At 64.4% G+C, this 54,611-nt stretch carries 61 protein-coding genes (1 of these 61 running past the window's edge); 43 read left to right on the forward strand and 18 right to left on the reverse strand.

Features of this window, described 5'->3' with window-relative positions:
* From ACP15I_RS20430 to pqqE, 12 genes are all read left to right on the forward strand, one after another.
* Positions 1-756: zinc ABC transporter substrate-binding protein (locus ACP15I_RS20430; protein ID WP_424976457.1), on the forward strand; the 756-nt coding region annotated here is incomplete at its 5' end.
* A 136-nt stretch (positions 757-892) separates the two neighbouring features.
* Positions 893-1,975, forward strand: a complete 1,083-nt coding sequence (locus ACP15I_RS20435; RefSeq protein WP_424976458.1) for a CobW family GTP-binding protein — start codon at positions 893-895, stop codon at positions 1,973-1,975.
* 3 nt (positions 1,976-1,978) lie between these two features.
* The gene (locus ACP15I_RS20440; RefSeq protein WP_424976459.1) at positions 1,979-3,193 is read left to right on the forward strand and encodes a GTP-binding protein; all 1,215 of its coding nucleotides are present in this window, start codon (positions 1,979-1,981) and stop codon (positions 3,191-3,193) included.
* Complete coding sequence (locus ACP15I_RS20445; protein ID WP_424976460.1) at positions 3,190-3,825, forward strand: DUF1826 domain-containing protein; 636 nt, start codon at positions 3,190-3,192, stop codon at positions 3,823-3,825. Before ACP15I_RS20440 ends, ACP15I_RS20445 begins: the two co-directional genes overlap by 4 nt.
* 2 nt (positions 3,826-3,827) lie before the next feature.
* Positions 3,828-4,088: a DUF6525 family protein gene (locus ACP15I_RS20450; protein ID WP_424968643.1), complete on the forward strand. Its 261-nt coding sequence runs from the start codon at positions 3,828-3,830 to the stop codon at positions 4,086-4,088.
* A 54-nt stretch (positions 4,089-4,142) separates the two neighbouring features.
* Positions 4,143-5,744, forward strand: a complete 1,602-nt coding sequence (locus tag ACP15I_RS20455) for an ATP-binding protein (protein ID WP_424976461.1) — start codon at positions 4,143-4,145, stop codon at positions 5,742-5,744.
* 53 nt (positions 5,745-5,797) lie between these two features.
* Positions 5,798-6,481, forward strand: coding sequence for a response regulator transcription factor (locus tag ACP15I_RS20460; RefSeq protein WP_424968640.1), 684 nt, complete (start codon positions 5,798-5,800; stop codon positions 6,479-6,481).
* Between the two features lie 104 nt (positions 6,482-6,585).
* The gene (pqqA, locus tag ACP15I_RS20465) at positions 6,586-6,684 is read left to right on the forward strand and encodes a pyrroloquinoline quinone precursor peptide PqqA (protein WP_424968639.1); all 99 of its coding nucleotides are present in this window, start codon (positions 6,586-6,588) and stop codon (positions 6,682-6,684) included.
* Positions 6,685-6,710: 26 nt separating this feature from the next.
* Entirely contained in the window at positions 6,711-7,604 is an 894-nt protein-coding gene (gene pqqB / locus ACP15I_RS20470) for a pyrroloquinoline quinone biosynthesis protein PqqB (protein ID WP_424968638.1), read from the forward strand.
* Entirely contained in the window at positions 7,604-8,356 is a 753-nt protein-coding gene (gene pqqC, locus ACP15I_RS20475; RefSeq protein WP_424976462.1) for a pyrroloquinoline-quinone synthase PqqC, read from the forward strand. Before pqqB ends, pqqC begins: the two co-directional genes overlap by 1 nt.
* Positions 8,356-8,631 (forward strand): pyrroloquinoline quinone biosynthesis peptide chaperone PqqD, encoded by a 276-nt coding sequence (pqqD, locus tag ACP15I_RS20480; protein ID WP_424968636.1) that lies wholly within the window; start codon positions 8,356-8,358, stop codon positions 8,629-8,631. Before pqqC ends, pqqD begins: the two co-directional genes overlap by 1 nt.
* The gene (gene pqqE / locus ACP15I_RS20485) at positions 8,628-9,752 is read left to right on the forward strand and encodes a pyrroloquinoline quinone biosynthesis protein PqqE (RefSeq protein ID WP_424976463.1); all 1,125 of its coding nucleotides are present in this window, start codon (positions 8,628-8,630) and stop codon (positions 9,750-9,752) included. Before pqqD ends, pqqE begins: the two co-directional genes overlap by 4 nt.
* A gap of 1 nt (position 9,753) precedes the next feature.
* On the opposite strand, the gene ACP15I_RS20490 is transcribed toward pqqE, so the two are convergent.
* The 3 genes from ACP15I_RS20490 to ACP15I_RS20500 are packed head-to-tail and all read right to left on the reverse strand — an operon-like array spanning position 9,754 to position 12,960.
* Entirely contained in the window at positions 9,754-10,698 is a 945-nt protein-coding gene (locus ACP15I_RS20490) for a ParB N-terminal domain-containing protein (RefSeq protein ID WP_424976464.1), read from the reverse strand.
* On the reverse strand, positions 10,698-12,029 hold the full coding sequence (locus ACP15I_RS20495) for an AAA family ATPase (RefSeq protein WP_424976465.1): 1,332 nt from the start codon (positions 12,027-12,029) through the stop codon (positions 10,698-10,700). Before ACP15I_RS20495 ends, ACP15I_RS20490 begins: the two co-directional genes overlap by 1 nt.
* 22 nt (positions 12,030-12,051) lie before the next feature.
* On the reverse strand, positions 12,052-12,960 hold the full coding sequence (locus tag ACP15I_RS20500; protein WP_424976466.1) for a helix-turn-helix domain-containing protein: 909 nt from the start codon (positions 12,958-12,960) through the stop codon (positions 12,052-12,054).
* Between the two features lie 609 nt (positions 12,961-13,569).
* Here ACP15I_RS20500 and ACP15I_RS20505 point away from each other — a divergent pair.
* The 13 genes from ACP15I_RS20505 (at position 13,570) to ACP15I_RS20565 (ending at position 25,853) form a co-directional block, all read left to right on the forward strand.
* Positions 13,570-14,454, forward strand: a complete 885-nt coding sequence (locus ACP15I_RS20505) for a hypothetical protein (protein WP_424976467.1) — start codon at positions 13,570-13,572, stop codon at positions 14,452-14,454.
* 105 nt (positions 14,455-14,559) lie between these two features.
* On the forward strand, positions 14,560-15,516 hold the full coding sequence (locus tag ACP15I_RS20510) for an AAA family ATPase (protein ID WP_424976468.1): 957 nt from the start codon (positions 14,560-14,562) through the stop codon (positions 15,514-15,516).
* Positions 15,513-16,421 (forward strand): DUF58 domain-containing protein, encoded by a 909-nt coding sequence (locus tag ACP15I_RS20515; RefSeq protein ID WP_424976469.1) that lies wholly within the window; start codon positions 15,513-15,515, stop codon positions 16,419-16,421. Before ACP15I_RS20510 ends, ACP15I_RS20515 begins: the two co-directional genes overlap by 4 nt.
* Positions 16,418-16,789: a hypothetical protein gene (locus ACP15I_RS20520; RefSeq protein ID WP_424976470.1), complete on the forward strand. Its 372-nt coding sequence runs from the start codon at positions 16,418-16,420 to the stop codon at positions 16,787-16,789. The genes ACP15I_RS20515 and ACP15I_RS20520 overlap by 4 nt, the downstream gene beginning before the upstream one ends.
* The gene (locus ACP15I_RS20525; RefSeq protein ID WP_424976471.1) at positions 16,782-17,744 is read left to right on the forward strand and encodes a VWA domain-containing protein; all 963 of its coding nucleotides are present in this window, start codon (positions 16,782-16,784) and stop codon (positions 17,742-17,744) included. The genes ACP15I_RS20520 and ACP15I_RS20525 overlap by 8 nt, the downstream gene beginning before the upstream one ends.
* Positions 17,741-18,640, forward strand: coding sequence for a VWA domain-containing protein (locus tag ACP15I_RS20530; protein WP_424976473.1), 900 nt, complete (start codon positions 17,741-17,743; stop codon positions 18,638-18,640). The genes ACP15I_RS20525 and ACP15I_RS20530 overlap by 4 nt, the downstream gene beginning before the upstream one ends.
* Positions 18,637-19,311, forward strand: coding sequence for a hypothetical protein (locus tag ACP15I_RS20535; RefSeq protein WP_424976474.1), 675 nt, complete (start codon positions 18,637-18,639; stop codon positions 19,309-19,311). Before ACP15I_RS20530 ends, ACP15I_RS20535 begins: the two co-directional genes overlap by 4 nt.
* Positions 19,308-20,507 (forward strand): hypothetical protein, encoded by a 1,200-nt coding sequence (locus tag ACP15I_RS20540; protein ID WP_424976475.1) that lies wholly within the window; start codon positions 19,308-19,310, stop codon positions 20,505-20,507. Before ACP15I_RS20535 ends, ACP15I_RS20540 begins: the two co-directional genes overlap by 4 nt.
* A gap of 122 nt (positions 20,508-20,629) precedes the next feature.
* Positions 20,630-21,349: a response regulator gene (locus ACP15I_RS20545; protein ID WP_424976477.1), complete on the forward strand. Its 720-nt coding sequence runs from the start codon at positions 20,630-20,632 to the stop codon at positions 21,347-21,349.
* A gap of 12 nt (positions 21,350-21,361) precedes the next feature.
* Positions 21,362-22,519, forward strand: coding sequence for an FIST N-terminal domain-containing protein (locus ACP15I_RS20550; RefSeq protein WP_424968621.1), 1,158 nt, complete (start codon positions 21,362-21,364; stop codon positions 22,517-22,519).
* Complete coding sequence (locus tag ACP15I_RS20555) at positions 22,516-24,789, forward strand: PAS-domain containing protein (RefSeq protein WP_424976478.1); 2,274 nt, start codon at positions 22,516-22,518, stop codon at positions 24,787-24,789. Before ACP15I_RS20550 ends, ACP15I_RS20555 begins: the two co-directional genes overlap by 4 nt.
* A 36-nt stretch (positions 24,790-24,825) precedes the next feature.
* On the forward strand, positions 24,826-25,488 hold the full coding sequence (locus ACP15I_RS20560; protein ID WP_424976479.1) for a hypothetical protein: 663 nt from the start codon (positions 24,826-24,828) through the stop codon (positions 25,486-25,488).
* Complete coding sequence (locus tag ACP15I_RS20565) at positions 25,485-25,853, forward strand: hypothetical protein (RefSeq protein ID WP_424976480.1); 369 nt, start codon at positions 25,485-25,487, stop codon at positions 25,851-25,853. The genes ACP15I_RS20560 and ACP15I_RS20565 overlap by 4 nt, the downstream gene beginning before the upstream one ends.
* A gap of 72 nt (positions 25,854-25,925) precedes the next feature.
* Here the strand turns inward: ACP15I_RS20565 and ACP15I_RS20570 are convergent, their stop codons facing one another.
* Positions 25,926-26,738, reverse strand: a complete 813-nt coding sequence (locus ACP15I_RS20570; RefSeq protein ID WP_424976481.1) for a quinoprotein dehydrogenase-associated SoxYZ-like carrier — start codon at positions 26,736-26,738, stop codon at positions 25,926-25,928.
* A 123-nt stretch (positions 26,739-26,861) separates the two neighbouring features.
* On the opposite strand from ACP15I_RS20570, the gene ACP15I_RS20575 reads away from it, so the two are divergent.
* Entirely contained in the window at positions 26,862-27,902 is a 1,041-nt protein-coding gene (locus tag ACP15I_RS20575; protein ID WP_424976482.1) for a quinoprotein relay system zinc metallohydrolase 2, read from the forward strand.
* Positions 27,903-27,908: 6 nt separating this feature from the next.
* Here the strand turns inward: ACP15I_RS20575 and ACP15I_RS20580 are convergent, their stop codons facing one another.
* On the reverse strand, positions 27,909-28,523 hold the full coding sequence (locus ACP15I_RS20580) for a hypothetical protein (protein ID WP_424976483.1): 615 nt from the start codon (positions 28,521-28,523) through the stop codon (positions 27,909-27,911).
* Between the two features lie 166 nt (positions 28,524-28,689).
* Between ACP15I_RS20580 and ACP15I_RS20585 the strand changes: the two genes are divergently transcribed.
* From ACP15I_RS20585 to ACP15I_RS20620, 8 genes are all read left to right on the forward strand, one after another.
* A complete protein-coding gene (locus ACP15I_RS20585) occupies positions 28,690-29,802 on the forward strand; it encodes an S-(hydroxymethyl)glutathione dehydrogenase/class III alcohol dehydrogenase (protein ID WP_424976484.1) in 1,113 nt (370 codons plus the stop codon).
* A gap of 3 nt (positions 29,803-29,805) precedes the next feature.
* Positions 29,806-30,633 carry an S-formylglutathione hydrolase gene (gene fghA, locus ACP15I_RS20590; protein WP_424976485.1) on the forward strand — a complete coding sequence of 276 codons (828 nt, stop codon included), beginning with the start codon at positions 29,806-29,808 and terminating at the stop codon, positions 30,631-30,633.
* Between the two features lie 19 nt (positions 30,634-30,652).
* A complete protein-coding gene (locus ACP15I_RS20595; protein ID WP_424976487.1) occupies positions 30,653-31,054 on the forward strand; it encodes a c-type cytochrome in 402 nt (133 codons plus the stop codon).
* Positions 31,055-31,181: 127 nt separating this feature from the next.
* Positions 31,182-32,984 (forward strand): methanol/ethanol family PQQ-dependent dehydrogenase, encoded by a 1,803-nt coding sequence (locus ACP15I_RS20600; RefSeq protein ID WP_424968611.1) that lies wholly within the window; start codon positions 31,182-31,184, stop codon positions 32,982-32,984.
* A gap of 87 nt (positions 32,985-33,071) precedes the next feature.
* Positions 33,072-33,614 (forward strand): c-type cytochrome, methanol metabolism-related, encoded by a 543-nt coding sequence (locus tag ACP15I_RS20605; protein WP_424976488.1) that lies wholly within the window; start codon positions 33,072-33,074, stop codon positions 33,612-33,614.
* The gene (locus tag ACP15I_RS20610) at positions 33,598-34,443 is read left to right on the forward strand and encodes a substrate-binding domain-containing protein (RefSeq protein WP_424976489.1); all 846 of its coding nucleotides are present in this window, start codon (positions 33,598-33,600) and stop codon (positions 34,441-34,443) included. The genes ACP15I_RS20605 and ACP15I_RS20610 overlap by 17 nt, the downstream gene beginning before the upstream one ends.
* Positions 34,440-34,988 (forward strand): PQQ-dependent catabolism-associated CXXCW motif protein, encoded by a 549-nt coding sequence (locus ACP15I_RS20615; protein WP_424976490.1) that lies wholly within the window; start codon positions 34,440-34,442, stop codon positions 34,986-34,988. Before ACP15I_RS20610 ends, ACP15I_RS20615 begins: the two co-directional genes overlap by 4 nt.
* 127 nt (positions 34,989-35,115) lie before the next feature.
* On the forward strand, positions 35,116-36,315 hold the full coding sequence (locus ACP15I_RS20620; RefSeq protein ID WP_424976491.1) for a hypothetical protein: 1,200 nt from the start codon (positions 35,116-35,118) through the stop codon (positions 36,313-36,315).
* Positions 36,316-36,364: 49 nt separating this feature from the next.
* Here the strand turns inward: ACP15I_RS20620 and ACP15I_RS20625 are convergent, their stop codons facing one another.
* From ACP15I_RS20625 to ACP15I_RS20640, 4 genes are read right to left on the reverse strand one after another with little or no spacing between them, the layout of a single operon-like run.
* Positions 36,365-37,177, reverse strand: coding sequence for a quinoprotein dehydrogenase-associated SoxYZ-like carrier (locus ACP15I_RS20625; RefSeq protein ID WP_424968684.1), 813 nt, complete (start codon positions 37,175-37,177; stop codon positions 36,365-36,367).
* The gene (locus tag ACP15I_RS20630; protein WP_424976492.1) at positions 37,174-38,115 is read right to left on the reverse strand and encodes a YncE family protein; all 942 of its coding nucleotides are present in this window, start codon (positions 38,113-38,115) and stop codon (positions 37,174-37,176) included. Before ACP15I_RS20630 ends, ACP15I_RS20625 begins: the two co-directional genes overlap by 4 nt.
* Positions 38,099-38,644: an SRPBCC family protein gene (locus tag ACP15I_RS20635; RefSeq protein ID WP_424968682.1), complete on the reverse strand. Its 546-nt coding sequence runs from the start codon at positions 38,642-38,644 to the stop codon at positions 38,099-38,101. Before ACP15I_RS20635 ends, ACP15I_RS20630 begins: the two co-directional genes overlap by 17 nt.
* Positions 38,644-39,126: a DUF3280 domain-containing protein gene (locus ACP15I_RS20640; protein ID WP_424976493.1), complete on the reverse strand. Its 483-nt coding sequence runs from the start codon at positions 39,124-39,126 to the stop codon at positions 38,644-38,646. Before ACP15I_RS20640 ends, ACP15I_RS20635 begins: the two co-directional genes overlap by 1 nt.
* A 157-nt stretch (positions 39,127-39,283) precedes the next feature.
* Between ACP15I_RS20640 and ACP15I_RS20645 the strand changes: the two genes are divergently transcribed.
* From ACP15I_RS20645 to ACP15I_RS20670, 6 genes are all read left to right on the forward strand, one after another.
* Positions 39,284-40,471 carry an ABC transporter substrate-binding protein gene (locus tag ACP15I_RS20645; protein WP_424968680.1) on the forward strand — a complete coding sequence of 396 codons (1,188 nt, stop codon included), beginning with the start codon at positions 39,284-39,286 and terminating at the stop codon, positions 40,469-40,471.
* A gap of 27 nt (positions 40,472-40,498) precedes the next feature.
* Positions 40,499-41,470, forward strand: coding sequence for a YVTN family beta-propeller repeat protein (locus tag ACP15I_RS20650; protein ID WP_424968679.1), 972 nt, complete (start codon positions 40,499-40,501; stop codon positions 41,468-41,470).
* A 49-nt stretch (positions 41,471-41,519) separates the two neighbouring features.
* Complete coding sequence (locus ACP15I_RS20655; protein WP_424968678.1) at positions 41,520-41,957, forward strand: hypothetical protein; 438 nt, start codon at positions 41,520-41,522, stop codon at positions 41,955-41,957.
* An 18-nt stretch (positions 41,958-41,975) separates the two neighbouring features.
* The gene (locus tag ACP15I_RS20660) at positions 41,976-42,224 is read left to right on the forward strand and encodes a PepSY domain-containing protein (protein ID WP_424976494.1); all 249 of its coding nucleotides are present in this window, start codon (positions 41,976-41,978) and stop codon (positions 42,222-42,224) included.
* A 199-nt stretch (positions 42,225-42,423) separates the two neighbouring features.
* The gene (locus ACP15I_RS20665; RefSeq protein WP_424976495.1) at positions 42,424-42,669 is read left to right on the forward strand and encodes a FitA-like ribbon-helix-helix domain-containing protein; all 246 of its coding nucleotides are present in this window, start codon (positions 42,424-42,426) and stop codon (positions 42,667-42,669) included.
* Between the two features lie 8 nt (positions 42,670-42,677).
* A complete protein-coding gene (locus ACP15I_RS20670; protein ID WP_424968675.1) occupies positions 42,678-43,115 on the forward strand; it encodes a type II toxin-antitoxin system VapC family toxin in 438 nt (145 codons plus the stop codon).
* Positions 43,116-43,117: 2 nt separating this feature from the next.
* Here ACP15I_RS20670 and ACP15I_RS20675 read toward each other — a convergent pair whose 3' ends face one another.
* From ACP15I_RS20675 to ACP15I_RS20715, 9 genes are all read right to left on the reverse strand, one after another.
* The gene (locus tag ACP15I_RS20675) at positions 43,118-44,737 is read right to left on the reverse strand and encodes an FGGY-family carbohydrate kinase (protein WP_424976496.1); all 1,620 of its coding nucleotides are present in this window, start codon (positions 44,735-44,737) and stop codon (positions 43,118-43,120) included.
* Positions 44,738-44,739: 2 nt separating this feature from the next.
* A complete protein-coding gene (locus ACP15I_RS20680) occupies positions 44,740-45,468 on the reverse strand; it encodes an SDR family oxidoreductase (RefSeq protein WP_424976498.1) in 729 nt (242 codons plus the stop codon).
* An 11-nt stretch (positions 45,469-45,479) separates the two neighbouring features.
* Positions 45,480-46,241: an SDR family NAD(P)-dependent oxidoreductase gene (locus ACP15I_RS20685; RefSeq protein WP_424976499.1), complete on the reverse strand. Its 762-nt coding sequence runs from the start codon at positions 46,239-46,241 to the stop codon at positions 45,480-45,482.
* Between the two features lie 3 nt (positions 46,242-46,244).
* The gene (gene hxlB / locus ACP15I_RS20690) at positions 46,245-46,802 is read right to left on the reverse strand and encodes a 6-phospho-3-hexuloisomerase (RefSeq protein ID WP_424976500.1); all 558 of its coding nucleotides are present in this window, start codon (positions 46,800-46,802) and stop codon (positions 46,245-46,247) included.
* Entirely contained in the window at positions 46,799-47,845 is a 1,047-nt protein-coding gene (locus ACP15I_RS20695; protein WP_424976501.1) for an NAD(P)-dependent alcohol dehydrogenase, read from the reverse strand. The genes hxlB and ACP15I_RS20695 overlap by 4 nt, the downstream gene beginning before the upstream one ends.
* Before the next feature lie 30 nt (positions 47,846-47,875).
* Complete coding sequence (locus ACP15I_RS20700) at positions 47,876-48,847, reverse strand: sugar-binding transcriptional regulator (RefSeq protein WP_424976502.1); 972 nt, start codon at positions 48,845-48,847, stop codon at positions 47,876-47,878.
* A gap of 69 nt (positions 48,848-48,916) precedes the next feature.
* Positions 48,917-49,735 carry a carbohydrate ABC transporter permease gene (locus ACP15I_RS20705; protein WP_424976503.1) on the reverse strand — a complete coding sequence of 273 codons (819 nt, stop codon included), beginning with the start codon at positions 49,733-49,735 and terminating at the stop codon, positions 48,917-48,919.
* Between the two features lie 3 nt (positions 49,736-49,738).
* Positions 49,739-50,605, reverse strand: coding sequence for a carbohydrate ABC transporter permease (locus ACP15I_RS20710; protein ID WP_424976504.1), 867 nt, complete (start codon positions 50,603-50,605; stop codon positions 49,739-49,741).
* Positions 50,606-50,692: 87 nt separating this feature from the next.
* Complete coding sequence (locus ACP15I_RS20715; RefSeq protein ID WP_424968666.1) at positions 50,693-52,039, reverse strand: ABC transporter substrate-binding protein; 1,347 nt, start codon at positions 52,037-52,039, stop codon at positions 50,693-50,695.
* A gap of 165 nt (positions 52,040-52,204) precedes the next feature.
* Here ACP15I_RS20715 and ACP15I_RS20720 point away from each other — a divergent pair, with 165 nt between their 5' ends.
* From ACP15I_RS20720 to xylB, 3 genes are all read left to right on the forward strand, one after another.
* Positions 52,205-53,221, forward strand: a complete 1,017-nt coding sequence (locus tag ACP15I_RS20720) for an ABC transporter ATP-binding protein (protein ID WP_424976505.1) — start codon at positions 52,205-52,207, stop codon at positions 53,219-53,221.
* A 12-nt stretch (positions 53,222-53,233) separates the two neighbouring features.
* Positions 53,234-53,944 (forward strand): HAD family hydrolase, encoded by a 711-nt coding sequence (locus ACP15I_RS20725; protein ID WP_424976506.1) that lies wholly within the window; start codon positions 53,234-53,236, stop codon positions 53,942-53,944.
* Between the two features lie 75 nt (positions 53,945-54,019).
* Positions 54,020-54,611, forward strand: the 5' portion of a protein-coding gene (xylB, locus tag ACP15I_RS20730) for a xylulokinase (protein ID WP_424976507.1). Its footprint extends 860 nt past the window's final position; the window shows 592 of its 1,452 coding nt (coding positions 1-592); it begins with the start codon at positions 54,020-54,022; its stop codon lies beyond the right edge, outside the window.

A 54,611-nucleotide genomic window follows, 5' to 3' on the forward strand; every position in this document is an offset into this window, starting at 1 on the left:
CACGACCACGACCACGACCACGACCACGACGAACACGCCCATGATGAGCACGATCATGACAAGCATGCGGACGAGGAGCATGCCGAGCATGACCATGATGAACACGATCATGAAGAGCACGCAGAGCATGATCACGATGCCCATGATCACGAAGACCATGCTGAGCACGATCACGACAAACACGATCATGAGGAGCATGCCGGCCACGACCACGACGCACATGGCCATGAAGGCCATGACCACGGTGACCATGACCCCCATGCGTGGCTCTCGCCGACCAATGCCGCAACCTGGCTGAACGTGATCGCAGCCAAGCTTTCGGCCGCGGACCCCGAGAATGCAGGCACCTACTTCGCAAATGCCGCCGAGGCCCGTGCGGAAATGGATGCGCTCATCACCGAGGTGACCGCCATCCTGGAGCCCGTGAAGGGCGGTCGTTTCATCTCCTTCCACGATGCGTATCAGTATTTCGAAATGGACTTCGACTTCCCCGCCTCCGGGGCGATCTCGCTCGGGGATGCAGCGGACCCGAGCCCCGCGCGCATCGCCGAGGTGCAGGGCCGTGTGCAGGATGAAGGCATTCAATGCGTGCTGGCCGAACCTCAGTTCAATCCGGGTCTTGTGACCACCGTGCTCGACGGAAGCTCGGCCAACACCGCGGTGATCGATCCGCTTGGCGCGGATCTGGAGCCCGGAGCCGATCTCTATCCGCAAATGATCCGCAACATGGCCACCGCGCTGGCCGGTTGCTTCTGACCCTTTGAGGCGGCCCGCATTTGCAGGGCCGCCAATGATTGCCCCCGGCGGAACGCCCGCCGGGGCACATCCAGAGTTTCACGGACAATCTCTGCCCATGAACTGAAATGTTATTACATCTGCTCAGAGCGCCTCGATGACCGACACCCCTCCCCCCGCCCCCACTGACCCGCGCGTTCCCGTGACCCTGCTCACCGGGTTTCTCGGCGCCGGGAAAACGACGCTGCTGAACCGGGTCCTCGAAGACGCCTCGGACGGCAAGGTCGCAGTGATCGTCAACGAGTTTGGCGAGGCGGGACTCGACCATGACCTGATCCAGTCGGTCGAGGACGAGGTTGTCCTGATGCAATCCGGGTGTCTGTGCTGCTCGGTGCGCGGCGAGCTGCCGGAAACCATCGCCCGCCTGCTGGACCGGCGCGAGGCCGGAGCCCTGCAATTCGAGCGCATCGTCATCGAAACCACCGGCATGGCCAATCCGGGTCCGATCCTGAAGATCATGATGATGGACACGACCCTGTCGCGGCACACCCGGGTCGACGGGGTTGTCACGCTGGTGGATGCGGTCAATGGCGCGACCACGCTCGATGCGCAATTCGAAGCCGTCTCGCAGGTCGCTCTGGCCGATCTGATCCTGATCAGCAAGACGGACCTCGCATCCGAGCCGAAGAACAAGGCGCTGACCGAGCGTCTGCGCGCGCTGAACGAGACCGCCCCCATCCTGCACCCGGTCCTCGGGGAGCTGCCGCCAAACACGCTCTGGAACCTGACCAGCGTCCGCGAGGATATCGCGGTCGATCACGCGCTGGCCTGGACCACTCCGCAACCGGCGGACCCTTTCGCCAACCTCTCCGGCCTGTCGTCAAGCACGCCCATGGCCGAGCCCGCACCGCTCCATGATCAGCGGATCGGCAGTGTTTCGGTGGTGCTGGAACACCCGCTGACCGATGCGGCCTTCGATCTGTGGCTCAACACCCTGACCGCCCTGCGGGGCAATGACCTGTTGCGGGTCAAGGGCATCGTCTTCCTCGAAGGGCTCGACATCCCCTTCGTGTTCCACGGCGTGCAACAGGTGTTCGAACGCCCGGTGCCCCTGCGCTCCTGGCGCGGCAGCGATCGACGGTCCCGCATCGTCGTGATCGCGCGGGACATGACCCGCCCGGAACTCATGCGCAGCCTCGACATGCTCCGCGCCACTCAGCCCCAACCCCAGGAGACCTAGGCCGTGACCGACCCACGCCTGCCTGTCACCGTCCTCTCAGGATTTCTCGGTGCCGGCAAAACCACGCTGCTCAACCGGGTGCTCAACAATCGCGACGGGCTCCGGGTGGCGGTGATCGTCAATGACATGTCCGAGGTGAATATCGACGCGGATCTGGTGCGCGCTGAGACCGAGCTCAGCCGCACGGATGAGACGCTAGTCGAGATGTCCAATGGCTGCATCTGCTGCACCCTGCGGGACGACCTGCTGGCGGAAGTGCGCCGCCTTGCCGGGGAAGCGCGGTTTGACTACCTACTAATCGAATCCACCGGGATATCGGAACCTCTGCCCGTGGCCGCGACTTTCGACTTCCGGGATGAGGCCGGGGCGAGCCTGTCGGATGTGTCTCGGGTCGACACGATGGTCACCGTGGTGGATGCGGTGAACCTGCTGCAGGACTTTTCAAGCCATGATTTCCTCCATGATCGGGGCGAAGTCACGGGGGAAGAGGACGAACGGACCCTCGTGCATCTGCTGACCGATCAGATCGAGTTTGCGGATGTGATTGTCCTGAACAAGGTCGAAGATGCGGGCCCCGAACGCACGGATGCCGCGCGCAAGATCATTCGCAGCCTGAACGCCGATGCCGAGATCCTCGAGACGGACCATTCCGTGGTCCCTGCACACAAGATCCTGAACACCGGCAAGTTTGATTTCGACAAGGCCCATGCCCATCCGATGTGGGCGAAAGAGCTCTATGGCTTTGCCGATCACGTACCAGAGACCGAGGAATACGGGGTGGCGAGCTATGTCTATCGCGCCCGCCGGCCCTTTGATCCCCAGCGTATCCACGACTTTCTGAACGGGGACCTGCCTGGAGTGATCCGCGCCAAGGGGCATTTCTGGATCGCGACCCGCCCGAACTGGGTGGCGGAGTTTTCGCTGGCCGGGGCGCTTTCCTCGGTGGCCCCGATCGGGACATGGTGGGCCTCGGCACCGCGGGAACGCTGGCCCGACAATGACGCGGTGCGGGCCTATATCGAGCATAACTGGGACGAGCCTTGGGGGGACCGACGTCAGGAGTTGGTCTTCATTGGCGCCGGAATCGATTGGCCGGAGCTGAAGGCGCGGCTGGACACCTGCCTTGTGCCGGAAACCTTGGCCGCTGCCCCTGCCCAGCTGCCGCTAGACCTGTCGGACCCCTTCCCCGGCTGGCGGCGCGTGGAGGATGCGGCATGAACATCGCCCACACACCCCCGCGCCACGATGCCGGAGCCGCGGTCGTCACAACCGACACCATGAACGGGCTCTACGCGATCCGCGACCCGGGCTGCGCCGCCGCGATCTGGCAGCGTGCCCCGGCACCCGGCTTTCAGGACTGGATCGACGGGCTCGCTCCCGATGCCTTGCCTTCAGCCAGGCTTGTTCTGCGCCCCGAGGCCGTGCCCGACGCGCTCACCCGGCTGGGCGACACCCATGGCCTGCCCACAGGTCCCGAACGCGTCTGGCTCGAGGCGGATATCGCCGAGCTCGCGAACCGGTTCGCGACGGTGATGCGCGCGCCCTATCTGCGCCTGCGGCTCGATGTGGTGACCACAAATGCCTGCGCGAAGTTTCATATGGATGCGATCTTTGCCCGGCTGGTCTGTAGCTATCGCGGTACCGGCACCCAATATGGGCTCTCGCCGGACGGGGGCGATCCGGACCCGGTCGAAACCCTGCCCGCCTGCGCCCCGATCGTGATGCGCGGCTCGCTCTGGCCAGCCAAGACCAGCACGACCTTTCTGCACCGCTCGCCGCCTATCGCGGGCACGGGCGAGACGCGCCTCGTGCTGGTGCTGGACCCGATCTTCGATGTCGAGGATGCCTGAGCATGCGCCGCAATCTCGGAGAAACCCGCCTGCGCACCCGCAAACGCACCGAAGACCCGATGCGCGCCTTTGACAGGCTGCCGCCCGACCTGCGGACCTGGCTGGCCAATGCAGCCCTGCCCTGGCGCCCGCGCTCGGTACAGCGGGCCTATGACCGCGCGCTTGCACGGACCGGGGATCCCGACAGGGCGCTGGCGGAACTGGACCGGATGCAGCATTCGAAACTGGCCAGGGACAACCCGTTGGAGAGCCTCGCGCGCTAGACCACGACCCCGCGACGCTTGCACTCGCCAGAGAATTTCCCGAACACTACCGGGATGACAGCCGGTTCCGCCCGCCCCGCAATCTCGTTGAAGCTGCGCCTTTCGCTGGGGGCGGCTCTTCTCGGGGCGGCGACGATCCTGACCGCGGGGATCCTCTATCTCGGTCTGACCGATGTTGCCGAACGGCTCGACACGGCGCTTGCCTCGGAAAAGCGCATGGCGCGTTATGCGACGGCCTCCACCCAAGCGGCGACCTTCCTCGTTGTGGCGAGCGAAGCCGTGCAGGCCGGTCTGCCCTCGGACGTCCGGGCCGACCGGATCTCGCCGGTGGTTGGGCAGTTGCAAGACACCTTTGCCCTGCTCCACACAGATGTAGAGGACGCCGTGCTTGCCGCCCGCGCCCTCGGCATCGACGAGCAGTCCCGCTATGGCACGCAGTCGCTCGGCGTGGCGCGCATGGAAGCGACGCTGGATCAGACGGTCCGGGGTCTGTCGGCAAACACGCAGGATACCGCGCGGTTGCGCGGCTATATCGACAGTTTCGCGGCCAGTTTCGACCCGTTGCTGGGGCAGGCGATCAATACGGAGCGGCTCTTTCGCAGCGAAATCTTGTCCGGCATCGACGCCCTGCGCGCCCAACTGGCCTGGATGGCCCTCGCCATTGCGCTTGCCGCGGGGCTGAGCGTCGCGGCCTTCTATTTCGGCCTGATCCGACCGCAATTCTACCGGCTCGATGCGGTGCGCGGCGCGGCGGACCAGATCGGCCGGGGCGATTTTTCCGGCGTGCTCCCTGTCAGCCGACTGGATGAGATCGGTCAGCTTTCCCAGCAGACCAACCGCATGGCAGCCGCCCTCTCTGCGCGTCAGGCCGAGGTCGAGGCGGAATGGGCCCAACTCAACGAGACCATCGCCACCCGCACCCGGGAACTCGAAGAAGCCAATGCCCGGCTTGAGAAAACCGACGAGAACCGCCGCCATTTTTTCGCAGATGTCAGCCACGAGCTGCGGACGCCCCTGACGGTCATCCTGATGGAGGCTCAGATCGGCAAGCAGGCGTTGCCCGAAGCGGCCGAGGCCTTTGCCACGATCGAGACCCGGGCCGAGCGGCTGAACCGCAAGATCGACGACCTGCTCCGCCTCGCACGTTCGGAAACCGGCCAGCTGGCGATCGAATGCACCCCCGTGGCGCTCGATGCGCTGGTGGACGCGGTCACCCGCGAGGTTCGGGCCGAACTGGACAATGCGGGCATGACGCTCGATCTCGCGCCCTGTCCCGACACGTTGGTGAGCGCGGATCCCAACTGGCTGCGTCAGGTGCTGGTGGGACTGGTGCGCAACGCAATCCGCCATGCCCGGAGCGGCGCGCAACTGCATCTCGGCCCCGTGACGGCGGAGGGAAGAACCGGCATCGCTTTGACTGATAACGGCCCCGGCATTCCCGAGCCCCTGCAGGAGCATGTGTTCGAGCGGTTTTCCCAGGGGCCCGGTGCCTCCAGCGCTCAGGGTTTTGGCGTGGGGCTCGCGCTCAGCCGCTGGGTGATCGAAGCCCAGGGAGGCGAGATCCAGCTGCTAAGCCCCCTGCCCCGCCCCGAAGCGCTCGGGTCAAACCCGGGTCTCAGGGTCACCGTTCTGCTGCCACCCGCGCAGGCCGCCTAGCACGTCAGAAGGTCGCGGTTGTCACCTGCGATAGCAACTTTCACAGTGAGCCCATGAAGCCACGACTCCTCATTGTCGAAGATGACCCCGAGATCACCTCGGCCCTCATCCGGGGGCTGGCCCTTTATGATTATGAGACCGAGGCCGAGAACCGGGCGGACCGCGCCCTGCGCCGCCTTGAACAGGGCAGCTATGCCGGCGCCATCGTGGACGTGATGCTGGGGTCGGATTCCGGGGTCGAGCTTGTCCGATCCGCCAGGGCCCAGGGCGTGACCCTGCCGATCCTGATGCTCTCGGCCCTCTCGGATGTGGAAGACCGGGCCACCGGGCTCGAGGCCGGCGCCGATGACTATGTCATCAAGCCCTTTCACTTCGATGAGCTTGTCGCCCGCCTCCGCGTGCAGGAGCGCCGCGCCGCCGCGCAACGCCCGGCCCCGGCGCGGCTGATCGCGGCGACCCGCAGCCTCACAAGCGGCTCGGACAGCGTGACCCTGACCGAGCGGGAGTTCGACCTTTTGGCCCTGCTGACCCTTTCGGGCGAGGATCCGCAGCCCCGCAGCAAGCTCTATGACACCCTCTGGGCCGCCGAAGGCGCCAATAACGAGAACGTGGTGGATGTCTATGTCGGCTATTTGCGCCGCAAGCTTGAGACCGCGGATTTCGGGTTTGAAATCAAGACCGTGCGCAACCGCGGCTTCTGCCTGTCCGGGCATATGCCGGACATGTCCGACAGCTGAGAGAGGCATACGCTATGAAGTTCTTAGAATATAAGAGTCGCTTGCGCCGCGTCACTCTGCCACCGTGGGAGGACACGCAATGATCCCCGAGGGAGGAAATACTCATGGCATGGACCAAGCCCATCATCCGCGAAATCGAGTGCGGTATGGAAATCAACATGTACGGCCCGGACTTCGACGAAGAGCGCGAAGTTCTGTTCTAAGACACTTGCAGCGCGGGATGGCGTGAATGGCATTCCGCGCGCAGATTCTAGGGGCCGCTGCCGGAGGTGGGCTCCCTCAATGGAATTGTGGTTGTGACAACTGCAATCTCGCTCGATCCGGCACCATCCCCCCGCAAACCCAGTCTTCGCTCGCTGTGACCGCCGACGGCGTGTCTTGGGCCGTGCTCAACGCATCGCCGGACATTCGCGGCCAGCTCGCCGATACCCCTGCCCTGCACCCGACCGACCTGCGCGAACTGCCTCTGCACAGCGTGCTGGTCACCAATGGCGATATCGACCATGTGGCCGGCCTGCTGACCTTGCGCGAAATGCAGCCCTTTCGGCTCTTTGCAACGGCGGGCATCCACGAGGTACTGGCCGAAAACCCGATCTTCAACGCGGTGAATGCCGATGTGGTGCCGCGCGAGACCATTGCGCTGGACACGCCTTTCGAGCTGACGCCGGGCCTGACGGCGACCCTCTTCCCCGTCCCCGGCAAGGTGCCGCTCTATCTCGAGGGCGAAACGGTCGAGACCGAGCTGATCGGCGACCAGACCGTGGGTGTCCGCCTCGAAACGGCGGAAAAGACAGCCTTCTACATACCCGGCTGCGCGCTCCTGAATGACGACCTGCGGGACCGCCTCGAAGGGGCGGACACGCTATTCTTCGACGGCACACTCTGGGCCGATGACGAGATGGTCCAGGCCGGGCTCAGCCACAAGACAGGCAAGCGCATGGGGCATATGTCCATGAGCGGCCCTGACGGCTCTCTCGCAGCCTTTGCGGGCCTGTCGATCCGCCAGAAGATCTTTGTCCACATGAACAACACGAACCCGGTGCTCCGCCCCAGTTCGGTCGAAAAGGCGCAAGCCGAGGCCGCAGGCTGGATCATCGGCCAAGACGGTATGGAGGTGTCCTGATGGCCCAAACCCGTGATCAATTCGAAGCCCGCCTGCGCCAGATCGGTGCCGAGCGCTACCACGACCTGCACCCGTTCCACGACCGGCTCCATGGCGGGTCCTGCACGCCTGATCAGGTGCGCGCCTGGGTAATCAACCGCTATTACTATCAGCATTCGATCCCCATGAAGGACGCCGCCTTCATGTCCCGGGTCGAGACCCCGGATTTGCGCCGGGCTTGGCGCTCGCGGATCGAGGACCATGACGGCACCGCCGAGAATGAGGGGGGCATCCGCCGCTGGCTGCGTCTGGCCGAGGCGGTGGGACTGGACCCCGACTATGTCGCCTCCCGCGAGGGTGTGCTGCCGGCCACGAAGTTTGCCGTGGACGCCTATGTACGCTTCGTGCGGGAAAAGACCCTTCTGGAGGCCGTGGCCGCCTCCCTGACCGAGCTCTTCGCCCCCAAGATCCATGCCAACCGCATTCAGGGCCTGCTGAAGAACTACGCCTTCGCCGATGACAGCTCGCTCAGCTATTTCCGCAACCGCCTGAAAGAGGCCCCCAAGGATGTGGCGTTTGGCCTGTCCTGGGTCCTCGATCACGCGGACACGCAGGAAAAGCAGGACGCGGCGGCGAATGCCCTGATCTTCAAGACCGACGTCCTGTGGGCCCAGCTCGATGCGCTGAGTGCAGCCTATGTGGAGCCGGGACGGATCCCCCCCGGCGCGTGGCAGCCCGATCAGGGCCTTGCCCAGCACAAGCGGGCCTCCTGATGGAGGCCACCGACATCCCCGCCCTGCCCCGCGGTGTGCGGCTGCATTTCGACAAGGTGCGCGACACCTGGGTGCTGCTGGCGCCCGAGCGTGCGGTCACCCTCGATCAGGTGGGCCATGCCATCCTGTCCGAGATCGACGGCGCCCGCAGCTTTGGCGAGATCACCAAGGCCCTGTCCGAGGCGTATAACGCCCCGCAGGACCAGATCGCGGCGGATAGTGCCGGGTTCCTCATGGCCCTGCGCAACCGCCGTTTCCTGGATGTCGAGGCATGACGGCACAGACCCCCAACGCGCCCCCGCCCCCCATCGCCATGCTGGCCGAGCTAACCTATCGCTGTCCGCTCTCCTGTCCCTACTGCTCCAACCCGATCGAGATGGCGCGCAAGGAGTCCGAGCTGGATACGGACACTTGGGCCCGGGTCTTTCGCGAGGCCGCAGAGCTGGGCGTGCTGCAGCTTCACCTGTCGGGCGGCGAGCCCGTGTCGCGGCGCGATATTGTCGAGCTTGTGAGGGCGGCCCGCGACGCAGGGCTTTACACCAACCTGATCACCTCCGGGATCGGGCTGACCGAACGCCGGCTGGCCGAGCTTGATGCCGCAGGGCTGGATCATGTCCAGCTGTCGCTGCAGGGCACGAACCCGGAAATGGCCGATGAGATTGGCGGCTACAAAGGCGGCTTTGCCCGCAAGATGCAGGTGGCCGAGTGGATCGGCGCCATCGGCTTTCCCCTGACCCTGAACGCAGTGCTCCACCGGCGCAATCTACACCAGCTCCCCCGCGCGCTGGAGATGGCGCAAGAGATGGGCGCCCGCAGGATCGAGGTCGCCACGGTTCAGTTCCACGGCTGGGCGCTCAAGAACCGTGATGCGCTCATGCCAACCCGCGAACAGGCCCGGGAGGCGACGGCGATCGTGGCCGAGGCCCGGGCCCGGCTGAAGGGTACGCTGGTTATCGATTACGTCCCGGCAGACTACCATGAGGACTATCCCAAACGCTGCATGGGGGGCTGGGGCACGTCCGGGCTCAACGTGACGCCGGATGGTACCGTGCTGCCCTGCCACGCGGCGCAATCGATCCCGCATCTGAGCTTCGACACGGTGCTTGACCGGGGTCTGTCCGAGATCTGGTACGAGGGCGCGGCCTTTAACGCCTATCGCGGGACGGAGTGGATGTCCGAGCCCTGTTCAAGCTGCGAGCGCAAGACCATTGATTTCGGTGGGTGCCGCTGTCAGGCCATGGCGATCCTCGGGGATCCGAATGCGACGGACCCGGTCTGCGTGAAGTCACCCCATCACGGCGCGCTCCAGAACCAGGCGGACGATCATGCGGCGCAGGAAGATGCACCGCTGGTCTACCGTGTCTTCCCCAGCAAGAACACGGAACCCGCCACCTAGATCACTCGGGCCCGGCGTATTTCTGAACCAGCTGCGCGATCTCATCCATTAGGCGGTCCAGATCCTCTTCCGGGATCTGGGCCCGCTTGACCTGTACGAGATACCCATCCCGCTGCTTCTGGGCCTCGTAGAGCACCCCGGCGACCTCTCGGGACTTGGAGGATCGGGATGCGGCCGCGCGCGACGTGGTCTCCTGCCCCACCGGCTCGCCCCGCTTCAATTTGGGCAGCAAGGCGCGGTACTGCCGTTTCGGCGTCGTCGTGATATCCACCTGCGCCAGGATGTCATCGCGGTACTCGAGGCATGCGAGCCCGAGCGAGACATCCCCCTGCCCCACCCCCAAACGCTCAGCAATTTCGGTCTGGGTCAGCTCCTGAAGGCTCCGCGCCAGCAAACCCACCGAGACCAGCTCCTCGAACCCATTGAGATTGCGCCGCATGGTGTTCTCGTGAAACCGCTCCTCAAGATCGGCAAGCGCCTTGTCGCCCTGCTCCGTCGAGACGACCGCCCGAACCTTGCGCCCCAGCGCGCGACAGGCCTCCAGCCTCCGGCGCCCCGACTGCAAGAGGAACTTATCTTTTGTATCCAGTGGGTTATCAGAACCCGGAGTCCATTTCGTGGATTTCGGACGCACACGGATGGGTTGCGTTTGGCCCCGCCGCTTGATGTTGGCCATGAGTGCAGCGAAATCCTCATCCTCTTGCCACGGCGTGAGGCGGTCGCTTCCCAGCGCGTCCTCGATCTGCCCCGGGTCAAGCTCCAACGCGACGGTCCCGGCAAGGATGCCCTGCTGCAACGAGCCATGCGCGTCCTCGATCCGCTGCTTGAGCATGTTCATGGCAGACCCAGCCCACATACCCCCCATATTGCTCTTGGGAGGTTCCGTGCTGTCCGGCTCCTGCGTCGGATCGGCGAGAGAGGCGTTGAGTTTGCGTTTGCGTGCCATCAGGTCCATCGCTCCTCAATGAAGGATTTGGCATAGTCGCGTGGCGGAAACTCCGGCCAGATCCGTTGCACCAGCCCGTCATTCACCGCATTGGCATTGGCCAGGAAGGCCTTGGCCGACGCGCGGCGCGTTTTGGGCGGCATGTATTCGTAGATGCTCTTGTACTCCTCGGACGCATTGGCAATCGCGTCCGAGCGCGTGTACCAGACCTGCATCACCTCGCGCGGGGCCTTGCGATAGAGATCAAGGATCTGATCCGTGTCCTGGTTGTTCTGCTCCTGCACGATCGTGGGCAAGACCATGTGCTCCCCCGCGCCGATCTCGATATCCGCCTCATAGCCCATGATGAATTCGAGATACTCCCCGATATTGGCCACATAGGTGGAAAGGGTCGCAAGATCGAAGCCCTTCATCGTTTGTGGGATCACCACGCTATCTGCGGCGATCAATCCGTTGAGCTGCATCAGCGTGAGCGATGGCTGCTGATCGATGACGATCACATCCACAGTCTCGGCCAGTGCCGCCTCGAAGGCAGAGGTATCGAAGCTTCCATCGGGCTGTCGCAAGCTGTCCAGACGCGTGGCTGGTGGATGGGCGTCAGACCAGAGGTCGATGGCGTCCTTCAGGACCCGGTAGACCGGCACCTTCGCCTGCTGCGACATGAAAAAGAGGCTGATATCCCCGTTCTGGATGTTCGCCCCACCTGGGATCAGCCGAATTCCGGGCCAGGGCGTGGGTTGCCAGATGGCGTTAAGGTCAGCGCCTTCGCGCTTGCCCACATCCGTGGCCGCCGGATCCTCGACCCCCATGAAATCGGCCAGGGTCGGCGTGTCAGGCTGGAACAATGGCAGGTTTTGATCGGCGAAATACAGGCTCACCGTGGCCTGAGGATCCGCATCGATGATCCCCACCCGAAGACCGTAATGGAGGTTCACATATTGCGCGAAATGAGCCGCGCTGAGGGATTTCCCGGTCCCGCCCTTCTGAGCCCCAAAAGTCACAACCTTGACTGGCTGATCCGGCTGGCGCCAATGAAGATACGCCCGCTTGGCCGCAGGATTGGATCCGATGATCGCCCGGATCTTCATGATCTCCGATGGGGAGAAGGTCCGCTCTCGCCCGCGGCGCTCGCCCTCTGGAAACGCCGGGTCCTCGTTCGACATTCGGGACAGATAGGTTGTGTCCACGGACAAAAGTGCCGAGACCTCGACCAGAGAGAAACGCCGCGCAACGCGAGTTCTTAGGGTCAAATCCCTTTGAAGCTTGGTGTTTACCGCCCCCATGACCCGGGTCATATTGCGGATAAACTGTTCGAACTGCCCGTATGCCATCGTTATATCCACGGATATAGGGTCAAGAAGCCAGTTGATCTGGCGTTGTAGCTGCTCTCACAGAACAGGATGCCGCTGGGTGACGCAAGCTTCTTTCCGCTATTCTCCACCGTTTCAGATGGCTCTTGAGCAACGCGCGTTTCTTGCTTTGAGGCCGGATTCCAGTGTCCTTCAGCAGTTTCTCCAGCTGAGCTTCCGTGGGCAGTTTCCGCCAATGGGCTGGCCATTTCTTTGCGATACGGCACAAAACGGACTGCAACTCGTCGGGCGAAAGATCGAGACGGGTGAGATGGGATTGAACCAGATGCAATCCGGGGGTGTCGACATGAACTCCGAGACCTTCAAACAGAGCTTTTAGGTCCAGCGTTATATCCGCGGATATAGGCTTGGGTTCGGCCAATTTGATCGCCTTCGAAGTCTCGCTCACAAGCTGTGGGTCAGGTGCGTGCTCGGTCTGAGGGTAGGGGGCCCTGCCAAAACACTGACTCCATTCACGCAAAAGATCATCAAACTCATCCACCGTTGTTTGGTTTTTATGATTCTGATTTTTATCCTTTGTAATGCGTTCGACAGGTTGAATGCTGCGTTCAGCTTTCTGAGAGCGCGAACTGCTCAGGGAAGCGCGCCAGTCCGCCCAGAAAGTGACCTGATACTTGAGGCGATAGTTGTACCCATTCGCCGTGCGCTGCTCTTCGGTGGCGACAAGACCCAAGCCGCGCAATTCTTTCAGATAGCCGGAGATGGCTGATTTCGAGCGGCCCAGACGATCACTGAGCTGAGTGAGCGATGGCCAGCAATAGCCTTCCATATTTGCCATGCGGCAGAGTTCGACGAGTGTGCGAAAGGCCCCGGGTGACAGGTCCATGTCAAGGACACCCACAGGCAGCGCGACAAAGCCTTTGTCGCGGTTGAATGAGATCTGCTCGGACATATTTTCCTCATTCCCGCAATGCAATTTGCTTGCGGGTTGGGTTTCGCCGGGCTATTTTGAAGATGAGATGTGAATAGCCAGCTAGGTTATGATCATGCCCGTGCCGAGTGGTTGCCGCCGCTCGGCACAGTCATTTGAAGGGTCGTCTTCTCCTCTATGCGTGACAAATGCTCCGCAGACCGGAACACACACTAAAGTGACGCAAGCATATCAGGGGCCTGTATTTGTCCCGTGACGGGGTGCCTGCCAATGCACGGTCTTTCGCCGCGTACTCTTGGTATTAGGAGCAGTATATCCTCAAAAGACAAGACTAAGGCAAGATATTCTTGTTTTTGAGGGCTGTGCCCTGCATTGCCTGCCGAAATGCCTTGTTTTCAAGGGCCTTCGCTTGAGGCTGGCGGTCTGGTCGACTGACCCCGCCAGTCCAGGATTGCGCATGAATCGCGAAAATGCCCCTTTTTTTGCGAATCTCTTGGGCAGAGACCGGTATCCGGCGGCTTCGCGCCCCGTAGAACTTCCAGAAAAATTGGACGCGGGCGGGGTAGCCCCCTAGGTTCGGGGCATTGGAGGCGCCCTATGCGATCCCTGCTCCTGACTGTTTTATGCGCTGTGGCATTTGCCACAGTCGCCCATGCCGACCGTGCAAGCTTTGTCGATCTGGCCAAGCGTGGCTGGAACTACGAGTTACGCACGACCATGGTGGGTCGGGATATGTCGATCCCGGTCCATATCAACGGCCGCGATCTGGCCGGCGCCAGCCTGTGTCTCGTGGGGGAGAGGCCCCATCCCGCCTCGCTCGAGATTATCAACGCCTTTCGCGACCTCGCGCATCATGTCTTCGGCAAGCCGCTGACCATGCGGTATGCGGGTCGCAGTGCCACGGCATGCGGCGCGGGGAGGACGGTCGTTTTGCGGCTCTATTCCGGCTATCCCCCCAATGGTGACCTGTCGAACGATCTTGGCTGGCTGAACCAGACCTATCAGTTGGGCTTGCCCAAGCGGCGCGCCTACGCGGTGTCCTCCCCTGCGATGGCGCAAACCTTTTTCGGGCGGCGGGGGCTCGGCACCCATATCATGGTCAAGCAACCGGCCTTGGAACGGGTCGGCGCCCTCGAGGCGCTTTTTTACAAGTCGATCCTGATAGAAGAGCTGTTCCAGTCCTTTAGCTTCGGCATGGACATCATCCTCTTTGACCGCGCGGCGGAGTTTCAGTCGAAGCTCCAGGAACTGCCCACAAACCTGCACCGGCTGAACTGGGAATCCCGGGCTTTCATGCGGGCGCTGCTGAATTCGAACCCGCCGGGGCTCTGTGCATTTGATGTGTTCATGCTCCATGCGGTGGCGCAGGCCCCCGTGGATCAGACTGTCGATCCGGCATTCATCGAATATATCGACCTGGAATACGACCGCCTGCTCATCGAGGCGCAGCAAACCATGCAGGACCCGCGCTTTGCTGCAATCATCGCCCCGGGTTGCCAGCGCCCCGAGATCTAGGCCCCGGCTCCCCTTCACCAGTTAAGACTTTCTGCGGTGTTTGCGGACTCCCTCTCCTCGGCTACCCTCGCGGGTACGCCGCAAAGACGGCGATGAGGAGGACACATGGATACAAGACCGACCCCCCGCGATGCGGGTGTTGCGGCGCTGAGCGCACAACTTGCAGCTGGTCTTGTGGGCCATGAGAGCCTGATCGAACGTTTGCTGGTGGCTCTGCTGGCCGATGGTCATCTTCTGATCGAAGGCGCGCCAGGGCTGGCCAAGACCCGGGCGGTCAAATGGCTGTCGGACGCCGTGGAGGGCAGTTTTGCCCGCATTCAGTGTACGCCTGACCTCATGCCTTCGGATGTGACCGGCACCCCGGTCTACAAACCCCAGGGTGGCCTGTTCGAGTTCGTGCGCGGTCCGGTGTTCAACAACCTTGTTCTGGTGGACGAGATCAACCGCGCCCCGCCCAAGGTGCAATCGGCCCTGCTGGAGGCGATGGCCGAGCATCAGGTGACCGCAGGTGTCGAGACCCATCCCTTGCCCGAGCCCTTTCTGGTGGTCGCCACCCAGAACCCGATCGAGCATGATGGCACCTTTCCCTTGCCCGAGGCGCAGCTTGACCGGTTCTTGCTGCATATCGTGCTCGACCTGCCGGGGCTTGAGACCGAGCGGCAGATCCTCGATCTGGTCGAGGCCGAAACCCAGACGGGCGCGGCCCCGGCGCAGTCGCTGTCGCTTGAGGCGTTGAACGCCGCCCGGGCCGAGGTGCGGGCGATCCATCTGGCCCCGGAGCTGCGCGACTATATCGTCCGTCTGGTCATGGCCACGCGCGAAGGGCCTCTGGCGGCGGATGTGGAACATGCGGTGTCCCCACGTGGCTCGCTCGCCCTGGCCGCAGCGGCACGGGCGCGGGCGCTGCTGCAGGGGCGCGACTATGCCATTCCCGAGGACGTGTCCGAGCTGGCCGGTGACGCGCTGGCCCATCGCATGGTTCTGAGCTGGCGCGCCGTGGCCGACGGGCGCACGCCACGGGATGTGGTGCGCGACATCCTTGCCGCGGTCGAGCCGCTGTGAGCGAGGCGCTTTCTGCGCCCGGGATCGCGCTGCGGGCGGACCCCTTGATCGCCCTGCGCCGACGGGTCTTGTCGGCAGAGACTCCGGCGGTCCTTGCCGCGCTTCCCGGCGGCTTTGCGACACGGCGCAAGGGGCATGGGCTCGAAGTGGCGGATATGCGCGAATACGTGGCCGGGGATGACATCCGTCATCTGGACCGGGGCACCACCGCGCGCACGGGGCGTCTGCATATCCGCGAGTTTCAGGAAGAGCGTGATCGGGTCACCCTTCTGGTGGTTGATTTCCGACCCGCCATGCTATGGGGTGTGCGCCGGGCCTTTCGCTCGGTCGCGGCGGCGGAGGCGCTGGTCCTGATCGGCTGGAACGTGATCGAAATCGGTGGACGCGTGGGCATGATGGCACTGGGGCAGGGGGCTCCGGTCGTGGTGCCGCCCGCCGGGCGCGTCCGCGGGATGCTCAATGTGATCGGCGGTCTTGTGCGGGCCCATGAGGCCGCGCTTGCGGATATGGCGGCGGGGCAGGGGGGCGACCCGTCCCTGGATGCGGCCCTGTCGCGGGCGGATCGTCTCGTCCCCTCGGGCAGCGAGATCGTGATCGCGTCGGGCTTTGATGTGCCCGGCCCGGGACTGGCGGATCGGCTGAACGCCTTGGCGCGGCGCCGGGTGCCCCGGCTTGTCATGATCCGCGATGGGCAGGACCTGCCAAGGGGTGTCTATCCGATCGTGACCCGAGATGGGCAACGCCTGCGCGTTGCTTTGGGCGGGGGGGCAGAGGCGCAAGACAGTACCGCCGCACCTGTCCAGACGGTGGCCGGGCATAGCGCGCTCGTGCTGGATGCCGGGGCCGAGATCGAGGCGACCGCACGGCGTATCGCGGCGGCCTTCCCGGCGGAGCGCGCGGCATGAGCGATCGCGCCCTCAGCGAAGAGGCCATGCTGGCCAGCCTGCGGGACATCCACTTGCCAGCCCTCGCACCCGGCGGCACCCTGGCCGAGCTGTGCGTGGCGGTGGGGCTGGCGGCCCTCGCGGCGCTGGTACTGGCGGCAGGCCTCCGGGCCCTGACGGTGCGGCGGCCCCGCCCCGCATCCAGCTCGCTGCAGGAGAGGATTGCGGCGCTCCAGACCCTGCCTGAGGACGCGCGCCGCGTCGCCCTGTTGCACCTGATCCGCGAGCATGCGCCCGACCGCTATGCCGAACTGCGCGGCATGCTTTATGCGCCCGACGGTGGCCTGCCCCTCGCCAGTCTCGAAAGCGAGGTGGCGCGCCTTGTTTGATCTCGCCGACCCCTGGATCCTTTTGCTCCTGCCGCTGCCTCTTCTGGCGCTGCGCGTGGCGCGGGCGGGGCAGGTGACCGGCAGCGCCATCCTCGTGCCCGAGCGCATCGGCGATGCTTTGGTTGCGGCGGGGCGGCCCAAGGGGGGGGCGCAGCTGGTGAACCGGCGCAGCATGGCCCTCTGGCTGATCTGGGCGCTGGTGCTCTTGGCGATCTCCGGACCGCGGGATCTGGCCCCGGTTTCGGCGCTCAAGGTCTCCGGGCGGGATCTGGCCATCGTGCTGGACCTGTCCGGATCCATGGTGCGGGACGATTTCCATCTGGGCGACCGGCCCGTCACGCGGCTGGAGGCCGTGACCACTGTGGGGGCGGATTTCGCCCGCCGCCGGGCCGGGGACCGGGTGGCCCTGGTCGTGTTCGGGTCCGAAGCCTATTTCGCGGCCCCCTTCACCTTTGACACGGACTCCGTCGCACGCCGGATCGAGGAAGCGACCATCGGCATCTCGGGGCGGGCGACGAACATCTCGGATGGGCTCGGCCTCGCGCTCAAGCGTCTTGCGACCAGCGACGCGGAAAGCCGGGTGGTCATCCTGCTTTCGGACGGGATCAACAATGCCGGGGCCACCAATCCACGCGGTGTCGCGGAACTGGCCGCACGTCGCGGGGTGCGGGTGCACACGATTGCGCTGGGGCCCAAGGACCTGACCACCGCCGAGGTCGGAGAGCGCGGCGTGGTCGACGCCGCCACCTTGCGCGCCATTGCGCAGATCTCGGGCGGGGAAAGCTTCCGCGTGCGCACCACAGAGGACCTGCTGGCCGTGACCGAGGCGCTGGATCGTCTCGAGGCGACCGATAGCGAGGGGCTCGCCGCCGAGATCTATCGCGAATACTGGGTCTGGCCCGCGACACTGGCCGCGATGATCGGGGTCTGGTTCGGCTGGCGGGAGCTGTCATGACCGGGCTCGACGTGACCCTCTTGCGGCCTTCCTGGCTACTGGCGCTTTTCGCACTGACCGGGTTCGGCTGGTGGGTGCTGCGCCGCCGTGGCGGGCTGGGCGATTGGCAGCGGGCGGTAGATCCCGCGCTGCTCAGGGCCATGACCGCCTTGGGCCGCGTCGACAGCCAGAGCAGCCGCGCACCCCTCTGGGCGCTTCTGACCACGCTGGCGGTGATCCTGCTGGCGCTGTCAGGACCGGCTATCGAGCGGCGTGAAACCCTGTCCTACCGCAATCTCGACGGGGTGCTTTTCGTGGTCGATGCCTCGGCCAGCGTCACCGAGGATGCGCGCTGGCCACAGATGCTGACCATGGGTCGGTTCGGACTGGCCGCTCTGGGCACGCGGCCCGGGGGGCTGATCGTCTATGGCGGGGATGCCTATGTGGCGACGGACATGACGGGCGATCACCTGCAGCTCGGGCAGACCCTGTCACTGCTGAGCGCCGAGACGGTGCCCGATGGCGGTTCGCGCCCGGAACGCGCCCTTGCCCTGGCCGCGCAACTGCTGGCCGATGCAGAGGTGATCGCGGGGGATGTGGTGCTCTTTACCGATGGCGACGGGCTTGGCCCCGCCTCTCTCCGGGCTGCCGGAGAGATCGCCGCACAGGGCGCGCGGCTGTCGCTGGTCTCGCTACTGGAGCCGCGCCCGGGCTTTGCCACCCATGCGGCGGCGGGGCAGGGCGCTGTTTTCACGCTGGAGCAGACCGACGCCTTCTCGGACTGGGTTCAGGAGGATGCGCGCACCCGGCTGGAGGCGCAGGATTACCCGCTGCTTTTCTGGAAGGACATGGGCCGGTATCTGCTGGCGCTGGCGCTGATACCGCTGCTGTTGCTGTTCCGAAAGAGGGCCGCATGAAGGCGCTGGCCCTTGTCGCTGGCCTGGCCCTCGCGCTTGCGGTTCTGCTTGGTGGGGGCGCGCCCTATGGCCGGGTCCTTCTGGCGCTGGGGATGCCGGGTCTGGCCGCGCCGTTCTTCGCGGATGCCGAATGGCAGGGGGTCGCGCTCTACCGTGCGGGGGCCTATGACGCCGCCGCCGGGCGCTTTGCCGAGGCGCGTGCCTTCTACAATCTGGGTAATGCCGAGGCCCATCGCGGGCAGCATGCCGCCGCGCTGGAAGCCTTCGATCTGGCCGATGCGCGGGGCGACCCGGATGCGCGGGCAAACTTCGATGTGGTCGCGGCCTATTATGCGGGGCTGGGCATCGACCCCGAGGCGCTGGGGCTTTTCCCCGAGCGCAAGGAGGGGCCGCAGGAGGACAGCTTCGTGGCGCGCGGCGATGCACGCGCGGCGGGCACGGGCAGCCAGGTCACGAACTCCAACACCATGCTGGGTCTGGCCGAGCTCGACAGCCGGGGCCGTCTCGGGGTGCGTCGGGTCTTTGACGACAAGTTCATGATTGCCGATGAACGCTGGCTGGAGCAGCTCAGCGATGTGCCGGGCGAGTATCTCGCCGCGCGGATCTCGGCGGAATTCAAACGGCGCCAGAAACTCGGCCTCTCGCCCCCCAAGGCGGAGGATCCGCGATGAAGGCCCTGGTCCTGTGTCTGCTCCTGCTCGTACCGGCGCTTGCCTCGGCACAATCCAGTCAGGTCCTGCCCGAGGAACTGGAAATCTGGGTCGAGCTCGAAGAGACCGACTATACGCCCATGGAACGGGAGATGGTGCTGATCACGCTCCGGGGGATCTATCGGCGCCACATCACCCGCGAAGAAATCGTGCAGCCGGATTTCGAAGGGTTCAGCTGGACGCAGCTTGGTGCGGATACCTGGCGGGAAGAGCGTCTGAACGGTGCCAAGGTCAAGACCTTTACCCGGCGCATGGCGGTCTATCCGGACCGGGCGGGCCGTCTGACAATCGGCGCCTTCACCCACAAGCTGACCCTGACGGATGAGGCGGATGAATGGTTCGAGCATCGGATCGAGACCGCGCCGGTGACGATCGAGGTGGCCCCGGCGCCCGCGACGCAGGGCGCGGACTGGTGGTTCCCGGTCAAGACGCTGCAGGTGTCGGACAATTGGTCGAACGCGCCGGATCAGCTCGCCCCGGGCGAGGGGGTCTTGCGCATCGTGCGGGTCGAGGCGCTGGGTGTGACGCCCGAGATGATCCCCCCGATGCCCGATCTGACCTCGCCCTCGGCGATGATCTTTCCCCATCCGGAGAAACGCTTTGTCGAGCTCTCGCCCCATGGGCCGATCTCCTATGCGTTCTGGCGCTGGACGATCCGGCCCGGCAATGACACCTCGACCATCGTTGAGCCGTTGACCTTTCGCTATTTCGACACGGATAACCGCGAGGATCGGTCGGTCACGATTTCGGCGCAACGGGTGGCCTTCGGCACCGTGACCCCGGAGGCGCCCGAGACCTCACAAGCGCCTGCAGCGCTGGTACAGGCCAGCCTGCCGGGATGGCCCGTTGGCCTTCTGGCGGCGGTGGTCTTTCTGGGCGGGGCCGGTTGGGCGCTTCTGGGGCGCGCGTTTCAGGGGCTGTCTGCCCTGCACCGGTTTGCCCTGTTCGACCCTCTTGCGCGGGGGATGCGCCGGGCCGCGCGCGCCGGTGAGGTCGCGCAAAGTCGTAGGATGGCCTGGCGGATCGTGGATCGGGACGGGCCGTCCGAGGCCCGGCTTGCCCTGCTGCGTGGCTTGGATCAGGCGGTGTTCGACCCGCGCGCCACAGCCCCGGATCTGAGAGCCTTCGCGCAGTCTTTTCTGGCCGAAAAACCATGAGGCCGCGCGGTCCATTGCAGGGGGAAGTCCCGTTCGGCAGACCGTTCCGACACGGTCTGGCGACGCGGCAGCGTTGAAATGATTTGATTTGTAGGTAGGGTTGAGTCCCGGGGGAGGAAAACATGCAAACGCTACGTTCGGCGATCGAAGCCCGACCTGTGTCATCGATCCTTATCGTGGATGACCATCCGCTCTATAGCGATGCGCTCGAATCCGCGCTGGAGATGATGTTCGCGGGTTGTGATATCCGCAAGGCGCAGACCCTGAATGCGGCGCTGGAGACTGCGGAAGAGGGATTTGATCCCGACCTCGTGATGTTCGACCTCAAGCTGCCGGACGTGACCGGTGTTTCGGGGTTCAAGACCCTGCGCAATCGCCTGCCGAACTCGCGCATCCTTGTGATCTCGTCCCTGGCCTCGGTCGAGCTGGTTCAGTCTCTGCTGAGCGAGGGGGCCGCAGGGTTTCTGCCCAAGGACACCTCCGCCTCGCAGCTCCGCTCGGTACTGGCCAAGATTGCCGCCGGACGCACCTATGTGCCCAAGGATTTCCGCAAGGCCGAAACCGAGGAGGCCGAAGGTCTCGCCGCCGAGTTCGACCACCCGAAGCTCGCCGAGCTCACCCCGCAGCAACAGCGCATCATGCGCCTGATTTGCAAAGGCAAGCCGAACAAGGAAATCGCCTATGAGCTGTCGCTCGCCGAGGCCACTGTGAAGGCGCATATCACCGCGCTCTTGCGGCGGCTGGGCGCGCGCAACCGCACCGAGGCGGTGGTGGTCGTCGAAGAGGCCATGGCCGAGCAGCGCGGGGATGAACCCGAAGCCCGCGCCTTCTTGCGCCGATAGGAAAGGGAGCGGATGCGCGATCATTTCATGGATCCCTCGATTGTGCAGGTGGCGGTCTCGCACCTGACCTCGGCGCGCGAGGCGGCGCTGGACGCTGCGGCGCGGATCAGCCTTGCAGAGACCCGCTTCGTGCTGGCCTTCGTGCCCGGTGACATGCCGAAGGACGACGTGGCCAGCGCCTTGGACGAGGCCTTGGCCGGGGTGCCTGTCTTTGGATGTTCGACCGCGGGGCAGATCACGGATCAGGGCTATGAGACCCGGGCGCTTCTGCTGCTGGCCTTTCCCAAGAAGCATTTCCGCTGTTCGTCGGTCCTGCTGGCGCCGCTGGATCCGATTGCGCCCACGGCGCTGGCCACGACCGCGCAGCGCCATGCGCAGGAGTTTCAGCATACGGCAGGCTGGAAACGGCTGGGCCTGATCTTCTCAGACGGGGTGTCGCAGCAGGAGGACGTGCTGGTCTCGACCCTCGAGGCGGTACTGAGCGATCTGCCGATCTTTGGCGGCTCGGCGGGGGATTCCCTGCGGTTCGAGCAGACCTTCGTTCTGCACAAGGGCGTGGCGCATACCAACTCGGCGGTCCTGCTGATGCTGGAGACCGATCTCGAATTTCAGGGCGTGGGCTTTGACCATTTCCTGCCCTCGGGGGCACCTCTGGTCATCACCGGGGCGGATCCGCTGGCCCGCAAGGTGTTTGAGATCAACGGCGCGCCGGCGGCCGAGGAATATGCCCGGCTGGTCGGCTGCAAGCTCGAGGACCTGTCGCCCACGATCTTTGCCGAGAACCCGATGCTGGTGGAGTATCGAGACCGTCACTATGTGCGCGCGATCTCGGATGCGGATGATGATGGGGGGCTGTCCTTCATGGCCGCCATCGATGACGGGTTGATCATGACCCTCGGCAAGGGACAGGAGATCCTGCAAACGCTTGAGACCGGGTTGCGGCGACAGGACCGCCTCGGGGAACAGCCCGACTTCATTCTCGGGTTCGACTGCGTGCTGCGCAAGCTCGAGATCGAGCAGAAACAGCTGGCCCGCGCGGTCTCGGATATCCTGTGTTCTTCCCGGGTGTTCGGGTTCAACACCTATGGCGAGCAGTATTGCGGCGTTCATATGAACCAGACATTCGTGGGGGTCGCCTTTTTCGGGCCGGGGCGGGGCTATGTCATATGAGCATGGTCAACCCCTATGATCCGCCGCAGGTGCAGATCGAGAAACAGGCCCGCATCATCGACGCGCTCGTGCGCCGCGCCAACCGCCAGAGCGAAATCGGGCCCTCGGCCTACCGGGCCTTCCAATCCGCCATCGACCTGCAACAGCAGGTGGCCGCCCAGACCTTGGAGCTCGAGACCGTCCGCTCCGAGCGCGAACGCACCCGCAAGACGCTGGTCGAGGCGCTGTCTTCCATGGGGGAGGGTGTCGCGCTCTTTTCGGATGAGCGGCTCAATATCTGCAACGACCTGTTTCGCGGGCTGCTGCCGGATATCTCGCACAAGATCATCCCGGGCCTGTCCCTGTCCCATTACCTGGAACTGGTCGAGATCAGCGCCCGCGTGGTCTCTACAGACCGCAAGCTGTCGGTCCTGCGCCAGACCCTGAAGGTGCGCCAATCGGCAGGCGCTACCACTGCGTTGGTGGTCGAGCTGGTCGATGACCGCTGGTACCAGCTCAGTATTCAGCAGACCTCGGTCGAGAATACCGTGGTTCTGATGACCGAGATCACCGCCCTTGTCCGCCGCAACCGGATGGAGAAGGAACACCTGATCGACCGGCAGGCCGACTACCTGGCCGCGGTGTTCCAGAATATGGGATCAGGGGTCTGCTCCTTCTCGGCGGAGGGCGAGGTGATCATGCAGAATGGCCGCTTCCGCGAGATCCTGGGCGTGCCGCTGACCCTGTTGCAGCCGGGCACACCGCTGAGCACCCTGCTCGACTTCCTGCGCACCCGGTCGCTGATCTCCGAGGATGCCTGGCTGCGGGTGGATGAATGGCGCGACGAGCTGCGCCGCAAGGGCGCGCTGGTGCGGCGGGTGAACCATGGATCGGACCGGGTGCTCGACGTCCATGCGAATGTGCTGCCCGATGGCGGGTTTCTGGTCGAGCTCAAGGATGTCACGCTCGAGACCCAGACCACGGAGCTGCTGGAGAACCGGGTGATGGCCCGCACCGCCGAGCTGACCCGGGCGAATGAACAGCTCACGGCGCAATACGAGGAAAAGGCCCGGGTCGAGGAAGAGTTGCGCCTGTCCAAGGAGCGGGCCGAGGCAGCGGTCTCGTCCAAGACCCGGTTTCTCGCCGCGGCGAGCCACGACCTGTTGCAGCCGATCAACGCGGCCAAGCTGCTGATCTCGACCCTGCAGGAGGCCACCCGCGAGACCGGGTTTCAGCCCATGGTCAAGCGGCTGAAGGGGGCCTTCTCCTCGGCGGAGAACCTGTTGCACTCGCTGCTCGACATCTCGAGGCTCGAGAGCGCGGATCCGGACGCAGTCTCGGTCATGGCGGTGGATCTCGGCGCATTGATGGAAAGCGTGCGCGACGACCAGTCCCCGCTTGCGGCCCGCAAGGGCGTGCGGCTGACGGTGGTGCCCTGCTCGCTCTTTGTGCGCTCGGATCCGGTCTACCTGATGCGCTCGATCCAGAACCTTGTGGTGAACGCTGTCCAATATACCGAGCCCGGTGGGCGGGTGCTAGTGGGGGCGCGGCGCAGGGGCGATCACGTGGTCGTCGAGGTCTGGGATACGGGGGTCGGCATCGCCGAGAAGGATCAGGCGCGGATTTTCGAGGAATTCACCCGGGGCGATGACGTGCAGCTCGGCTCGGGTGTGGGGCTTGGCCTGTCGATTGTCGACCGGGCCTGCCGCTTGCTGGGCCATGAGCTGTCGGTGCGCTCCAAACCCGGCTGGGGCTCCGTGTTTCGTATGAACATCGCCTTGGCGGATGGGGTGCCGATCCGGCGCGAGGCCCAGAGTGCTCTGGCCGATGAGAGCGGTCACCCGATCGATCACATCGTGATGGTGATCGAGAATGACGAGGATGTGCTCTACGGCACGATCCAGTGGCTGGAGCAATGGGGGGCGAGCGTGCTCGCGGCGCGCTCCACCGAAGAGGCGCTGGCCCATGTGAACGACATGGGCATTCCGCCGGATATCATCCTCGCCGATTACCAGCTCGACGGTCCGGATACGGGCATCATGGCGATCACCGCCATCCGCGAGATCACCGGCAGCGATGTGCCCGCGATCATGATCACCGCCGATCGCAGCGAACTGGTGCGGCGTCTCGGGCTAGAGAATGACCTGACGGTGATGACAAAGCCCGCCGCGCTCAGCCGGTTGCGGCCCCTGATCGATTGGAAGATCCGCCGCCACGCTGCCGCCGTCGCGCATCAGAGGGCACAGGTCGAGACGCAACTACAGACAAAGGTCGGCGGTGACAGGGCATAGCGACGCCCGCACAGTCGGTTCAAGGGGAGGACAAGAATGAAAAAGACAATGTTGAGCCTGGCGGTCGGAGCGGTGTTGAGCGCCTCGGTCGCCGTCGCCGCGCCTCTGGAAGGCGAGAAAACCTACGAGATGCTGTTCCGCAACGGGACCCTGGACACGGTCGCGCGGGATGCCGAGCTGGTCTATAGCCGGACGGTCAGCAACCGCCTCAAACCCGAAGCGGCCGAGCGCGACACGGGCGCCGTCGCCCTCAGCTTTCGCGAGGGGGAGGCGGTGATGGCCATGCTCGAGTTCCGGCAGGATGGCAAGCATCGGTCGCTGGGGACCTTCCCGGCCAGCGTGGGCAATCCGATGATCATGTATTTCTACGAGACCGTCGTGCGCGACATGGCCGAGGCCGCAGGCGGCAGCCCGTTCTACATCCGCAACCGGGTCAAGGAGGCGCTGGTCAAACCCTCGGACATCACCGCCGGAGAGGCCGTGATCGATGGCAAGACCGTCGAGACGCGGACCATTCGGATGATGCCCTTCGAGGGGGATCCGAATGTGGACCGGATGCGCGGTTTCGGAGATCTGGAATTGCGGGTCACCATGTCGGATGCCGTGCCCGGCTGGTATATGAGCCTTGAGGCCGAGGCCGCAGGCGGGGAGGTCTACAGCAACACCCTCGCCTTCGACCGCCTCGACACGGCGCAATGAAGGCGCGCGCCCTGATCGCCGCGGCCAGCGCGGCCCTGATCCCCGCCTTGATTCCGGCGCTGGTCACGGCCGAGAGCGTGGCCGAGCGGCTCAACGACTACCCGACTGCGGCGCGGGCGGATTATGTATTTGCCTGCATGGTCACCAATGGCCAGACCCGCGAGATGCTGGACCGTTGCTCCTGCTCGATTGATGAGATCGCGTCGATCCTGTCTTACGAGGATTATCTCGCCGCAGAGACGGTTCTCTCCATGCGGCGGGTCGGTGGCGAACGGATGTCGTTTTTCCAGAACGCCGCCATGGCCGAGAACATCGTCGCGGATCTGCGCCGGGCCCAGGCCGAGGCTGAGGTGATCTGCTTCTGATCCTGAAGGGTCACGAAAAAGGCCGCCGCCCCGCTAGCGAGGCGGCGGCCTTATCCTTGGCGCGGTATGCGTCTAGCCGGTCACGCTCTTGGCGAGCACGGATTCGAAGCTGTTGCCATCGGTATCCGTCGCCTTGACCGTCAGGGTCTCGGCCCCGTTGTCGTTATAGCCAAAGCGGAAGACCGGGTTCTCGGCAATCGAGATGCCGCCATCCATGGTGAAGAGCAGCTCGTCACCCTGCCAGACCTCCAGATGGTCGATGAAATGGGCGGGGATGAAGAGCTGTGTGATCTGATCCCGCTGCAGGCCGGAATAGTTCGGGTGGCGCACCATGATCTGAGCCTCGCGCCGGGGCGTGGACATCTGGGCGCTGCTGTCGAAGGATTTCAGCTTCATCATGCCCATATTGGCCAGGGCTGCCGCCGCGTCCTTGGTCGCCGGGGCCGAACACCCGCCCGAGGCTTTCACATAGCGGCCCGTCATGTGGAACCCGTCCTCGGTCTCGGCGATGACGCGCACATTGGAATACTGATCCACACGGACCCGCAATTCGAAATCCAGCGCGCCCATGCCGTCGCCAAAGGTGAAGACCCCCGCTACCGGCGCAGGGTTTTCGTCCACGACCACGGTGGCCGCGCGAATCTGCGCGTTCGGGTCGGTCTGCTTCAGTTGGATCGGCACGGTCGCGGCATCATGGGCGCGGTAGGGCGCGTCCACGGACAGGATCCCGTCGGCCGAGGCCAGAGCCACATCGCCCAGCACATCCTCGCGCAGATCCTCCCAAGTGGCGCTCGCGGTCAACGGATTCTGAACAGCGTCTCCCGCCCAGACCGGTCCTGCGGTCAGGGCCGCCAAGGCAGCAGCGCAAATCAGTTTTGGGGCCATAATCTTCTCCTCCCGGGTGAAAACTTGACACTTATGCCATAAAAATACGCAAAATGACACAGGATCCCGGGAGGCGACGGGTTTCACAATCGCGTGTATCCGCCCTGCAGGAGGACAGCCCCCGTGTTTGAAGCCATCGTAACCCTCTGTGTTTCGCTTGAGGCGGGCCCGTGCCGCGACCATCTGCTGCCGGGGTTCGAGGCGGCCAGCCAGGCGGCCTGTCTCCGGCAATTGCAAGACCGCGCGCCCGATCTGGGCATCGCGGGGCTCCTGCCCAGGGGCGCGCCCGAATGTGCGCCGGTGGGTCCGCCGCTCGAGATGACCGAGGTGGCGGCAGGGGTCTTTGTCCATCGCGGGGCGATTGCGGAACCGGACGCAACGAATCGCGGGGATGTCTCGAACCTGGGCTTTGTGGTCGGCGAGACCAGCGTGGCCGTGATCGACAGCGGCACCGCCCGCTGGATGGGCGAGGGGACCTGGCGCGCTGTTCGGGCGGTGACCGACAAACCCGTGAGCCATATCATCCTGACGCATATGCATCCTGACCATGTCTTTGGCGCGTCGGTCTTTGTCGAGGCCGGCGCGCTGGCCGTCGGACATGCGGATCTGCCCCGGGCCCTGATCAACCGGCAGGCAAACTACCTCGAGAGCCTCGGACGGCTCATGGGGGCCGAAGCCTTGCTCGGGACCGAGGTCACGACGCTCGACCAGTTTGTCGAGACCGGGGCCGAGATCGATCTTGGGGGGCGGGTGCTCCGGCTCGAGACCTGGCCGACCTCCCATACGGGGACGGATCTGACCGTGCTGGATCAGGGCACGGGCGTGCTCTTTGCCGGGGATCTGGTTTTTGATCAGCATACGCCCGCGCTCGATGGCAGTCTTCTGGGCTGGCGCGCGGTCATGGCGGAGCTGGCGCAGCGCGAGGTCACCGGGGTGGTGCCGGGTCACGGCGGCCCGCTTCTCGACTGGCCGGTGGGGGCCGCGGACATGCTCCGCTATCTCGCGGTGCTCGAGCGGGACACGCGACAGGCTCTGGATGAGGGCGCCCGGCTCGGCGATGCGGTCGAGGTGATCGCGGCCGAGGAAGAAGACCATTGGCAGCTCTTTGAAGCGTATAATCCGCGCAACGCCACCGTCGCCTTTACCGAGCTGGAATGGGAATAGGCGGACCTACTCGACCACCGCCACGCGCTGCAACATCTGGGCAATTCCGAAGAGCCGCCGTTCCAGCAGGGTGGGGGTCTCGCACAGATAGGCGATGTTGCGCTGGCGGTCCGTATAGATGATCTGGTCCCAGTCGATCTTCTCTTCCAGGGCGTCCACCGCGTCGAAATCCGGCGCATCTTTGGCCATCTGCACGTCCATGGCGACGCGGTTTGCGTCGATTTGCTCGGCCAACGCGATCTGGCTTAGCGAGAAGTCCCCGATACCGTTGATGATCCGGCTGCGGCGCTTGGACAGGGTGTCGAACACCGTGTAGAACGCCAGCCCCAGCGCCTCGGGATCCCCGGCATAGGTCTCGGCAAAGGCTGCGACGCGAGGCTCCAGCTCTTCGAGGGGGACCCGGCGCAGGGACAGGTATCCGGCCAGCTCGCGCACATCTCGGTCGCGGGCCTCGTCCGGGGCCACCGCAGCAGGATCCAGAGGAAAGGCCCACATCAACCCCGGGGACAGTGTTTCGACTTTCCGTTGGACGCATGGCCATGTGGGATCCGAGTAATCCGCCGCCAATGCGGGCAGGGACGGGGCCAGAAGTGCGAGGGAAAGCGCCAGAGGTCTGAACATGGGACATCCTTTCTCAGGTGTCCCCGCAGTATGACCAACCGGCTTTCGCGTGTCCAATCTTCCGAATACCCACCATTGTCTTAATTGATGGATTGAACCTCGCCCGCCCATAGTCATCCTACGACCATGGTGGCATGCGTCACCCTGGTCAGTGGGAGGACAATTTATGAGAACACGCGCTGCGGTGGCTGTGGCCGCTGGGAAGCCTTTGGAAATCATGGAGGTGAACCTCGAAGGCCCGAAGGCCGGCGAGGTCCTCGTCGAGGTCAAGGCAACCGGCCTGTGTCACACCGATGAGTTTACCCGGTCCGGTGATGACCCCGAGGGGATTTTCCCCGCCATCCTCGGCCATGAAGGCGCAGGCGTCGTGATCGAGATCGGTGAAGGCGTGACATCGCTTGAGGTCGGGGATCACGTGATCCCGCTCTACACCCCGGAATGCCGGGAATGCGAATACTGCCTCAACCCCAAGACGAACCTCTGTCAGAAGGTGCGGGCGACGCAGGGCCAGGGCCTCTTGCCCGATGGCTCGACCCGGTTCTCGATGCTCGATGGCACGCCGATCCACCACTATATGGGCTGCTCGACCTTCGCGAACCATACCGTGGTCCCCGAGATCGCGCTGGCCAAGGTCCGCAAGGACGCGCCCTTTGACAAGATCTGCTATATCGGCTGCGGCGTGACCACGGGGATCGGCGCGGTGATCAACACCGCCAAGGTCGAGATCGGCTCGCGCGGGATCGTCTTTGGCCTCGGCGGCATCGGCCTCAACGTGATCCAGGGCCTGCGTCTGGCGGGTGCGGACCAGATCGTCGGCGTTGACCTGAACGATGGCAAGGTCGAGATGGCCACCCATTTCGGCATGACCGATTTCGTGAACCCCTCCAAGATCGAAGGCGATCTGGTGGCGCATCTGGTCGAGCTGACCGGGGGCGGCGCGGATTACACCTTCGACGCGACGGGCAATGTGGGCGTGATGCGCACGGCGCTCGAAGCGGCCCACAAGGGCTGGGGCGAGAGCGTGATCATCGGCGTGGCGCCTGCGGGGGCCGAAATCTCCACCCGTCCGTTCCAGCTGGTGACGGGTCGGGTCTGGCGCGGCACGGCCTTTGGCGGTGCCTCCGGACGGACGGATGTGCCGAAGATCGTCGACTGGTACATGGACGGCAAGATCGAGATCGATCCGATGATCACCCACAAGCTGACCCTGGACGAGATCAATCACGGCTTCGACCTGATGCACAAAGGTGAATCCATCCGCGCCGTCGTGGAGTTCTGAGGCGTGGTCGATCTGGTTTCAGAAAACCGGAGCTTCGGCGGGACCCAGAAGGTCTTTACCCATGCCTCGACCACCTGTGGCTGCGACATGACTTTCGCAGCCTACCTGCCGCCGCAGGTGGCGGATGGGCCGGTGCCGGTGCTGTGGTATCTGTCCGGGCTGACCTGTACCCATGAGAACGCCATGGTCAAAGGCGGCTTTCAGGTACACGCGGCCAAGCATGGCGTCGCAGTGGTCTTTCCCGACACCTCGCCCCGGGGCGAGGGGGTGGCGGATGACGATGCCTATGATCTGGGGCAGGGGGCGGGGTTCTATGTGAATGCCACCCGCGATCCGTGGAAGCCGCATTTCCAGATGTATGACTACATCCTGCAGGAGTTGCGCGGGCTCGTGGTCGAAACCCTGCCCGTGCAGGATCGCCACGGCATCACCGGCCATTCCATGGGCGGGCATGGCGCGATCACCATGGCGCTGCGCAATCCGGACATGTTCACCTCGCTCTCGGCATTCGCGCCGATTGCCCACCCGACCCAATCCGATTGGGGCCGCAAGCAGCTCAGCGCTTATCTCGGCAATGACGAGGCAGCCTGGTCCGAGCATGATTCCACGATCCTGCTCAAGGAGCATGGCTGGAAGGGTGACCTGCTGGTGGATCAGGGGGCGTCGGACCAATTCCTCGACCTGCTCAAGCCCGAGGCCCTGGCCGAGGCGTTGACCGCCCGGCGCCAGCCCGGTCAGGTTCGCATGCAGGCGGGCTATGACCATTCCTATTTTTTCGTGAACACCTTTGCGGGCGACCATGTTGAATGGCACGCCGCGCGCCTGAACTGACATAACGGAAAGGGAGATTATGATCCGGACCCTCCTCGCAGCGACCTGTCTTTTGACGATGCCCATGGCCGCGCTGGCCGATGGTCACATCGCCGGAGACGCGGCAGCAGGCGAAAAAGTGTTCCGCAAATGCAAGGCCTGCCACCAGGTGGGGGCCGATGCCAAGAACCGCGCGGGACCCGTGCTCAACGGCGTGGTCGATCGCGCAGTCGGTTCGATTGAAGGCTTCAAATACTCGGACGCGCTGGCCGGCCTGAATGCCGACGGCACCGTCTGGAGTGTTGAAAACCTCGAGGCGTTTCTCACCAAACCCAAGGATTATGCAAAAGGCACGAAGATGGCCTTTGCGGGTCTGCGGAAGGAAGAGGACCGCCAAAACGTGATTGCCTATCTCGCCTCCTTCGGGGCGGACGGGATGTAAGGCAAGACTTTCTGCGGGGTCGAGGAGGAACGTGGCCCCGAAGAAATGAACGACAAGATGCTCGGCCCAAATCGGGGGCGACCATCACTCTTGCGGTGTTTCCACCGCTTTTCTGGGAGGAATATTGATGAGAAAGCTTTCGCTTCTAACATCAGGTATAGCCCTTTGTGCCGCCTCGGTTGCGTATGCAAATGACGACCTGATCGCCCAAATGGACAATTCGGAACAATGGGCGATCCAGACCGGCGACTACAAGAACCAGCGCTATTCCGAGCTTGACCAAATCAATGCTGACAATGTGGGCGACCTGCAGGTGGCCTGGACATTCTCGACCGGTGTGCTGCGGGGCCATGAGGGCTCGCCGCTGGTGATCGGCAACACGATGTATGTCCATACACCGTTCCCGAACATCGTCTATGCGCTCGATCTGGCCAATGAAGGCAAGATCATCTGGAAGTACGAGCCCAAGCAGGATCCGGACGTGATCCCGGTGATGTGCTGCGACACGGTGAACCGTGGTGTGGCCTATGCGGATGGCAAGATCTTCCTGCACCAGGCGGACACCAAGGTCGTCGCACTCGACGCCAACACAGGTGACGTGCTCTGGGAAGCGCAGAATGGCGACCCCGCCATTGGCGAGACCAACACCGCAACGGTTCTGCCCGTGAAAGACAAGGTCATCGTCGGCATCTCGGGCGGTGAGTTCGGTGTGCGTGGGCACGTGACGGCCTACAACATGGAAACCGGCGAGCAGGAATGGCGCGCCTATTCCATGGGACCGGACAGCGATATCCTTGTTGATCCGGAAAAGACCACGCATCTGGGCAAGCCTGTTGGCGTCGATTCCGGTACGAACACCTGGGAAGGTGATCAGTGGATGATCGGCGGCGGCACCACCTGGGGCTGGTATTCCGCGGATATGGACGAGAACCTGTTCTACTACGGAACCGGTAACCCCTCGACCTGGAACCCGGCGCAGCGCCCGGGCGACAATCGTTGGTCCATGACCGTCATGGCGCGGGACATCGACACCGGTGAAGCCAAGTGGTTCTACCAGATGACCCCGCATGACGAGTGGGATTATGACGGCGTCAATGAAATGATCCTTACGGAGCAGGAAATTGATGGCGAGGAGCGCAAGCTTCTGACCCACTTCGACCGCAACGGTCTGGCCTACACCATGGATCGCGTCTCTGGTGAGCTGCTCGTCGCCGAGAAGTTCGATCCGGTTGTGAACTGGACCACGGGTGTCGACATGGACCCCGAGTCCGAGACCTATGGTCGTCCGGCGGTTGTGGCCCAGTACTCGACCGAGCAGAACGGCGAAGACGTGAACTCCACCGGCATCTGCCCGGCGGCTCTTGGCACCAAGGACCAGCAGCCTGCGTCCTACTCGCCCAAGACCGAGATGTTCTACGTCCCGACCAACCACGTCTGCATGGACTATGAGCCGTTCCGCGTGTCCTACACCGCTGGTCAGCCCTATGTGGGTGCGACCCTCGCGATGTATCCGGCGCCGGACAGCCATGGCGGTATGGGCAACTTCATCGCCTGGGATAACATCAATGGCGAGATCAAGTGGTCCATCCCCGAGAAGTTCTCGGTGTGGTCCGGTGCTCTGGCCACTGCGGGTGACGTGGTGTTCTACGGCACGCTCGAAGGTCACTTGAAGGCGGTGCACGCGGATACGGGCGAGGAGCTCTATCGCTTCAAGACCCCGTCCGGCATCATCGGCAACGTGATGACCTATGAGCATGACGGTCGGCAGTATATCGGCATCCTGTCGGGTGTTGGTGGCTGGGCCGGGATCGGCCTTGCGGCTGGCCTGACCAACCCCAATGACGGTCTGGGCGCTGTTGGCGGCTATGCCGCGCTGAGCGACTACACCGCTCTGGGTGGTCAGCTGACCGTGTTCGCCCTGCCGAACTAAGCCCGGTTCGTGAAGAGACTGGGGTTGGCGCGTCCCGCGATGCGCCAACCCCGTGGTCCAACCCCTAGCTATTGAAAGGCCAGCAGAATGATGCGCTCCGCAGCCCCCCTCGCGATCGCCGCAGCCGTCGCGGCCGCCTTGACCGCAACCGTTGTTTACGCGGCAAACTGGTCCGATCAGGACGTCGATCCGGCGGGTGAGTACCCGGAAATTCCGGTCTCCTATACCGAGGATGGACGGTATTTCACCGAAGAAGACATCCCGACCTACAACATCGCCGAGGACGGTACCGTTGACTGGCTGACCTTTAACGGGTTCCGCCGCTATCACGCCGAGTGCCATGTCTGCCACGGCCCCGACGGAGAGGGGTCGAGCTACGCCCCCAAGATCAAGAATTCCGCCATCAATATGGGCTATTACGACTTCTTCGACGTGGTCGTGAATGGCCGTCAGGTCGGCAATTCGGTCATGCCCCATTTCGGCGACAACAAGAACGTCATGTGCTACCTCGATGACATCTATGTCTATCTCAAGGCCCGTGCCGTGGATGCCGTCCCGCGTGGCCGCCCCGCCAAGAAGGAAGCCAAGAGCGACCTGATCCGCGAGGAAGAGAATGGCTGCATGGGCTAAGACGCTTGGCACCCTGGCCGCGACCCTGGTGATCTGGGTCGCGCTGGCCGATGGTGCAGAGGCGCAGACCTCGGATCTGGTCTCGACCAATGCTCTGCGGGTCTGTGCGGATCCGGCAAACCTGCCCATGTCCGCCAAGACCGAGGACGGGTTCGAGAACACGCTGGCCGAGCTCATCGGCTCCAAGCTCGAGCTGCCGGTGCAATACACGTGGTATCCCATGGCCACGGGGTTCATCCGCAACACGCTCAAGGCCAAGCAATGCGATCTGGTGATCGGCTATGCTCAGGGTCATGAACTGGTTTTGAACACCAACCATTACTTCACCTCGGTCTATTCCCTGATCGTGCCGGCTGGTGGGGACCTTGCGGGCGTGACCTCGCTGCAGGATCCGGCCCTCAAGGGGCGGCGGATCGGGATCATCGCAGGCACACCGCCCTCGGCCCATCTGGCGCGCAACGGGTTAGTGGGCAAGGCCAAGGCCTATAACCTCGTGGTGGATCGCCGCCATGAAAGCCCGGCGGCGGATATGCTTAACGATCTGGAGGCGGGCGATATCGACGCCGCGATCCTCTGGGGGCCCATCGGCGGCCCGTTGGTCAAGCAGAACCACCCGGATCTCAAGCTCATCCCGCTTGTGAGCGAGACGCTCCCCCCGCGGCTGTTCTTTCGGATCACCATGGGTGTGCGGCAAGGCGAGAAGGTCTGGCAGCGCAAGCTCAACTCTCTGATCCGCCGCCATCAGGATGAGATCAACGCCGTGCTCTTTGACGCGGGCGTGCCATTGGTGACGGATCTGGGCAAAGACGTGATCGAGCCACCGCAATGATCCGGGCGCTCGCCCTTCTGCTGTGGTTGCCGCTGGTGGCCACTGCGCAGACGGTGCCTGAGCCAGACGACTACCGGATGGATCATTATCGCGCGCCGGTGCCCGCAACCTTGCGCGGGGCGACGGTGATCGGGCCCGAGGCCGCCCATGCCCTGTGGAAATCGGGGGAGGCGGTCTTTATAGATGTCATGCCCCAGGCCCCGAAACCAGCGAACCTGCCCGAGGGCACGATCTGGCGCGACAAGCCGCGCAACTCGATCCCCGGCGCCCTGTGGCTGCCCAATGTGGGCTACGGCGCCGTGGCCGAGATCACGGCCGCCTATTTTCGCGACGGCCTCGCCCGGGCCACGGGCGGGGACAAGAGCCATCCGGTGGTGATCTTCTGTCTCGAGGATTGCTGGATGAGCTGGAACGCGGGAAAACGCGCCATCGAATGGGGTTACACAGCGGTCCACTGGCTCCCCGAAGGCAGCGATGGCTGGATGCTCTGGGACTACCCGCTGGAGCGGATCAAACCCGAAGAACCACAGCCTCAGGCCAACTGACCCGGCCCCTCCCCTCAAAAAGACGCGCCTCACCCTGCCGTCAGGTGTTACGCTGGTTCGAGGAGACACATTGTGAGATTCGTCCGGATCGGCCTGCGCGCCGGGGCCGGATGAAGGGGGGAGACTTTTGAACGAACTGAAAATTTTCAGCGCCCTTGGGGCCGTCATCTTTGTTTTGCTGCTTGGGGCCATGTGGCGCGGCCTGTTTGGGCAGGAGGATCCGCAGGCCATGATGGCCGAGCAGATCGCACCGGTGAGCGCCTCTGTCGCGGATCTCGATGGCCGTCTTGCAACCGCGCAGGCGCAATTCGACGAGCAGCTCGCCACGCTGCAGGGGGTCATGGACAGCAAGCTTGCCGATCTGCAAGAGAGCATGGATGGCAAACTGGCCGGTGTTCAGGCTGCGCTTGATACCCTGTCGGCTCAGGCCGCAGAGGGTCTAGCCGAGGATGATCTCGCCGCGCTCCGCACCCGGCTCGAAGAACTGGCCATGCAATCGGGCGAGCTGAGTGCGATGGTCGCTGCCCTGGGCTCTGCCCCGGCCGAAACGCCGCCTGCCGACCCAGAGCCGGAGGTCTCCCAAGCCGCAGCACCCGCCCCGGAGCCAGCCGCCGACGAAGGCGAACCAGGGTTGATGCCGGGACAGACAGCGCTCTTTGACGAGGGGTCCGTGCGGGTCTTTATCTCCCGTCTGGATCCGGGGTCGGAGAGCCTGCGCGCCTCGATCAACGGCGAACGCAAAACCTTGCGCGCCGGCATCGGTCGGACAGTTGCAGCCGCCAATGGCCATTGCCGCATCACCCTGGACGGGGTGTCCGGAAATGGTGCGCTGGTCTCGGCGCTCTGCGGCGATGACCTGCCCGCCGCCGAAGGCATCAGTGCGGGCGAAACGGCGATGCTCAACGAGGGCAGTCTGCGGGTCTTTGCCTCGCGTGTGACCGAGGATGCGGCCCGGCTTTCGGCCAATGGCACGGATCTGGTGCTCGATGCCGGGGATCGCGCTACGGTGATGGTGGGCGAAGAGAGCTGCCGCCTGACCCTCGCGCAGGTGGATCGCGGCCATGCACAGGTCGGGGCGGACTGCACCGACGCGGTTTGGCAGTCCGATGAGCTCGTTGCGGGCGAGGCCGCCATTCTGGGTGACGGCGCAGCACGGGTCTTCGTCTCGTTCGTGCAGCCCGACGGCGCGGCGCGGATCGCGGTGAACGGGCTTGCCCTGAGCACCGCGCGCGGCGGCGAGACGCGGGAGATGGCCGATAACTGTGATCTGACCGTGGCCGATGTGAGCCGCAGCGCGGCGCGGTTCAACTTCGCCTGCTACAACTGATCACCGCAGGTCGCCGGGTCTGTCCCGGCGGCCTGTGTCTTGCGCGGGCTCAGTACCCGGCGAGTTTCTGGTGCAGCTTGCTGACCGTGCCGTCGGTGTCGGTCATGGTGACATCGACCGATTGCGCACGGCTCGGCACCGACAGCCCCACACGCGGATTTTCCGACAACGAGATCGAACCCGTCATCTCGACAAATCCGGACCCGTCCAGATCGATATCCACCGTCTCGACGTAGCGCATCGGGATGAAGAGCAGCGAGATCTGGTCCATCTGCATGCCCGAATGGGACGGGTGCGAGATGTCCACATCCATCCGCGAGAGCCGCGAGGCAAAGCTGATCAGCTCACCCCCCGCGATGCCCGGTAGAGCGCTCCCGAGGGCGACGTCCATCTCGCCCAACGAGGCGAGCGCGGCAATCGGATCGGTCCCCGGCGGCGCGGCACAGGCGCCGGTGCCCGAGGTCTTCACATAGCTTTCCTGCACGAACAGCCGCCCATCGCTGGTTTCCGCCACCACATGGAGCGGCGTCGGCCCGTTCACCCGCATGGTCACATCGAAGAAAAAGCTGGGCTGCGGCTCCTCGAGCGCAAAGACCGCCGAGACCGGCATGGGGTTCTCGTCGAGCACCACCCAGACCTTCGCGACCTCGGCCCCGAGCGGCGGGATGATCTGCGCGGCGAGATTGGCGCGGGCATCATCCGGGGTACGATAGGGCGCGTCGATTGCGATCACGCTGTCGCCATCCATCAACATGCGGTCGCCATAGAGCGCGGACTTGATGTCGTCCCAGGCCTCGGACCCGGCGAGAGCGGGCAGGGCGGTGCAGCACAGAAGGGCTGTCGTCAGAGCTAGGCGGGTCATTTTGTTCCTCCCAAAACAAAAGCACCGAAGGCGCGGGGGCCGTCGCACGTCTCGACAGACGATAGCACGGCAAGGGTTTCTGCGTCGATGATCGAGAGCGTGTTGTCGAACCAGTTCGCCACGAGGATGCGCCGACCATCGGGAGTGGCATCGATCCCCTCGGGGTACTCGCCGGTCTCGAGCGTGGCCCGCGGGGCGAGCGTATCGAGATCGAAGACACTCAGGCTGTCGGCATATTGGTTGGTGACAAAGCCGCGACCGGCGGCAAAGGCGATGCCATAGGGGCGCGCGCCCACGGGCAGGGTCGCAATCACCGCGCCGGTCTCAGGGTCGAGGACGGTGACATCATCACTGCCGACATTCGCCACGAACAGGCGCCCTGCGGGACCAAACCGCAGGCCGAAGGGACGGGTGCCCACGGTGGCTTTATGTAATGGGGCAAGGGTCTCGGCGTCGAAGATCGAAACCGCATCCGCGTCACGATCCGCCGAGGCGAGAAAGCGTCCATCGTCCGACAGGGCCAGCCCCGCGGGCGCGGCCCCCACTGCAAGCTCGGCCTCGGGGGCAAGGGTTTGGTCATCCAGCACCCAGACCCGGGCATTGTACCAGTCCGAGACGAAGACCCGGCCCCGCGCGGCATCGCGGGCGATGCCGATCGGCCCCCCGTCCAGCACGGCTTCCGCCAGGATCGCCCCGCTGGAAGGGTCATGAAGACGAACGGTCTTGGCCTCAGGCGCGACGGTGAAGACCGCGTCGGAGGCCGCATCCACGCCCGCAGGTTTGCCGGGCACCGCCCAACCGCCCGCACTCTGTCCGGTGCCGATATCGATTACGTCGACCGCATCGCCATTCTGGCAGGTCACAAATGCGAGATCGCCCGCCGCCACCGGAGTGGCGGTCAGGCACAGCATGGTCAGCAGGTCAGGAGCCCGCGGCACCAAAGCGCTCCGTCAGCGCGTCGAGCCCCATCTGATAGACCCCGGTCACCGCCGCAATGGCCGCCGCGTCGTTGAGGTTCTCGGGCGGGTCATTGTTCGGATAGCCCCGGTAGAACGCCCCGCGCCACTCGATCAACGAGCCCCCGCCATCAAGCGGCTTCACCGTCAGATGTGAGGAGTAATTCGTCACCGGCAGAACCTCTACCAGCACATCGGTGATACGGTAGGAATAACTCATCTTCTCGTCGGAAAACTTGTAGAGCACCTCGGCAATGGTCGGCCCATCCGCCGCGCCGAGAGTCAGCAACCGTGTCGCATCAATGGCATTGCCATTCTCGCCGGTCGAGGAAAACACCGCCGGGTGCCAGGACATGTCCTGGAAGTTGCCGAGCACCGCCCAGACCTCTGCCGGATCCGCCGCGACCTCGGTGGTCAGGGTGACTTTCTGGCGGGTCGGGCCATGGGCCGTAGCGAGTCCCGGCAGCAGAGCTGCGGTGGCCAAGGCCATCATAAAGGTACGTTTTCTCATCATTCCTCCCTGAAGATGCGATTGTTCAGTATGTAACGCATGCCGCGGGACCAGCTGTCATCGGTATTGCCCCGGATATCCACGACACCGCCTCTGACCAGGTCCCCACTGCTCGCATCGCGCAGCTGAAGGTTCAGGGTCAGAATGAGGTTCGAGACTTTCTGGACCTCTCCGACGAGAGAGAAATCCGCCCCCAGCCGGGTCGCGATCCGCGTGTCGCAGCCATAGCATTTCGCGAGGTTCACAACCCGCTCGATGGCCACGCGTTCTGGTTCCAGATCGACCAGCTCGTACCCCTCGCTGCGGAAGCGTGCGGCAACCGTCTCTTCGAGGGTGGCGAGCCGCGCGGCCTCGGCCGGGTCCAGTCCCAGCTCGGTCGTCTGCAGCGAGGTGTCGAGCATGGTCAGGCCGAAGAAGGCGACCTTGTCCTGCGCCGCTGCGCAGCCCGTCGAGAGCAGAAGAACCAGAAGAGCTGTGCGCATGTCCCTGTTCTTAAAAAATAAGAGTTACGCTTGAGGATCGGACTGTTAAGCTTCTCAAACAACCAAGCCAAAAGTATCGGCTTGGGGCGGCCCGGATCTGGAGGAGACGGGCCGGCAGAGACCCGGCGCAGACAAAGCCGGGCGAGGGGAGGACATCGTGAGACTATTGCTGGCACCGCTTTTGGCGGTCTGTGCCCTGCTGACTTCTGCTCCGATTGCGCTGGCCATCGATGTGCGGGCCGCGGTGCTGCGGATCGACTATCCGACCCTGCTGCCGATCAGCCGCTATGACCTGCGCCCTGAGGATCTGGGCTTTGCCGGCGGGGCCTTGGCGGATGAGGACAATGGCACGACCGGCAGTTTCCTGGGCCACACCTACGAGACGCGGGGCGTGGCGACCACGCCGGAAGACGCCGATGCCGCGCTGGAGGCGTTGCTGGCCGAGGGGGTGGATCTCTTTGTCATTCTGGCCCGGGCCGAGGACCTCTTGCGGCTGACGGATCGGGCGGCCGAGGCCGGTGCGCTGGTCTTTAACGCGTCCGCACCGGATGTCGCCTTGCGGGATGATCAATGCCGGGGGAACCTGCTCCATACGGCGCCGAGCCACCGGATGAACACGGATGCGGTGGCCCAGTTTCTCGTCTGGAAGCAGTGGAAGAACTGGTTCCTGATTTCGGGGTCGAACCCGGCGGATGTGGCGCTGGCGGACTCCTATCGGTTCTCGGCGCGCAAGTTCGGGGCACGCATCACCGAGGAGCGCGCCTTCGAAGACACGGGCGGCTCGCGCCGGACGGATTCGGGCCACGTGCTGGTGCAGCGGCAATTGCCGACCTTCACCCAGGGCGCGGCAGGGCATGACGTGCTCGTGGCTGCTGATGAAACCGACTATTTCGCCCGTTACCTGAGCTATCATCTCTGGACACCGCGCCCGGTCGTGGGCTCCGGCGGTCTGGTTCCGACCACGTTCCACGGTGCCCACGAGGCGTATGGCGCCACGCAATACCAGACCCGGTTCGAGGATCTGACCGGGCGCTACGCAAAGCCCGAGGATTACAATGTCTGGCTTGCCCTGCGCGTGGTGGGCGAGGCCGTGACCCGGGCCAATACCGCCCAACCCATGGAGGTTCGGGACTACGCCATCTCGGACGCGTTCGAGCTGGCCGCCTTCAAGGGCCAGAAGGTGACCTTCCGGGACTGGAATGGTCAATTGCGCCAACCGATCCTGCTCCATGACGGGATGATCACCGTGAGCGTCAGCCCGCAGGACGGGTTCCTGCACCAGCGCTCGACCCTCGACACGCTCGGCTTGGACAAGCCGGAATCCGACTGCACCGCTTTCAACTGAACCGCCTTTGATCCCATGGAGGGACCCATGAAATCGATCCTTCTTTCCGCCGCCGCTCTGGCGCTCTGCACCGCTCCGGCGCTTGCCGGCAAGGCCTTCGTCTCGAATGAGCGCGGCAACACGATCACCGTCGTCAACACCGAAACCTGGGAGGTTGAGACCGAGTTTTTCGCCGGAAACCGCCCGCGCGGCATCACCGTCAGTCCGGATGAAAAGCTGATCTATGTCTGTGCCTCCGATGACAACCTGATCCGGGTGTTTGACGCGACCACCTATGAAGAGCTGCCAAGCCTGCCTTCGGGTCCGGATCCGGAGCTGTTCATTCTCGAGCCGTCGGGCAAGCGGCTCTACATCGCCAATGAGGACGACAATCTCGTCACCGTGACCGATACCGAGACCCGGACCGTGCTGGCCGAAGTCCCCGTGGGGGTGGAGCCCGAGGGGATGGGCATGAGTCCGGATGCCAAATGGGTGGTCAATACGTCCGAGACCACGAACATGGCGCATTTCATCTCGACCGAGGATTACAAGATTAAGCACAACGTGCTGGTCGATCAGCGCCCGCGCTATGCCCATTACACCAGTGACGGCACGCGGCTCTTTGTGACCTCCGAGATCGGCGGTACCGTCTCGGTGATGGACATCGACGATGACGGTGCGCCTACGATGGTGGGCAAGATCACCTTCGAAGTGGCTGGCCTGCAGCCCGAATGGCTGCAGCCCGTGGGCGCGCGCGTCACGCAGGACGGCTCGCGGCTCTTTGTGGCGCTCGGACCGGCGAACCGGGTCGCGGTGGTCGATGCCCGCAGCCTCGAAGTGCTCGACTATATCCTCGTGGGCCAGCGGGTCTGGCAGCTCGATTTCACGCCGGATGAAAAATACCTGCTCACCACAAATGGCAATTCCAACGACATCACCGTGATCGATGTCGAGAAGGAGCGCGCCATCCGCTCCGTTCAAGTCGGCCAGCAGCCCTGGGGCGTTGTCACCATCAAGTAAGCCAATCCCGCCGCGACAGCGCCGTCGCGCGACGAAGAAAGGAACCCTCATGAGACATCTGTTATGCGCCGCGGCCTTGGCCTGTTTTGCAAGCCCGCTCGCCGCTGCCCCGCTTTGCGATGATCTGGGCTTTGCCGGATTGCTGGCGAGCTGCAATCGCGGCGAGACGATCGAGCTGACCCTGGCCTCGGGCCAACCGCTTGGCGAGGACGTCGTTCTGGAATCCGGGGCCTATTACAAGCTGGAGATCACCGCCGATGGCTCGGCGGAACTGGCGGTCGAGGGGCCAAGCTTCTTTCGGTCGATCTGGATGAACGAGATCGTCATCAACAAAATCGAGATCCGCCCCATGGCCATCGATTCCATCGAATTCGACAAGGCGGGCGTGGTCGAGTTGTCCTTCATTGCGATCAAGCCGGGCCGCCATGTCCTGCGTATCCCCGGATCCACCGGCGAGAGCCAGTCGGTCACCCTGTCCATTCAGTAACCAAACGAGGAGCTATCCATGAAACCGATCCTGACCCTTGCCGCGGCCCTGCTGATCGCTGCACCGAGTTTCGCGAGCGAGGTGGATGACGCCACCGAGATGAAGATCATGGCGATGCTGGCCGAAATGGAATGCCAGATGGATGCGGATGACATCGAGGTCGAAGATGACGGTTATGACCTGGATGACGTGATCTGCAAGGGTGGCAACCAGTTCGACATCAAGCTCGACAAGGACCTGAACGAAGTCTCCCGCCGCGCCGAGTAAGCCCGGCGGGTCCTCCCGCAAGACGTTCCTCCCAAAGACCTCGGAGATCGCAACCGGATCTCTGGGGTCTTTCCTCGTTTCGGGAGACCTGCTGGGCTCCGGACCGAGTGCGCGGCGCTTGAGATTGGTCCGCACGGCCCCATTTTGACAGCATTGCTAGCACTTGCTAGACTGACGCAACTTTCATCCAGAGGCACCCATGGCGACTCTCACCGTCCGAAACATCGAACCCGAGCTGCATAATTTCCTGCGCCAGGAGGCGGCCCGCCATGGCCGGTCGATGGAGGCGGAGGTGCGGGCCCTCCTGCGGGCGCGCATGGCGGCGGAGGGCCGGTCGCCGCGTGACGTCGCCGCCGCGATCCGGTCGCGGTTCGCGGGCCTCGAGGGGGGCATTCCCCTGCCGGACCGGCCCAGCCTGCCGGACCCCATGGATCTGGCCGGATAGGGCCGGATATGATCATCCTCGACACGAATGTGGTCTCGGAGCTGATGAAGCCCGCGCCGTCGGACGCCCTGATGCGCTGGTTTCAGGACACCCCGCCCGAGCCGCTGGCCCTGACCGCGATCACCGTTGCGGAACTGCGCTATGGCATCGCCATGTTGCCTGAGGGCAAGCGCAAGGCAGGGCTGGATCAGGCCGTGACCGAGATGCTGGCACAGGACTTTCCGGGCCTTGTTCTGCCCTTCGATCAGGCCGCCGCCGAGCATTATGGCCCCCTTGCCGCGCAGCATCGCGCTGCAGGGCGCAATCCCGGGCAGGCCGATGTGATGATCGCCGCCATTGCCACGGCGCAGGGTGCGGGGATTGCGACCCGAAACCTCAAGGATTTCGAGGGGCTCTATCTGCGTCTTCTCAACCCGTTTGCCGGACCCGCACAGGTCCGACGCTGATTTCAGGCGGCGTGCGAGCGCAGGGTTCGCTCGGCCTTCTGCAAGGCGCAATAGGCAGTGTATCTCGCATCGTGCCGCGCTTTCAGAGGACCTGAGACAGGGGTCTTGCGCGACGCGATGCGCGACATCCGGGACATGGCTTCGGTCAGACCCGGATAGGCCCCGCCGGCAACCGCGCCGAGCATCGCCGCCCCCAGCAGGACCGGCTCGGGGCAGGCCGTGGACAGGACCGGCACACCCGCTGCATCCGCCAGAAGCTGTTGGATCGCAGGGCTCTCGCCCGCGCCGCCGCTGATGGCGATGGCCGTGGGGCGGACCCCATGCGCCGCTTGGGCCTCCATGATCTGGCGCAGCCCGTAGCCGACGCCAAAGACCGCCGCGAGATAGGTGCGCAGCAGGTCCTCTTCGCCCGTATCCAGCGTCAGCCCGCTGATGATCCCGGTGGCGTTCGGGTCCGCAAATGGCGCGCGATTGCCCAACAGATCCGGCACGATCAGGCGCGGCCCGACGAGGGTGACCGCATCGCTCGGGCTGGCAAGCTCGGCGGTGACCCGACGCAGCAGAGCGGCCTGCAGCGACAGACACCCGGCCTCGGCCCGGGCGGTCGCCTCGGGCGCGGCGGGATGCGTATGGATCAGGTGGGCGATGGCCTCGCCCGCAGCCGATTGTCCCCCTTCGGACAACCACAGATCCGGGATCATTGCCGAGAAATACGGCCCCCAAACCCCCGGCACCCGTTGCGGTGCGGTGGAACTGGCCATGGTGCATGCGGAGGTTCCGAACACATAAGCCATGGTCTGCTCCGGTCCCCGCTCCGGGTCCGCGCCAACCGTGCCAAGCCCGCCCGCATGGGCATCGATCAGCCCCGCGCCCACGGGGATGCCCGGGCGCAGGTCCATGGCGGCGGCGGCCTGCGGGCTCAGCCCCTGACCCAGCGGGGCGCCCGGGGCCACGATGGTCTGGCCGATCCGGGCATAGTCTTCGCGGGGTAAGGTGTTCAGCCCGATCGCCTCGAAATAGCTGTCATCCCAGCGGTCCTCATGGGCGAGATAGGTCCATTTGCAAGTCACCGTACAGGCCGAGCGGGCGAGGGATCCGGTGGCCGACCATGTCAGGAAGTCCGGCAGGTCAAAGAACCGGGTCGCAGCCGCGAAGGTCTCGGGCATGCTCTCCTGAAGCCAGAGCAGCTTGGGCGTTTGCATCTCGGGCGAGATCCGGCCCCCTACATAGGTCAGCACCGGATGGCCCGTGGCGTTGATCCGGTCAGCCTGATCCAGCGCGCGGTGATCCATCCAGACGATCACGTTGCGCCTTGGATCGGCCGAGGCGCTGACACTGATGGGAGCGTCACCCGGCCCCAACACCACCAGAGAGCAGGCCGCGTCAAACCCGACCCCGGCAATCTCGGCAGCCGGCACGCCGGCCCGGGCCCGCGCCTCGATCACGCAAGTACAGACAGCCGCCCAGATATCGTCCGAGGATTGCTCTGCGATCTCTCCGGCCTCGCGCCACATGGCGATGGCGTGCTTGTGGCTGGCCAAGAGGGTGCCTTCGGCATCGAACACACCGGCGCGGGCGCTGCCTGTGCCGACATCAACGCCAATGAAATAGGGGGCGGTCATGGTCAAAGATCCGTTGCGTTCGGAACCAGCACGAGGTCCCGGATGGTGACATTGGCCGGGCGGGTCAGCATGAAGACGATGCAATCGGCCACTTCCTTGGGCTGCATCAGGCTGCCTTCGGCGAGGGCCTCTTCCATCTTGGCCTTGGGCCAGTCATCCAGCAGGGCGGTCACCACCGGGCCGGGCAGGATCGCACCGACGCGCACGCCGTCCTTGGCCACTTGCCGCCGCACCGTATGGGTAAAGGCCTGCACGGCGTGTTTGGAGGCGGTGTAGATCGGCTCCCACACCACCGGGACGACCCCGGCAATCGAGCTGGTCAGGATCACATCGCCCGAGCCTTGCCGGGTCAGGTGGGGCAGAACCGCATGGACCGAGCGGAAGGCCGCATTGATATTGAGGTTCAGCACCCGGTCCCAGACATCCGGATCGCCCTCGCTCACCGGCCCGCCCACATAGGCCCCCGCATTGGCGTGAAAGGCATCGAGACGCCCGGTCGCCGCAAGGATCTGCGGCAGCATCTGCGCGATGCTGGCCGGATCGAGCAGGTCCGTGACCACCGGATGCGCCCTGGGTCCGAGCCGATCGCAGGCCGCCTCAAGCGCCGTGCGGTCATAATCCACCAAGGCCACCTGCGCCCCGGCCTGCAGACAGGCCTCTGCGGTGGCAAGCCCGATGCCCGACGCGGCCCCGGTGATCGCAATGGACTTGTCTTGCAGGGATTGGGTCATGGGAACCTCCGTCAGATGCTGGAATAGCCGCCATCGGCCATGATGAGCGCGCCGTTGATCAGGTCGGAGGCGGGCGAGGCGAGATAGAGCGCGAGATCCGCGATTTCCTCGGGCTCGCCAAAGCGGCCCAGGGGGGTGCGGGCAAGGAAGGGGTCCTTCTTCTCGGGCGCAGACCAGAGCGTGCGCCCCATGGCGGTCAGCACCACCGTCGGACAGATCGCGTTGACCTGCACATTATGGGGCGCCGCCTCGGTCATCAGGGCCTTGGTCAACCCGTTCAGCCCGGCCTTGGAGGCCGTATAGGCCGCGTGGTCGGGCAGGGCGATTACCCCGGTCTGGGACGAGATGTTGATGATCTTGCCGCGCCGCCGAGCCTTCATCCCGGGCAGGAGCGCCTGAGACAGCAGAAATGGCGCGGTGAGGTTGATGGCGAGGGTCTCTTGCCAATCCGCAAGCGCATAGTCCTCGGCGGGGCCGGTCAGGGCGACACCGGCAGAATTGACGAGGATGTCGAGCGCGTCACAGGCCGCGAGGGCGGTCTCGGCGATCCGGGAAACCTGCGCCGGATCGGACAGGTCTCCGGTCACGGGTATAAACTCCTGCCCCTGCGCGGTTACCATCGCGCCGGTCTCCGCCAGCCGCGCGGCGTCGCGGCCATGGCCGATCACCGTGGCACCAGCCCCGGCGAACGCGGTGGCGATGGCGGCCCCGATCCCGGAGGAGGCACCGGTGACGAGCGCCGTGCGCCCGGCGAGGGAAAAGCGGTCTGACATGGGCTACTCCAGATTGGTGTGCCGGGCGCGCATGGTTTCGGCGCTCTGGCCCAGACGGTCCCGCAGGTCGAGGATCAGCGCCTCACCGAAGAGAAACAGCAGCGCCTCATAGAGCGAGCCCATGGGCAGGATCGAGGCCGGGGCGGTCTGGTCATCGGCCATGGTCTGGGCGGGCAGGGTGATGGTCAGGTCGGCCAACTTGGGCAGGGGGCCACCGGGTTGCGCGGTGAAACAGCAGATCGTCGCCGCCTGCGCCCGTGCGGTGCTCGCAAGGGCGGCAACGGTCGCGAAATCCCCGGGGCCCGCGCTGATCAGCAGGGTGTCGCCCTCGGCAATCGGGGGGACGGTCATGTCGCCGATCACATGGGTGTCGAGCCCGAGATGAAAGAGCCGCATGGCGATGGCCTTCATCATCAACCCCTCGCGCCCCACGCCATAGCAGAAGATCCGCTGGCTGCGGGCGAGCCGCTCCGCGAGCTGCCCGGTTTGGGCCAGCACCTCGGCGGTCACCCCGGTGGCGAGATCGGCGAGAATGCGGTCGGCGGTCGCGTGTCCGGTCATCCCGGCGTCCCCAGGCTGATCTGGATCTTGACGTCCGTGGGACGGGCCTCCACCGCGCGGTCAAAGGCAGCGATACTGTCGGCAAAGGCGAAAGTGTCCGAGATCAACGGCTTGAGATCCACCTTGCCCGACCCGATCAGGGCAATGGCCCGATCATAGACATTGGCATAGCGGAATACGGTTTCCATGCGCAGCTCTTTGGATTGCGCGAGCACGATATCCACGGGCACCGGATCGACAGGCATGCCGACCCAGACGACGCAACCGCCGGGGGCAGCGGTCTCGAGTGCGGTCTGGATCGAGGCAGGTGCCCCGGCACATTCGAAGACCACATCCGCGCCCCAGCCGCCCGTCGCCTCCGCAAGGGTGCGGGCCGCATCCGTCTTGGTCACATTGATCGGGTGGACATTGTCATACCCCCCGGCGATGGCCAGTTTCTCATCCACCACATCGGTGATGTAGACCTCGGCACATCCGCCCGCGAGAGCGGCCAAGGCGACCATGATACCGATCGGGCCCGCGCCGGTCACAAGGGCGATATCCCCCGGCGTGATCCGCGCCCGCGCCGCCGCCTGCATCCCGATGGCAAAGGGTTCGACCATGGCGCCCTCGGCGAAGGACACGCTGTCGGGCAGTTTGTAGGTATAGGCCGCGGGGTGGATCACTGACGGGGTCAGACAGCCATGGATCGGCGGCGTCGCCCAGAAGCGCACCGCCGGGTCCACGTTGTAAATGCCCAGCTTGGAGGCCTTGGACCGCGGGTCCGGAATGCCAGGCTCCATGCAGACCCGGTCGCCCGGGGCGAGATGGGTCACCTCTGCGCCCACGGCGCGCACCGTCCCCGACGCCTCATGCCCCAGAACCATGGGGGCGGTGACCACGAACGGGCCGATCTTGCCATGGGTATAGTAGTGCACGTCGCTCCCGCAGATCCCCACCGTGTCGATCTCGATCCGCACGTCATCGGGGCCCAGATCCTCGGGAAGCGCGATCTCGCGCAGCGCCAGCTTGTGTTTTTCTTCCAGTACCAGGGCTTGGGCCATGGGTCCCTCCGGTGTCGTTGTCAGTCTGGGCTAGGGCCCTGCTTCGGCGAGCAGGGCCTGGGCGGTGGCTTCGTCTGTGACCAGCGTGTCGACAAAACCGCGGGCGAGTGCGGCCTTGAGGATCGGCGCCTTGTGCAGGCCGCCGGCGGCAAGGATGACGTTCTTGATCCGGGCCAGCTCATCGAGAGAGACCCCGATGACCCGGCGATTGATGTCGTGGTCGATCAAATCCCCCTGCGCGTCGAGGATATGACCGGTGATATCGCCGACCCCGCCCTTGGCGATCAGGTCAGCCGGATTGATGTCCCGGGGCAGGGCGTCCCGCACCAGAAGCGAGCTCTGCAGATCGCCGGCCGCAATCGCCACGGCGTCGGAGCCGCGGATTTTCTCAACCATCTCGGCGATCACGTCCTGCTCGCGAAACAGACGCTGGCTCTCTGGGCTGCCCGCATAGAGCGGCGCGGTGAAAAAGCTGTGCTCGGCATTGCAGAGATCCGCGAGCCGGGTGGTGATCTCGTAGCCATTCACATCCGAGCCCCGCGTCACCCCGCCCATGATCGACACGATCTCAAGTTCCGGACGGTCGAGCGGCTGCATGAAACGGGTCGCGAGGTTCAGCGTATTGCCCCAGGACATGCCAAAGCGCGTCAGGCTCTGATCGGACAGAAGCTCGCTCAGATGCGCGCCGAGCCCTGCGCTGACCAGACTGGTGACCGAGGCCGGGTTGTCCGGCGTGGGCACGACCACCGCGCGCAGCAGGCGAAAGCGCCGCTCGAGCCGCCATTCGAGATCAGCCGCCGCTGCGTAGACCGAGTTCACACTGATCCGCAGGATGCCGCGCTTGCGGGCCTCGCTCAGGGCCTTGTTGACCTTCAGCCGCGTGATGCCGAACCGGGATGCCGCATCGGCCTGGGTCAGGCCCTCGATCTCGCACGCCCAGGCAAGCCGCACGAGCAGCTGTTCTTCCGGGTCGATCTGGTCAAGTTTGATGGAGCGCGACATGGGGCTGGCCTTTTCAGGGAGGGGGGAGGAGGTCTGATCTGCAAAAGTATCGCGGATCAGGCCTTTGTATCACTTAACAGCCCCCATGGTCAGGCCGCGCACCAGCTGCTTCGACGCCAGAAGCGCGAAGATCAGCACCGGGATCACGATCAGGGTCGAGGTGGCCATGATCTTGCCATAGGGCAGGTTGTAGCCCTCCATGAATGACACGGCCATGGCCGGCGCGGTCTTGGCCTCGCTCCGGGTCAGAATCAGCCCGAACATCAACTCGTTCCACGAGAAGATGAACGAGAAGATCGCGGATACCGCCACGCCGGGCATGGCCAACGGCAGGCAGATCTTGCGCATGATGGTGAATTGCGACGCCCCTTCGAGCCGCGCCGCCTCGTCGAGCTCGTAGGGCAGGCCCCGGAATTGGTCGGTGACGATCCAGATAACGATCGGCAGGTTGAAGGTCAGGTAGATCAGGATCAGCGTGATATGCTTGTCGAGGATCCCAAGGTTCCGCGCGATCAGGAAGAAGGGCAGGGCGAGCACGATCGGCGACACCATGCGGTTGGTGATGAACCAGAACCACAGGTCCTTCTTGCCGCGAAACTCGAACCGGGCGAGGGCGAAGGCCGCAGGCACCCCGAGGATCAGCGCCAACACGGTGGTCGAGACCGCGATGACCAGCGAGTTGATCAGCGTGCGCAGCACCCCATCCTCGAACAGCGCCTCGCGGTAATTGTCGAGGGTCGGGGCGAAGGTCCAGACCGGTGGCGCCTCGAGGGCGACGATCTGCGTTTTCAGCGAGGTCGTGACCATCCAGTAGAACGGAAAGACGCAAAGCGTGATGATCGCGAGCAGCAGCAGGATCTGCCACAGGAGGGAGCGGTTGGTGGCCATGGGTCAGACCTCCTTGTAGAACAGGCGGATGTAGATCTGCGCGAGAACGATCGTCACGATCAGCAGGATGACCGCCTGGGCCGAGGCGAGCCCCTGGTCGAAGCCGCGGAAACCCACCCTCTGGATCATCAGCGAGATCAACTCGGTCGAAGCGCCGGGCCCGCCGCGCGTCAACGTGAACACCATGTCAAAGAGCTTCAGCGTATCGGCCGTCCGCAGGATCAGCACCGCAGTCAGCCCCGGCAGAAGGAAGGGCAGCTGCACATAGCGCAGTATGGTCCACCAGCGTTTGGTCTCGAGCCGCGCAGCCTCTTCGACTTCGCCGGGGACCATGGTTAGGCCCGCCAGCAGGACGAGGGCGACAAAGGGCGTCCACTGCCACACGTCCCAGAAGATGATCATGATAAAGGCGTTTGTCGGATCGCCGATCCAGTTGATATCGGCCCCGCCAAGCAGCTGGTTCACCACGCCGAATTTCTGGTTGAACATCACCTGTCCCAGAAGGCCCACCACCGCATAGGTCATCGCCATGGGCAGCACCAGGCTCAACCGCGCCAGGGTTTTCATCAGGGTCAGCCCCGGCTGGTGCAAGACCAGCGCGATGCCCAACCCAAAGATCAGCTGCAGGGGCAAGGCGGTGCCGAGCAGGAAGAAGGTCCGGCCCATCGCCTGCCAGAACACCTCGTCGGTCAGGACGGTCCAGTAATTCTCAAGCCCGATGAACTCGACCCGCTTGAGCTTGGTCAGGTTGTAGAAATGCAGGGATGTCCACACCGCGTAAAGCAGTGGCGCGATGCCCACGATGGCAAGACCGAATACGGCCGGACCAATGAAACTGAGAATGGTGCGGCGCGATACCTGCCCACGCATGACGTCTCCCCCCAAAATGTCGTATGTGCTGCAACGGGGTGGCGCGCGGTGACGCGCCACCCCTGTTTGATCAATGGTCGCAGGGGGTTACTGCAGGAGCGGCTTGTCGTCGTCGTAGTAACCGGCATCCTCGAGGACTTTTTCCATCCGGCTGCCGATCTCCTCGGCGCCTTCCTCGGTGGTGACCTCACCCAGCATCATCTTGGTGCCCCATTCCTGCACGATCTCGGTGATCTCGGGCCATTCGGCAAAGCGCGGACGGAACTCCGGCACGCCTTCCTGCCAGCTTTCGACCAGTGCGGGGATGAAGGTATAGGTCTCGGCCAGCGCCGGATCCGCATAGACGGACTGACGGGCAGGCACGCCGCCACGCTCGAGATACTCCTTGGCATTGGCCTTGGAGGTCGCCCACTGGATGAAGAGCCACGCCGCCGCGCGTTCCTTGTCATCCGCCTGCTCGGCCACCGCGAGGGAGAAGCCGCCAAGCGCGGGCTTGCGGCCTGCCGGGCCCTTGGGCTCGGGCGCGATGCCCACATCCGCCGCGATCTTGGACGTATCCGGATCCACCACGGAGGAATAGAAGGCCGACCACTCGGTGATCATCGCCACATCGCCCTGGGAGAAGGCGTTCACGGTTTCCGCATGGTCATAGGCGACGATGCCATCGGGCATGTACTGCATCAGCTCCTGGCGGAATTTCAGCCCGGCCTGGCTCTCGGGGCTCATCAGGTTGGACCGGAAATCCGCGTCGAGGAAAGAGCCACCGAAGGGCCAGAGCATCCGCGCAAAGCTGTCCGCGGACTGGGTCTCGTTCCGCTTGGACTGCAGGGCATAGGCGTATTTGCCGTCCTTGGTCAGCGCCGGACCATAGACGTTCATCAGCTCGTCCCAGGTTTCGGGCGGGCCATCGAACCCGGCATCGGCCAGCATCTGCTTGTTGTAGAACATCAGGCCGGAATAGTTGTCGAAGGGCAGGCCGTAGATCGTGTCATTCCAGCCGCCAAACGCGTTGAGCACGAGCGGGAAGAAGTCATCGAGATCGAGATCCGGGTCCACGATCTCAGGATAGTCCGCCATGATCTGGTCTGCGGGCACGATCCACTCGTTCTCGGCGAAGTTGCCGATCCAGACGAGGTCGATCAGCGCGATATCCAGATCACCGCCCGCCACGAAGTCCCGCACCTGCTCGCCGAGCGCGTTCTCGTAGGGGTGCTTGATGATGTTGATCTTGATCCCCGTCTCTTCCTCGAAGGCGGGCAGCATGGCCTCGATGGCCTCGTAACCGGGGCGCAGCAGGAACACGACATCAACGGTCGTCCCCGCATAGGGGGCAGCAGCCTCCTTCAGGCTCCAGCCATGGCCATCGGCCACGGCACCGGTGGCAATGATGCTGGCACAAGCGGCGCTGCACAGAAGTTTGCGCATGTTCTTCATTGGTTTTCCTCCCAAAAGGACTTCGTTGCTCAGACAAAGAATGTATTCTCAGCCATACAAAAGTATAATTACAGCTTGCGAGTCAATACAAAAGTTTCTATTGAGTTACAAAAGCACGTTTGAGAGTTGCGCCACCAATGGGGCGTCATCTGCAGGAGGCCAGCCGTGGCGGGGATCAAGATCAATCAGCTCAACAAGTTCTACGGATCGATGCAGGCGCTGTTCGATGTCACGCTGGATATCGAGGATGGCGAGTTCGTTGTCTTCGTCGGGCCATCGGGCTGCGGGAAGTCCACATTGCTGCGCACGCTGGCTGGGCTCGAAGGGGTGGATACCGGTTCGATCGAGATTGAAGGGCGCGACGTGACGAACGCAGAGCCGGCGGACCGCGACATCTCCATGGTGTTCCAGTCCTATGCGCTCTACCCGCATATGACCGTGCGCGAGAACATGGAATTCGGGATGAAGGTCAACGGGTTCGACCCGGCGACCCGGGCCGAACGCATCGCCGAGGCCGCCCGGATCCTGCAACTGGGCGACTATCTGGAACGCAAACCCTCGCAGCTCTCGGGGGGGCAGCGCCAGCGCGTCGCCATCGGACGCGCCATCGTCAAGAACCCCAAGGTGTTCCTGTTCGACGAGCCGCTGTCCAATCTCGACGCCAAACTGCGGGTGCAGATGCGGGTGGAGCTCGAAGGGCTGCACAAGCAGCTCGACGCCACGATGATCTACGTGACCCATGATCAGGTCGAAGCGATGACCATGGCCGACAAGATCGTCGTGCTGAACGGGGGCCGGGTGGAGCAGGTCGGCTCGCCGATGGATCTCTATCACAAGCCCAATTCCCGCTTCGTGGCCGAGTTCATCGGCTCCCCGGCGATGAATGTCTTCCCCGCCGATACCGGGCTGCGGGATCTGAGCCTCGATGGGCGGGCCGCCTTTATCGGCTGCCGCCCCGAGCATTTCGAGCTGGTCGATGCCGCGCAGGGCCATGCTGATGCGACGGTGAAAGTGAAAGAACGCTTGGGCGGAGAGAGCCTGCTGTATCTCGGCGTGGCTGGCGGGGGCGACGTGGTGGCCCGCGTTGATGGCGATGATCCGACCGAGGTTGGCGCAACCGTTGGCCTGAAGATCCCCGAGGGCCGTCTGCATCAGTTCGACGCCGAAGGGCGCGCGGTCTGATCCGGCGCGTCCATGAACCAATCCGTTCCCCTTGAGCCACCCGGCGCGCGCGACATCACCGCAGGGATCGCGGCAGTGATCTTCGATTTCGACGGGGTGATCGCCGATAGCGAGCCGATCTCGCTGGCATCCCTGCGAGACGTGCTGGACCGCTCGGGGATTCCGATGTCCCTGGAGGAGGTCCGGGACCAGTTTCTCGGCAAATCCCTGCGTGCGATCACGGAATTCGCCACCCAGCGGGTCGACGGCCTCTGCGCAACGGACTTCGCCCGGCTCTGGCAGGACGCGCTCTTTGCCGAGTTCCGCCGCAGCCTGCAACCTGTGCCCGGCGTGATCGCCCTGCTGGACCGGCTCGAGGCGCGGGGCATCCCGTTCTGCATCGCCTCCAGCGGGACCTTCGAGCGGATCGGCATCGCGCTGGAGGCTATGGGTCTGACCGCACGTTTCCCCCGGATCCTGAGCAGCGAGCTTGTGGCGCGCGGCAAACCGGCGCCGGATCTGTTTCTGCTGGCGGCCGAGCGACTGGGCGTGACCCCGGCTGAATGCCTTGTGGTCGAGGATTCCCTCTTCGGGGTTCAGGCGGCTCAGGCGGCGGGCATGCGTTCGGTCGGCTTTATCGGTGGCGGACATCTGGTGGATGTTCAGGCCGACCACAGTGCGGCGCTGCGCGCGGCGGGCGCAGCGGTTATCATGGCCTCGTTCGATGATCTGTTCGAAAACTGACGCGTCGGGCGGGGGCCCGCGCGGTTCGAGACGATCACACCATCTGCAAACGGAGCCGGTCGGGGAGGGCGGTGCATGAGTTATCTGGGGATTGATCTGGGGACCTCGGGTCTGAGGGCGCTGCTTGTCGGGACGGATGGGGTGCCCATCGGCTCCGCCGAGAGCAGTTATGCGGTCTCGAACCCGGCTCCGGGCTGGGCCGAGCAGGACCCTGCGGACTGGATCGCGGCGCTGGACATGGCCGTCGAGGACCTGCGCGCGCGCTATCCCGCATTTGCTGAGCTTCGCGGGATCGGCGTGGCCGGGCATATGCACGGGGCGACCTTGCTCGACGCCGGGGATGCTGTGCTGCGGCCCTGCATCCTGTGGAATGACACCCGATCCGAGCAGGAGGCCGCCGCGCTCGATGCGATGGCGGATGTCCGCGCGCTCTCGGCGAATATCGTCTTTCCGGGGTTCACGGCGCCCAAGCTTCTTTGGGTCAAGCGCCACGAGCCCGAGGTCTTTGCGAAGGTCGCCAAGGTCCTGTTGCCCGCAGCCTACCTGAACCACCACCTAACCGGGGCCCATGTGGCGGATATGTCCGACAGTGCGGGCACTTCGTGGCTGGATGTGGGGGCGCGGGGCTGGTCTGAGCGGTTGCTCGAGGCCGGTGAGATGCGCCGGG

The organism is Dinoroseobacter sp. S124A (assembly GCF_049801015.1).
GTDB lineage: Bacteria > Pseudomonadota > Alphaproteobacteria > Rhodobacterales > Rhodobacteraceae > Dinoroseobacter.

What these genes read in the sequence shown, in the direction of transcription:
- ACP15I_RS20435 (WP_424976458.1), top strand. Translation starts at nt 893, where the DNA reads ATGACCGACACCCCTCCCCCCGCCCCCACTGACCCGCGCGTTCCCGTG.
- ACP15I_RS20445 (WP_424976460.1), top strand. Translation starts at nt 3,190, where the DNA reads ATGAACATCGCCCACACACCCCCGCGCCACGATGCCGGAGCCGCGGTC.
- ACP15I_RS20450 (WP_424968643.1), top strand. Translation starts at nt 3,828, where the DNA reads ATGCGCCGCAATCTCGGAGAAACCCGCCTGCGCACCCGCAAACGCACC.
- ACP15I_RS20455 (WP_424976461.1), top strand. Translation starts at nt 4,143, where the DNA reads ATGACAGCCGGTTCCGCCCGCCCCGCAATCTCGTTGAAGCTGCGCCTT.
- ACP15I_RS20460 (WP_424968640.1), top strand. Translation starts at nt 5,798, where the DNA reads ATGAAGCCACGACTCCTCATTGTCGAAGATGACCCCGAGATCACCTCG.
- pqqA (WP_424968639.1), top strand. Translation starts at nt 6,586, where the DNA reads ATGGCATGGACCAAGCCCATCATCCGCGAAATCGAGTGCGGTATGGAA.
- pqqB (WP_424968638.1), top strand. Translation starts at nt 6,711, where the DNA reads ATGGCATTCCGCGCGCAGATTCTAGGGGCCGCTGCCGGAGGTGGGCTC.
- pqqC (WP_424976462.1), top strand. Translation starts at nt 7,604, where the DNA reads ATGGCCCAAACCCGTGATCAATTCGAAGCCCGCCTGCGCCAGATCGGT.
- pqqD (WP_424968636.1), top strand. Translation starts at nt 8,356, where the DNA reads ATGGAGGCCACCGACATCCCCGCCCTGCCCCGCGGTGTGCGGCTGCAT.
- pqqE (WP_424976463.1), top strand. Translation starts at nt 8,628, where the DNA reads ATGACGGCACAGACCCCCAACGCGCCCCCGCCCCCCATCGCCATGCTG.
- ACP15I_RS20490 (WP_424976464.1), bottom strand. Translation starts at nt 10,698, where the DNA reads ATGGCACGCAAACGCAAACTCAACGCCTCTCTCGCCGATCCGACGCAG.
- ACP15I_RS20495 (WP_424976465.1), bottom strand. Translation starts at nt 12,029, where the DNA reads ATGGCATACGGGCAGTTCGAACAGTTTATCCGCAATATGACCCGGGTC.
- ACP15I_RS20500 (WP_424976466.1), bottom strand. Translation starts at nt 12,960, where the DNA reads ATGTCCGAGCAGATCTCATTCAACCGCGACAAAGGCTTTGTCGCGCTG.
- ACP15I_RS20510 (WP_424976468.1), top strand. Translation starts at nt 14,560, where the DNA reads ATGGATACAAGACCGACCCCCCGCGATGCGGGTGTTGCGGCGCTGAGC.
- ACP15I_RS20520 (WP_424976470.1), top strand. Translation starts at nt 16,418, where the DNA reads ATGAGCGATCGCGCCCTCAGCGAAGAGGCCATGCTGGCCAGCCTGCGG.
- ACP15I_RS20530 (WP_424976473.1), top strand. Translation starts at nt 17,741, where the DNA reads ATGACCGGGCTCGACGTGACCCTCTTGCGGCCTTCCTGGCTACTGGCG.
- ACP15I_RS20535 (WP_424976474.1), top strand. Translation starts at nt 18,637, where the DNA reads ATGAAGGCGCTGGCCCTTGTCGCTGGCCTGGCCCTCGCGCTTGCGGTT.
- ACP15I_RS20540 (WP_424976475.1), top strand. Translation starts at nt 19,308, where the DNA reads ATGAAGGCCCTGGTCCTGTGTCTGCTCCTGCTCGTACCGGCGCTTGCC.
- ACP15I_RS20545 (WP_424976477.1), top strand. Translation starts at nt 20,630, where the DNA reads ATGCAAACGCTACGTTCGGCGATCGAAGCCCGACCTGTGTCATCGATC.
- ACP15I_RS20550 (WP_424968621.1), top strand. Translation starts at nt 21,362, where the DNA reads ATGCGCGATCATTTCATGGATCCCTCGATTGTGCAGGTGGCGGTCTCG.
- ACP15I_RS20555 (WP_424976478.1), top strand. Translation starts at nt 22,516, where the DNA reads ATGAGCATGGTCAACCCCTATGATCCGCCGCAGGTGCAGATCGAGAAA.
- ACP15I_RS20560 (WP_424976479.1), top strand. Translation starts at nt 24,826, where the DNA reads ATGAAAAAGACAATGTTGAGCCTGGCGGTCGGAGCGGTGTTGAGCGCC.
- ACP15I_RS20565 (WP_424976480.1), top strand. Translation starts at nt 25,485, where the DNA reads ATGAAGGCGCGCGCCCTGATCGCCGCGGCCAGCGCGGCCCTGATCCCC.
- ACP15I_RS20570 (WP_424976481.1), bottom strand. Translation starts at nt 26,738, where the DNA reads ATGGCCCCAAAACTGATTTGCGCTGCTGCCTTGGCGGCCCTGACCGCA.
- ACP15I_RS20580 (WP_424976483.1), bottom strand. Translation starts at nt 28,523, where the DNA reads ATGTTCAGACCTCTGGCGCTTTCCCTCGCACTTCTGGCCCCGTCCCTG.
- ACP15I_RS20585 (WP_424976484.1), top strand. Translation starts at nt 28,690, where the DNA reads ATGAGAACACGCGCTGCGGTGGCTGTGGCCGCTGGGAAGCCTTTGGAA.
- ACP15I_RS20595 (WP_424976487.1), top strand. Translation starts at nt 30,653, where the DNA reads ATGATCCGGACCCTCCTCGCAGCGACCTGTCTTTTGACGATGCCCATG.
- ACP15I_RS20600 (WP_424968611.1), top strand. Translation starts at nt 31,182, where the DNA reads ATGAGAAAGCTTTCGCTTCTAACATCAGGTATAGCCCTTTGTGCCGCC.
- ACP15I_RS20605 (WP_424976488.1), top strand. Translation starts at nt 33,072, where the DNA reads ATGATGCGCTCCGCAGCCCCCCTCGCGATCGCCGCAGCCGTCGCGGCC.
- ACP15I_RS20610 (WP_424976489.1), top strand. Translation starts at nt 33,598, where the DNA reads ATGGCTGCATGGGCTAAGACGCTTGGCACCCTGGCCGCGACCCTGGTG.
- ACP15I_RS20615 (WP_424976490.1), top strand. Translation starts at nt 34,440, where the DNA reads ATGATCCGGGCGCTCGCCCTTCTGCTGTGGTTGCCGCTGGTGGCCACT.
- ACP15I_RS20625 (WP_424968684.1), bottom strand. Translation starts at nt 37,177, where the DNA reads ATGACCCGCCTAGCTCTGACGACAGCCCTTCTGTGCTGCACCGCCCTG.
- ACP15I_RS20635 (WP_424968682.1), bottom strand. Translation starts at nt 38,644, where the DNA reads ATGAGAAAACGTACCTTTATGATGGCCTTGGCCACCGCAGCTCTGCTG.
- ACP15I_RS20640 (WP_424976493.1), bottom strand. Translation starts at nt 39,126, where the DNA reads ATGCGCACAGCTCTTCTGGTTCTTCTGCTCTCGACGGGCTGCGCAGCG.
- ACP15I_RS20650 (WP_424968679.1), top strand. Translation starts at nt 40,499, where the DNA reads ATGAAATCGATCCTTCTTTCCGCCGCCGCTCTGGCGCTCTGCACCGCT.
- ACP15I_RS20655 (WP_424968678.1), top strand. Translation starts at nt 41,520, where the DNA reads ATGAGACATCTGTTATGCGCCGCGGCCTTGGCCTGTTTTGCAAGCCCG.
- ACP15I_RS20660 (WP_424976494.1), top strand. Translation starts at nt 41,976, where the DNA reads ATGAAACCGATCCTGACCCTTGCCGCGGCCCTGCTGATCGCTGCACCG.
- ACP15I_RS20665 (WP_424976495.1), top strand. Translation starts at nt 42,424, where the DNA reads ATGGCGACTCTCACCGTCCGAAACATCGAACCCGAGCTGCATAATTTC.
- ACP15I_RS20670 (WP_424968675.1), top strand. Translation starts at nt 42,678, where the DNA reads ATGATCATCCTCGACACGAATGTGGTCTCGGAGCTGATGAAGCCCGCG.
- ACP15I_RS20675 (WP_424976496.1), bottom strand. Translation starts at nt 44,737, where the DNA reads ATGACCGCCCCCTATTTCATTGGCGTTGATGTCGGCACAGGCAGCGCC.
- ACP15I_RS20680 (WP_424976498.1), bottom strand. Translation starts at nt 45,468, where the DNA reads ATGACCCAATCCCTGCAAGACAAGTCCATTGCGATCACCGGGGCCGCG.
- ACP15I_RS20685 (WP_424976499.1), bottom strand. Translation starts at nt 46,241, where the DNA reads ATGTCAGACCGCTTTTCCCTCGCCGGGCGCACGGCGCTCGTCACCGGT.
- hxlB (WP_424976500.1), bottom strand. Translation starts at nt 46,802, where the DNA reads ATGACCGGACACGCGACCGCCGACCGCATTCTCGCCGATCTCGCCACC.
- ACP15I_RS20695 (WP_424976501.1), bottom strand. Translation starts at nt 47,845, where the DNA reads ATGGCCCAAGCCCTGGTACTGGAAGAAAAACACAAGCTGGCGCTGCGC.
- ACP15I_RS20700 (WP_424976502.1), bottom strand. Translation starts at nt 48,847, where the DNA reads ATGTCGCGCTCCATCAAACTTGACCAGATCGACCCGGAAGAACAGCTG.
- ACP15I_RS20705 (WP_424976503.1), bottom strand. Translation starts at nt 49,735, where the DNA reads ATGGCCACCAACCGCTCCCTCCTGTGGCAGATCCTGCTGCTGCTCGCG.
- ACP15I_RS20710 (WP_424976504.1), bottom strand. Translation starts at nt 50,605, where the DNA reads ATGCGTGGGCAGGTATCGCGCCGCACCATTCTCAGTTTCATTGGTCCG.
- ACP15I_RS20715 (WP_424968666.1), bottom strand. Translation starts at nt 52,039, where the DNA reads ATGAAGAACATGCGCAAACTTCTGTGCAGCGCCGCTTGTGCCAGCATC.
- ACP15I_RS20725 (WP_424976506.1), top strand. Translation starts at nt 53,234, where the DNA reads ATGAACCAATCCGTTCCCCTTGAGCCACCCGGCGCGCGCGACATCACC.